The organism is Flagellimonas baculiformis (assembly GCF_033441575.1).
GTDB lineage: Bacteria > Bacteroidota > Bacteroidia > Flavobacteriales > Flavobacteriaceae > Flagellimonas > Flagellimonas baculiformis.
This window is the reverse complement of sequence record NZ_JAUZVW010000017.1, coordinates 1-54,159: the sequence shown is the minus strand read 5'-3', so window position 1 is coordinate 54,159 and position 54,159 is coordinate 1. Positions and strand designations below refer to the sequence as shown.

General features: G+C 46.7%; 49 protein-coding genes and 2 tRNA genes. 26 read left to right on the top strand and 25 right to left on the bottom strand.

Annotation, left to right across the window (positions count from 1 at the left end):
• Window positions 1-55 precede the first annotated feature (55 nt).
• Both SD450_RS18350 and SD450_RS18345 read right to left on the bottom strand, forming a co-directional pair.
• Window positions 56-517, bottom strand: a complete 462-nt coding sequence (locus tag SD450_RS18350; RefSeq protein WP_318345836.1) for a hypothetical protein — start codon at window positions 515-517, stop codon at window positions 56-58.
• A 192-nt stretch (window positions 518-709) separates the two neighbouring features.
• Complete coding sequence (locus SD450_RS18345) at window positions 710-1,813, bottom strand: serine hydrolase domain-containing protein (protein ID WP_318345835.1); 1,104 nt, start codon at window positions 1,811-1,813, stop codon at window positions 710-712.
• Between the two features lie 127 nt (window positions 1,814-1,940).
• Between SD450_RS18345 and rimO the strand changes: the two genes are divergently transcribed.
• Complete coding sequence (gene rimO, locus SD450_RS18340; protein WP_318345834.1) at window positions 1,941-3,251, top strand: 30S ribosomal protein S12 methylthiotransferase RimO; 1,311 nt, start codon at window positions 1,941-1,943, stop codon at window positions 3,249-3,251.
• A 4-nt stretch (window positions 3,252-3,255) separates the two neighbouring features.
• Here rimO and SD450_RS18335 read toward each other — a convergent pair whose 3' ends face one another.
• The 3 genes from SD450_RS18335 to SD450_RS18325 are packed head-to-tail and all read right to left on the bottom strand — an operon-like array spanning window position 3,256 to window position 5,118.
• Window positions 3,256-4,389, bottom strand: coding sequence for a serine hydrolase (locus tag SD450_RS18335; RefSeq protein WP_318345833.1), 1,134 nt, complete (start codon window positions 4,387-4,389; stop codon window positions 3,256-3,258).
• A gap of 11 nt (window positions 4,390-4,400) precedes the next feature.
• On the bottom strand, window positions 4,401-4,658 hold the full coding sequence (locus SD450_RS18330; protein ID WP_318345832.1) for a hypothetical protein: 258 nt from the start codon (window positions 4,656-4,658) through the stop codon (window positions 4,401-4,403).
• A 4-nt stretch (window positions 4,659-4,662) separates the two neighbouring features.
• Entirely contained in the window at window positions 4,663-5,118 is a 456-nt protein-coding gene (locus SD450_RS18325) for an SRPBCC family protein (RefSeq protein WP_318345831.1), read from the bottom strand.
• 121 nt (window positions 5,119-5,239) lie between these two features.
• On the opposite strand from SD450_RS18325, the gene SD450_RS18320 reads away from it, so the two are divergent.
• The 6 genes from SD450_RS18320 to SD450_RS18295 all read left to right on the top strand — a co-directional run bounded on the left by SD450_RS18320 (window position 5,240) and on the right by SD450_RS18295 (window position 12,047).
• The gene (locus SD450_RS18320; protein WP_318345830.1) at window positions 5,240-6,112 is read left to right on the top strand and encodes a peptidyl-prolyl cis-trans isomerase; all 873 of its coding nucleotides are present in this window, start codon (window positions 5,240-5,242) and stop codon (window positions 6,110-6,112) included.
• Window positions 6,099-7,502 (top strand): peptidylprolyl isomerase, encoded by a 1,404-nt coding sequence (locus tag SD450_RS18315; protein WP_318345829.1) that lies wholly within the window; start codon window positions 6,099-6,101, stop codon window positions 7,500-7,502. Before SD450_RS18320 ends, SD450_RS18315 begins: the two co-directional genes overlap by 14 nt.
• Window positions 7,503-7,506: 4 nt before the next feature.
• Window positions 7,507-8,460 (top strand): AAA family ATPase, encoded by a 954-nt coding sequence (locus SD450_RS18310; protein ID WP_318345828.1) that lies wholly within the window; start codon window positions 7,507-7,509, stop codon window positions 8,458-8,460.
• Window positions 8,461-8,564: 104 nt separating this feature from the next.
• Window positions 8,565-10,835, top strand: a complete 2,271-nt coding sequence (locus SD450_RS18305) for an aconitate hydratase (protein WP_318345827.1) — start codon at window positions 8,565-8,567, stop codon at window positions 10,833-10,835.
• A gap of 75 nt (window positions 10,836-10,910) precedes the next feature.
• Window positions 10,911-11,471: a TlpA family protein disulfide reductase gene (locus SD450_RS18300; RefSeq protein ID WP_318345826.1), complete on the top strand. Its 561-nt coding sequence runs from the start codon at window positions 10,911-10,913 to the stop codon at window positions 11,469-11,471.
• Between the two features lie 9 nt (window positions 11,472-11,480).
• A complete protein-coding gene (locus tag SD450_RS18295; protein WP_318345825.1) occupies window positions 11,481-12,047 on the top strand; it encodes a TlpA family protein disulfide reductase in 567 nt (188 codons plus the stop codon).
• A 1-nt stretch (window position 12,048) separates the two neighbouring features.
• Here SD450_RS18295 and SD450_RS18290 read toward each other — a convergent pair whose 3' ends face one another.
• The 5 genes from SD450_RS18290 to SD450_RS18270 all read right to left on the bottom strand — a co-directional run bounded on the left by SD450_RS18290 (window position 12,049) and on the right by SD450_RS18270 (window position 15,965).
• Window positions 12,049-12,501: a sterol desaturase family protein gene (locus SD450_RS18290; RefSeq protein WP_318345824.1), complete on the bottom strand. Its 453-nt coding sequence runs from the start codon at window positions 12,499-12,501 to the stop codon at window positions 12,049-12,051.
• Entirely contained in the window at window positions 12,498-13,340 is an 843-nt protein-coding gene (locus SD450_RS18285; RefSeq protein ID WP_318345823.1) for a phytoene/squalene synthase family protein, read from the bottom strand. Before SD450_RS18285 ends, SD450_RS18290 begins: the two co-directional genes overlap by 4 nt.
• Window positions 13,337-14,797 (bottom strand): phytoene desaturase family protein, encoded by a 1,461-nt coding sequence (locus tag SD450_RS18280; protein WP_318345822.1) that lies wholly within the window; start codon window positions 14,795-14,797, stop codon window positions 13,337-13,339. The genes SD450_RS18285 and SD450_RS18280 overlap by 4 nt, the downstream gene beginning before the upstream one ends.
• Window positions 14,794-15,702 carry a MerR family transcriptional regulator gene (locus SD450_RS18275; RefSeq protein ID WP_318345821.1) on the bottom strand — a complete coding sequence of 303 codons (909 nt, stop codon included), beginning with the start codon at window positions 15,700-15,702 and terminating at the stop codon, window positions 14,794-14,796. The genes SD450_RS18280 and SD450_RS18275 overlap by 4 nt, the downstream gene beginning before the upstream one ends.
• Window positions 15,703-15,881: 179 nt before the next feature.
• Window positions 15,882-15,965, bottom strand: a tRNA-Leu gene (locus tag SD450_RS18270).
• A 217-nt stretch (window positions 15,966-16,182) separates the two neighbouring features.
• On the opposite strand from SD450_RS18270, the gene SD450_RS18265 reads away from it, so the two are divergent.
• From SD450_RS18265 to SD450_RS18215, 11 genes are all read left to right on the top strand, one after another.
• Window positions 16,183-16,761, top strand: coding sequence for an RNA polymerase sigma-70 factor (locus SD450_RS18265; RefSeq protein ID WP_318345820.1), 579 nt, complete (start codon window positions 16,183-16,185; stop codon window positions 16,759-16,761).
• 121 nt (window positions 16,762-16,882) lie between these two features.
• Window positions 16,883-17,839, top strand: a complete 957-nt coding sequence (locus tag SD450_RS18260) for a FecR family protein (protein WP_318345819.1) — start codon at window positions 16,883-16,885, stop codon at window positions 17,837-17,839.
• A gap of 167 nt (window positions 17,840-18,006) precedes the next feature.
• Window positions 18,007-21,228, top strand: a complete 3,222-nt coding sequence (locus SD450_RS18255; RefSeq protein ID WP_318345818.1) for a SusC/RagA family TonB-linked outer membrane protein — start codon at window positions 18,007-18,009, stop codon at window positions 21,226-21,228.
• 19 nt (window positions 21,229-21,247) lie between these two features.
• Entirely contained in the window at window positions 21,248-22,993 is a 1,746-nt protein-coding gene (locus tag SD450_RS18250) for a RagB/SusD family nutrient uptake outer membrane protein (protein ID WP_318345817.1), read from the top strand.
• A 77-nt stretch (window positions 22,994-23,070) separates the two neighbouring features.
• Window positions 23,071-24,201, top strand: a complete 1,131-nt coding sequence (locus SD450_RS18245; protein WP_318345816.1) for an alkaline phosphatase — start codon at window positions 23,071-23,073, stop codon at window positions 24,199-24,201.
• Between the two features lies 1 nt (window position 24,202).
• A complete protein-coding gene (locus tag SD450_RS18240) occupies window positions 24,203-25,990 on the top strand; it encodes an alkaline phosphatase (protein ID WP_318345815.1) in 1,788 nt (595 codons plus the stop codon).
• 114 nt (window positions 25,991-26,104) lie between these two features.
• Window positions 26,105-26,353, top strand: a complete 249-nt coding sequence (locus tag SD450_RS18235; RefSeq protein WP_318345814.1) for a hypothetical protein — start codon at window positions 26,105-26,107, stop codon at window positions 26,351-26,353.
• Between the two features lie 143 nt (window positions 26,354-26,496).
• Window positions 26,497-27,789, top strand: coding sequence for a Glu/Leu/Phe/Val family dehydrogenase (locus SD450_RS18230; protein ID WP_318345813.1), 1,293 nt, complete (start codon window positions 26,497-26,499; stop codon window positions 27,787-27,789).
• Window positions 27,790-27,798: 9 nt separating this feature from the next.
• A complete protein-coding gene (locus SD450_RS18225; protein WP_318345812.1) occupies window positions 27,799-28,218 on the top strand; it encodes a GreA/GreB family elongation factor in 420 nt (139 codons plus the stop codon).
• Window positions 28,215-28,592 (top strand): hypothetical protein, encoded by a 378-nt coding sequence (locus SD450_RS18220; protein WP_318345811.1) that lies wholly within the window; start codon window positions 28,215-28,217, stop codon window positions 28,590-28,592. The genes SD450_RS18225 and SD450_RS18220 overlap by 4 nt, the downstream gene beginning before the upstream one ends.
• 216 nt (window positions 28,593-28,808) lie before the next feature.
• Complete coding sequence (locus tag SD450_RS18215) at window positions 28,809-30,056, top strand: mechanosensitive ion channel family protein (protein ID WP_318345810.1); 1,248 nt, start codon at window positions 28,809-28,811, stop codon at window positions 30,054-30,056.
• A gap of 86 nt (window positions 30,057-30,142) precedes the next feature.
• On the opposite strand, the gene SD450_RS18210 is transcribed toward SD450_RS18215, so the two are convergent.
• The 4 genes from SD450_RS18210 to SD450_RS18195 all read right to left on the bottom strand — a co-directional run bounded on the left by SD450_RS18210 (window position 30,143) and on the right by SD450_RS18195 (window position 36,269).
• Window positions 30,143-33,274: an efflux RND transporter permease subunit gene (locus SD450_RS18210; protein WP_318345809.1), complete on the bottom strand. Its 3,132-nt coding sequence runs from the start codon at window positions 33,272-33,274 to the stop codon at window positions 30,143-30,145.
• A gap of 1 nt (window position 33,275) precedes the next feature.
• Window positions 33,276-34,472: an efflux RND transporter periplasmic adaptor subunit gene (locus SD450_RS18205; RefSeq protein ID WP_318345808.1), complete on the bottom strand. Its 1,197-nt coding sequence runs from the start codon at window positions 34,470-34,472 to the stop codon at window positions 33,276-33,278.
• The gene (locus SD450_RS18200) at window positions 34,462-35,823 is read right to left on the bottom strand and encodes a TolC family protein (RefSeq protein WP_318345807.1); all 1,362 of its coding nucleotides are present in this window, start codon (window positions 35,821-35,823) and stop codon (window positions 34,462-34,464) included. Before SD450_RS18200 ends, SD450_RS18205 begins: the two co-directional genes overlap by 11 nt.
• A gap of 373 nt (window positions 35,824-36,196) precedes the next feature.
• Window positions 36,197-36,269, bottom strand: a tRNA-Lys gene (locus SD450_RS18195).
• Window positions 36,270-36,389: 120 nt separating this feature from the next.
• Between SD450_RS18195 and SD450_RS18190 the strand changes: the two genes are divergently transcribed.
• Window positions 36,390-36,905 carry a shikimate kinase gene (locus SD450_RS18190; protein WP_318345806.1) on the top strand — a complete coding sequence of 172 codons (516 nt, stop codon included), beginning with the start codon at window positions 36,390-36,392 and terminating at the stop codon, window positions 36,903-36,905.
• Here the strand turns inward: SD450_RS18190 and SD450_RS18185 are convergent.
• Window positions 36,897-37,394: a phosphoribosyltransferase family protein gene (locus SD450_RS18185; protein WP_318345805.1), complete on the bottom strand. Its 498-nt coding sequence runs from the start codon at window positions 37,392-37,394 to the stop codon at window positions 36,897-36,899. The two genes, SD450_RS18190 and SD450_RS18185, sit on opposite strands and share 9 nt — an antisense overlap.
• 34 nt (window positions 37,395-37,428) lie before the next feature.
• Window positions 37,429-37,800 (bottom strand): RNA-binding S4 domain-containing protein, encoded by a 372-nt coding sequence (locus SD450_RS18180; RefSeq protein ID WP_072879893.1) that lies wholly within the window; start codon window positions 37,798-37,800, stop codon window positions 37,429-37,431.
• A gap of 78 nt (window positions 37,801-37,878) precedes the next feature.
• Here SD450_RS18180 and SD450_RS18175 point away from each other — a divergent pair, with 78 nt between their 5' ends.
• Complete coding sequence (locus SD450_RS18175) at window positions 37,879-38,814, top strand: hypothetical protein (protein ID WP_318345804.1); 936 nt, start codon at window positions 37,879-37,881, stop codon at window positions 38,812-38,814.
• A 64-nt stretch (window positions 38,815-38,878) separates the two neighbouring features.
• On the opposite strand, the gene SD450_RS18170 is transcribed toward SD450_RS18175, so the two are convergent.
• Genes SD450_RS18170 through SD450_RS18160 form a run of 3 tightly spaced genes read right to left on the bottom strand, consistent with a single transcriptional unit; the run spans window position 38,879 to window position 41,343 of the window.
• Entirely contained in the window at window positions 38,879-39,478 is a 600-nt protein-coding gene (locus tag SD450_RS18170; protein ID WP_318345803.1) for an outer membrane beta-barrel protein, read from the bottom strand.
• Window positions 39,479-39,527: 49 nt separating this feature from the next.
• Entirely contained in the window at window positions 39,528-40,481 is a 954-nt protein-coding gene (locus tag SD450_RS18165; protein ID WP_318345802.1) for a transketolase family protein, read from the bottom strand.
• A gap of 16 nt (window positions 40,482-40,497) precedes the next feature.
• On the bottom strand, window positions 40,498-41,343 hold the full coding sequence (locus tag SD450_RS18160) for a transketolase (protein WP_318345801.1): 846 nt from the start codon (window positions 41,341-41,343) through the stop codon (window positions 40,498-40,500).
• A gap of 157 nt (window positions 41,344-41,500) precedes the next feature.
• Here SD450_RS18160 and tgt point away from each other — a divergent pair, with 157 nt between their 5' ends.
• The 5 genes from tgt to SD450_RS18135 all read left to right on the top strand — a co-directional run bounded on the left by tgt (window position 41,501) and on the right by SD450_RS18135 (window position 47,781).
• Window positions 41,501-42,631 (top strand): tRNA guanosine(34) transglycosylase Tgt, encoded by a 1,131-nt coding sequence (gene tgt / locus SD450_RS18155; protein WP_318345800.1) that lies wholly within the window; start codon window positions 41,501-41,503, stop codon window positions 42,629-42,631.
• A complete protein-coding gene (locus SD450_RS18150; RefSeq protein ID WP_318345799.1) occupies window positions 42,631-43,713 on the top strand; it encodes an LptF/LptG family permease in 1,083 nt (360 codons plus the stop codon). The genes tgt and SD450_RS18150 overlap by 1 nt, the downstream gene beginning before the upstream one ends.
• 111 nt (window positions 43,714-43,824) lie before the next feature.
• On the top strand, window positions 43,825-44,778 hold the full coding sequence (locus SD450_RS18145; protein WP_318345798.1) for an acetyl-CoA carboxylase carboxyltransferase subunit alpha: 954 nt from the start codon (window positions 43,825-43,827) through the stop codon (window positions 44,776-44,778).
• 167 nt (window positions 44,779-44,945) lie between these two features.
• Entirely contained in the window at window positions 44,946-46,493 is a 1,548-nt protein-coding gene (dnaB, locus tag SD450_RS18140) for a replicative DNA helicase (protein ID WP_318345797.1), read from the top strand.
• Between the two features lie 13 nt (window positions 46,494-46,506).
• A complete protein-coding gene (locus SD450_RS18135) occupies window positions 46,507-47,781 on the top strand; it encodes a Clp protease/crotonase-like domain-containing protein (protein ID WP_318345796.1) in 1,275 nt (424 codons plus the stop codon).
• Here SD450_RS18135 and SD450_RS18130 read toward each other — a convergent pair.
• Window positions 47,778-48,665: a dienelactone hydrolase family protein gene (locus tag SD450_RS18130; protein ID WP_318345795.1), complete on the bottom strand. Its 888-nt coding sequence runs from the start codon at window positions 48,663-48,665 to the stop codon at window positions 47,778-47,780. The genes SD450_RS18135 and SD450_RS18130 overlap by 4 nt on opposite strands.
• An 80-nt stretch (window positions 48,666-48,745) precedes the next feature.
• Window positions 48,746-49,537, bottom strand: a complete 792-nt coding sequence (locus SD450_RS18125; protein ID WP_318345794.1) for an HAD family hydrolase — start codon at window positions 49,535-49,537, stop codon at window positions 48,746-48,748.
• A 100-nt stretch (window positions 49,538-49,637) separates the two neighbouring features.
• Between SD450_RS18125 and SD450_RS18120 the strand changes: the two genes are divergently transcribed.
• Window positions 49,638-50,060 (top strand): secondary thiamine-phosphate synthase enzyme YjbQ, encoded by a 423-nt coding sequence (locus SD450_RS18120; protein WP_318345793.1) that lies wholly within the window; start codon window positions 49,638-49,640, stop codon window positions 50,058-50,060.
• 189 nt (window positions 50,061-50,249) lie between these two features.
• Here the strand turns inward: SD450_RS18120 and rplT are convergent, their stop codons facing one another.
• From rplT to thrS, 4 genes are all read right to left on the bottom strand, one after another.
• Window positions 50,250-50,594: a 50S ribosomal protein L20 gene (gene rplT, locus SD450_RS18115; protein ID WP_318345792.1), complete on the bottom strand. Its 345-nt coding sequence runs from the start codon at window positions 50,592-50,594 to the stop codon at window positions 50,250-50,252.
• Between the two features lie 91 nt (window positions 50,595-50,685).
• The gene (gene rpmI, locus SD450_RS18110; protein WP_151891469.1) at window positions 50,686-50,883 is read right to left on the bottom strand and encodes a 50S ribosomal protein L35; all 198 of its coding nucleotides are present in this window, start codon (window positions 50,881-50,883) and stop codon (window positions 50,686-50,688) included.
• 51 nt (window positions 50,884-50,934) lie between these two features.
• The gene (infC, locus tag SD450_RS18105; protein WP_072879914.1) at window positions 50,935-51,486 is read right to left on the bottom strand and encodes a translation initiation factor IF-3; all 552 of its coding nucleotides are present in this window, start codon (window positions 51,484-51,486) and stop codon (window positions 50,935-50,937) included.
• A gap of 36 nt (window positions 51,487-51,522) precedes the next feature.
• Entirely contained in the window at window positions 51,523-53,463 is a 1,941-nt protein-coding gene (thrS, locus tag SD450_RS18100; RefSeq protein WP_318345791.1) for a threonine--tRNA ligase, read from the bottom strand.
• Window positions 53,464-54,159 lie beyond the last annotated feature (696 nt).

Here is a 54,159-nt window from a genome sequence, read left to right as displayed (position 1 = left end):
TTTCGGGGTTTTATTATACCTAAATATACGAATTAATTATCTGATAATCAAATAATTATGTCGCTTCTGAACGTGCCTGGTTAACAAAATCTACTGTAAGTTCTCTTTCCACCACAGGATCTTTAATAGAATGATCCAATTCCGAGTGAAGAGTTATTCGGCCTTTTATAACGCTGTCCCTAGCCATTTTAGCATTGAAATCATAAAAATTACTCTTACTGTAATCTATTTCTCCATTGTTATAGATTTTTCTGTTCCAACAAAGAGTGTCCCCAAATTCAGATATATAAAATTCGAATTCACTCAACTTTATCCCATTCAGGTTTACATATTTGACCCATTTTTTGTCGTATTTGGTTAATTGGATTTTGGATGGATCCGTTTTTAAATTTTGAACGGTTGAATCTTTTTCTATTTCAGGAACTTGATTGCTTTTTGAAATCGAATTGTCTTTGCAATTCCAAAAGAAAATTAGGAGGAGTAATATAAATAGTGATATGCTAAAAGAATTTTTCAAATAAGAAATAAATGGATTCGGCTACGATTTAGTTAGTGTGAGTAAGTAATAACTTTTACTCATAGTTTTTTATAACTTGTTTATATGACAAATGTAAAACACAACCACATACACCCCCAAATTAATCATAAAATCAATGCAGGGTATGATCTTTTGAGGATAATCAAATCTTAAAGAACCATACAAGCGCAATTATTCCCCGATATAGGCATTCAGCCTTTCCCAGAGCAGATTGTCAAAACTGGAGGGGCCCAATTGGCTTTCCCCGGCATCGTCCCCCAATCGCACGATCACCAAGTTTTCGCTGGGCACTAGGTAGAGTTTTTGGTCAAAGGCACCCAATCCCGCAATAAGGTCGTCAGGGGCATCGGGGAACAGTTCCCCCTCAAAAGTGGTTTCCGACCCCGGGGCCTTGTGCTGGCTCTTCCCGTTCAACCACCATAAATACCCGTACGAAGGGTTCAGGTTTTGGGAAGTGGTCGTCATTTCCGTAAAATAGGTCTTGTCCGATAAGATCTCGGTGTCGTCCCATGTGCCCTGGTTCAAACAAAGTAGTCCAAACCGGGCCATGCTCCGCGTATTGCTGAAGAAAAGGTTGTTGTAGCCCACCGTGATCCAATTGCCCTGCATCCCGATCCTGTCCCGTATCTTTTGATAGGAATAGGTTTTGAAATCCGTGCCGGTCGCGTTGGTCACAATTTGATCCAGTAGCGTATAGGCGGCATTGTGATAGTACCAATAGGTGCCCGGTTCATTTTTGTAGAGCAGACATTCTTTGTCATAGCAAAAAGGTTCGTCCACGGTATAGTCCAGCCCTGTGGTCATGGTCAAGTGGTGTCGCACGGTGATATTGGCCTCCTGTTCCGGGGTGAGCATGGACCATCCTTCACCCAAATAGTCCATGGAAGAATCGCCGATGGACAAAAATCCTTCTTCTTGAGCAATGCCGACCGTCATGGCCGTCAAGGTTTTTCCGGCGGAGTTCCACGAATGGTTGTCCCCTGCAGTGAAATCCCCAAAATACCATTCCACCACAATTTTGCCATCTTTCAGGATGATGAACCCATCGGTGCCCTTTTCCTCCAACAGATCGTAAAGGGCCTGTTCGGCCTCTGTGTTCCATGCCAGATTGGTGGGGGAGATGGTTTCCCATTCCGCGGAACCCACGGGAGGGAAATACAGTTCGCCTGTTTCGGGATCTGGGATGTTGTCGCCGTCTCCCGGACCATCGTCCGAAGAACAACTGAAAATCAACACGAGGCAAAGCAGAAGGAACGGATGTGCAAATCTTTTCATGACCTTGGAATTTGGACCTTAGACCCCCGTTGGGGCCAATAGTTTAACGCCTCAACAGGAAAATTATGCAGGCAAATCGATGTAATGCGCTGTGTTGTTGTATTTTTGCACTCCATTTATAGCAACTATGCGGACAAAATCGCTCAAGAAGAACAAAATCAATGTGGTGACACTGGGTTGTAGCAAGAATGTCTATGACTCCGAAGTGTTGATGGGACAGCTACGTGCCAATAACAAAGAGGTCGCCCATGAAGAGGAAGGCAACGTGGTGGTGATCAACACCTGTGGTTTCATTGCCAATGCGAAGGAGGAGAGCGTGAACACCATTTTGGAATACGTGCAGAAGAAGGAAGAGGGCCTCGTGGACAAGGTTTTTGTGACCGGCTGTCTCAGCGAGCGTTACAAGCCCGACCTGCAACGGGAAATTCCCAATGTGGACGAATATTTTGGTACGAGCGACCTACCCAACTTGCTCAAAGCACTTGGGGCGGATTACAAACATGAGCTGATCGGTGAACGGTTGACCACCACACCCAAGAATTATGCCTACCTGAAGATTGCCGAAGGTTGCGACCGTCCCTGTTCGTTCTGTGCCATTCCCCTCATGCGGGGCAAGCACAAGAGCAAGCACATAGAGGAATTGGTGGCCGAGTCAGAAAAATTGGCAGCAAAGGGCGTGAAGGAACTCATTTTGATCGCCCAGGATCTTACCTATTACGGTCTGGACCTGTACAAAAAACGGAACTTGGCCGAATTGCTCCAAGCCTTGGTCAAGGTGGAGGGCATCGAGTGGATTCGTTTGCACTACGCCTTCCCGACGGGCTTTCCCATGGATGTGTTGGAGGTGATGCGCGAAGAGCCCAAGATCTGCAATTATATCGATATCCCGTTGCAACATATTTCGGATGCCATACTTAAAAGTATGAGGCGCGGCACCACCCAGGCCAAGACCACCAAATTGTTGCAGGACTTTAGGGCAGCCGTCCCCGATATGGCCATCAGGACCACGTTGATCGTTGGCTACCCCGGGGAGACCGAGGAGGATTTCGCGATCCTACGGGATTGGGTCAAGGAAATGCGTTTTGAGCGTTTGGGATGCTTTACCTATAGCCATGAGGAGAACACCCACGCTTATTCGTTGGAGGATGATGTGCCCGAAGAGATGAAACAACAGCGTGCCAATGAGATCATGGAAATCCAATCGCAGATTTCATGGGAGTTGAACCAAGAGAAGATCGGAAAGACCTTCCGGTGCATCATCGATAGAAAGGAAGGCAACCATTTTGTGGGACGCACGGAATTTGATTCTCCCGATGTGGACAACGAGGTGCTTATCGATGCTACCAAGCATTACGTGAAAATTGGGGACTTTGCTACCATCGAGATCACCGATGCTTCCGATTTTGATCTATATGGGGTTCCGGTACAACTGTCCTAGAATTTCAATGCTTCCGTTGTAGCTCATAGTCATACAATTCCCTGCCCAATTGGGCCAAAAAGGGAATGCCCACTTCGTCATAGTCGTAGGCATCGTCATTGAAAATACCATCGCTGTTCACCAGAATGGTTGCCGTGACCATGAAATCCACATTGTTCAAGGTGTCCTGGATATAGGCGCAATCCGTCAGTGTGCCATAGGCATACCCTACTTTATTGTATATTTTGATGTGCTCCGGCATAGGGTCCGTGGAGTCGCCGAACAGGAAGAATTTGACATAACTGTCATAAAATTCCTCCGGATCGTACCCCAGTTTTGGAGGAAGGGTGTGCATCGCCTCCAATAAAAAATCATGCTGCTCCTCGCTCAGGTTGAAACGTTGGTCCGCGGGAAATGCTTCTGGAAAAATGACCCGCTTGAGGAGGGCATGTTGTGCGGGTATGGGGTAATGGTTCTTCAATGAAAAATCAAAAGGTTCGGTCTGCAGGGAATCATCGGCATAAAACCCCTTTCCTTTTTTGATGCCGTTCAGCTTTAAGGGTTTGGGAGAAGTGTTGATGATGGGTTTGCTCACGGCCGTTGTGGAATCGTTCAGGTAGATCACCAAAGGTGTGGTGGTGACATCGTCCGCATTGGGAACCGACAATCTATGGGCTATACGGATGGGTTCCACGCCCCTTCTGCGCATACGCAGGTTAAGGTCGTCCTGTCCCAAAAACTCAATCAACCTATTGTTGGCAGCATTGTCCGACACGGCAAATATTTCGGAAATGGCCTTAACAAAAGTGGTTTCCACCGAATCGCCCTCGATATAAAACCGGGTGTGCATGTCCAGCGAATCCAATTCGTTGAGCTTTTCCAGAGCGGCCACGGCAGCGGGAAACTTGACCGTGCTGGCCGGATAGAAATAATTTTCAGCGTTTACCTGAAAATCATGGTCGGTGAAGAAAATACTATCGTTCCTTCGGTCGATTTGCGTGAAACGGATCTGGACCTCGTGTGCGTCAAGATTTTCCATCACCTGCCTGATGTATGGATTCTCCGAAGCAAGCGCCTTTTCCAGCGGTTTGATCGGTTTGGTTTCCGAACAGGAAGTTACGAGAACCATCAACCCTAAAAGTATGTATATGCTGCGCATGCTGGATAGGATTAGAGTTCGCCCGAATAGATCTGGCCCCGATGTGGTTTCAGGATGTCCTTTACCTCTTTCAGCTCAAATTCAGCCACTACCAAAAAGGCAATGCTGTGGGTGGGGCCAAAATGCTCCACTCCGCTGAGGTCATATTTCAGCTCCTCCACGGTGACGAATTCTTCCAGATGTTTTCTGTAGTGCTCTGCAGTCCTTGCTGCGCTGGGCCCCCTGAAGTCCCAGATCATTTTTATTTTTCGGTCCAAAATTTTTTCCATTTCCTTACTGTTGGTCCAATACGGATATTCCTTTCTCGGCAAAGCTCTTAAAATCTTCCATGTATTTCAAGGATTGTTTTTTGAAGGCGCCCGGCATCAGGAAACCCATGAGTTTCATCCCAAGACCTGAAAACTGGAACTCGGATTCCGAGATCCAACGGGTTTTTCCATCTTCCTCCTTGAAATAATTTTTTTGGATGTTATGTACGCCCTTGGTGTCGTAGGTGGCGTGCATTTCTTCGGGGAGGTTGCGTTTGATGATGGTTTCCACCAGCTCCATTTCCCGTTTGCCCATTTGATAGCTCAAGCTCATCCTGGCGCCTTCCTGACCTGGGTTTTGGGACAGTTGTTCATAGGCCACAAGGCCCCGTTGCCAATGTTTCATGTTCTCGGGACTGTCCATTTTTTTGATGAATTCGTCCCTGGGTACATCAACAACGATTTCTGTCGTATACTTCATTTTTGTTTGGTTTTGCACTAATGTAACAATTTCTTTGTTGGCAGTGCCTACTAAAAATCTGTTAATGAGAAAGCAACCTGCTTGTAAGGGATCGTGTAATTGTTATTTTTGCGAAATGCTTATGCTCCAAAAAAACAACCTGTTCTTGCTTTGTGCAGCTTTTGCACTGCTGTTTTCTTCCTGCGATTCCTTGTTCAACGACGAGGAGGAGAAAGAGCCCTTGGCAAGGGTGGGGGATACCTACCTATATAAAGAGGACATCGCCTCGCTCATCCAGGATGATATGACGAAGGAGGACAGTACGTTGTTTGTGACCAACTATGTCAACAGTTGGGCCTCCAAGCAGTTGTTTTTGTCCAAGTCCAAGATCAACCTTCCCGAAGAGAAACTGGCGGAATTTGACCGATTGGTGTCCGATTACCGGGCGGATCTCTATACCAGGGCCTACATCGAGGCCTTGGTGTTACAGGCGCAGGACACAGCGGTGACCAAAAGCCAATTGCGGCAATACTACGAACAGGAAAAGGAAAACTTCAAACTGAACGAAAAACTGGTACAGCTCCGATTTGTGGGCATGCCGGCCCAGTTTTTGGACAAGGATGGGGTAAAGGCCAGGATCAGGAGTTGGAAGGAAGAAGACAAAAGGTATTTGGATTCCATAGCGGTACAGTTCAAGAAGATACATTTCAACGATTCTGTTTGGGTAAGCGCTTCCAGGGTCATAGAGGAAATTCCACCACTTACAGCGATGAACGAGGCCTCGCACTTAAAAAAATCACAATTTTTTGAGTTGCAAGATTCATTAGGGGTATATTTGGGCGTGATCAATAACATGCTGGAAGTCAATGACACAGCACCGTTTGAGTATGTGGAGCCAGACATCAGACAACTGATCCTGAACCGCAGACGTTTGAATTATGTGAAAAAACTGGAAACCGAAATTATAGATGAAGCCATTAAGAAGAAAGAATTTGAGGTTTATGACAAAAAATAACAAAGTACTTCTCGCCATTGCATTGCTTGCGCTATTTGGACATGCCAATGCCCAGGAAACCGATGAAGCTTTAACGGTGGCCGATACGACAAGTTCTGCCAATAAGATAAAACTGGATGGCATTGCCGCTGTAATCGGTGACTATGTGATCTTGGAATCGGACATCGATAAAACATTGATCGATCTCCAAAGCCAAGGAGCCTCCACAGAGGACATTACCCGTTGCGGCCTTTTGGGCAAGCTCATGGAGGACAGACTCTATGCCCACCAAGCCGTACAGGACAGTTTGCTGGTCTCGGACGATCAGGTGAACGCCCAAAGCGACAGGCAGATACAGCAGTTGGTCGCCCAGGTGGGATCTATGGAAAAAGTGTTGAAATTCTACAAAAAACCGGATGTGGAAAGTTTCCGCACCGAGCTTTTCGAGATCAATAAACTTCGGATGCTCTCCGAAAAGATGCAGGGCAAGATAGTGGAGGAAATTGAGGTGACCCCAGAAGAGGTGCGACAGTTCTTCTACAACATCCCAGAGGAGGAAAGACCGGTTTTTGGTGCCGAACTGGAGATTGCACAGATCGTGAAGCAACCTGAAGCACCAGAAGAAGAGAAACAAAAGGTCATCAACCAATTGAAGGAAATCAGGCAGGACGTGTTGGAAAACGATGCAAGTTTCAATGTAAAGGCCATCCTATATTCCCAAGACCCAGGTTCCAAATCCAGAGGGGGCTTGTACACCATGACCAAAGAGACCCAGTTTGTCAAGGAATTCAAGGATGTGGCCTTCAGTCTTCGTGAAGGCGAGATATCCGAACCTTTCGAGACTACATTCGGTTATCATATCATCTACGTGGAAAAAGTAAGGGGGCAGGAAAGGGATATCCGGCACATTCTCATGATTCCAGAAATTCCACAGAGTTCCATTGACAAGGCGGTCCAGGAATTGGATTCCATCCGGCAACACATTTTGGATGGCAAATATACCTTTGCGGATGCTGCATTGAATTTTTCGGATGAAAAGGAGACCAAGTTCGATGGAGGATTGCTGCGCAACCCCATCAATTTTGATTCCCGTTTTGAACTCACCAAGATGGATCCTACACTCTACAATCAAGTCCGTAACTTAAAGGACCAAGAAATCTCCAGACCGGTCCGGGAAGATGATCCAAGAGGGGGAGCACCCAAGTTCAAAATTATGAAGATCTCCAACCGATATGATGAACACAAGGCCGACTTTGCAAAGGATTACATCAAAATACAGGAATTGGCCCTTAGGGAAAAACAATTGAAGGCCATCAAAAAATGGATGGATGAACATATCGAGGATACGTACATCCACGTGAATGTGGACAATAAGGATTGCGATTTTGCAAACAACTGGGTAAAGGAGTAGGTGGATGTCGGACGTAGTTGCGGTTGAAAATCTCGTAAAAAAACACCAGGACCTAAGAAAAGAGATTGCCAAGGTCATTGTGGGCCAGGATAAGGTGATCGAACAGATACTATTGTCCATTTATACCGGCGGACATTCCCTGCTGATCGGTGTTCCAGGACTGGCAAAAACCTTGATGGTCAACACCATCGCACAGACCTTGGGGTTGGATTTCAAACGGATACAGTTTACCCCTGACCTGATGCCCAGTGATATTTTGGGAAGCGAGGTATTGGACCAGAACCGTAACTTCAAGTTCATCATGGGCCCCGTTTTTGGGAACATCATCTTGGCCGATGAGATCAACAGGACCCCGCCCAAGACCCAGGCCGCACTTTTGGAGGCCATGCAGGAAAGGGCCGTCACCATCGCCGGAAAACAACACAAACTCAATAGACCATACTTTGTATTGGCCACCCAAAACCCGATTGAACAGGAAGGGACCTATCCATTGCCAGAAGCGCAATTGGACCGGTTCATGTTTGCCATCGAGTTGAAATATCCCTCTATTGAAGAAGAGATCCAAGTGGTCAAAACCACCACAACGGATGAAGAGGTCCAAGTGAATACCCTTTTTAATGCAGATGAGATCATTGCTGTGCAGCATTTGATCAGACGCATTCCCATCCCCGACAATGTCGTTGACTATGCCGTGAGACTGGTCAACCGGACCCGGCCCGGTTTGGAAGGTTCATCGGATTTTATCAACAATTATGTGGATTGGGGGGCAGGCCCACGGGCGTCCCAGAATTTGGTGTTGGCGGCAAAGGCCCATGCGGCCATCCACGGGAAGTTTTCCCCGGACATCGAGGATATCAAGGCTGTGTCCACGGGAATCCTTCGTCACAGGATCCTTAAAAACTACAAGGCGGAGGCCGAAGGCATTTCTGAGGAGAAAATAATCTCGGAATTGTTATAGATATCAAATCTTCACGATTTATTTAGGTCGATTCTAATTCCGAAATACCCTGTATTTTAGTAAATTTACCAAATTACTAAAATCTTAAAAAACTCGATTGTATAATGGCATTTGATATTGATATGATTAAGGGCGTCTACGCTTCCATGGGGGAACGCGTGGAAAAGGCTCGTGAATTGGTTGGAAAACCGTTGACCCTATCGGAGAAAATATTGTATTCGCATTTATGGGACGGGACACCCACCAAAGAATTTATCAGAGGGAAGGATTATGTTGATTTTGCACCGGACCGGGTAGCCTGTCAGGATGCAACCGCCCAAATGGCATTATTACAGTTCATGCATGCTGGTAAACCCAAGGTTGCCGTGCCCACCACCGTACACTGTGATCACTTGATCCAGGCAAAAGTGGGCGCCGAAGCCGATTTGAAAAGGGCCAACCAGACCAGTAACGAGGTTTTTGATTTCTTGGAGTCCGTATCGAACAAATATGGAATTGGATTCTGGAAGCCTGGTGCAGGGATTATCCACCAAGTGGTTTTGGAAAACTACGCGTTCCCAGGAGGAATGATGATCGGGACCGATTCCCATACCGTAAATGCGGGTGGTCTCGGAATGGTGGCCATTGGAGTAGGAGGTGCAGATGCCGTGGATGTAATGTCAGGTATGGCTTGGGAATTGAAATTCCCCAAACTCATCGGTGTCAAGTTGACCGGTAAACTTTCCGGCTGGACCGCACCCAAAGATGTGATCTTGAAAGTGGCCGATATCCTTACCGTTAAGGGAGGAACAGGGGCCATCATCGAATATTTTGGCGAAGGAGCCACTTCCATGTCCTGTACCGGAAAAGGGACCATTTGTAACATGGGTGCCGAAGTGGGCGCGACCACTTCCACCTTTGGCTATGATGAATCCATGGACCGTTACCTAAGGGCCACGAACCGTGCTGATGTTGCCGATGCCGCTTTGGCAGTAAAACAACATTTGACCGCAGACCCAGAGGTGTATGCCAATCCAGAAGATTATTTTGACCAAGTGATCGAGATTGACCTGGACACTTTGGAACCCCACTTGAACGGACCTTTTACGCCAGATTTGGCGACTCCCATTTCCAAAATGGGCGAAGCAGCCAAGAAAAACGATTGGCCTTTGAACGTTGAGGTAGGATTAATCGGGTCTTGTACCAACTCTTCCTACGAGGACATTTCAAGAGCGGCCTCTCTGGCCAAGCAAGTGGCCGATAAGAATTTGAAGACCAAGTCCCAGTTCACCATCACCCCTGGTTCCGAACAGGTCCGTTTCACCATTGAGCGGGATGGTTTCATCGATACATTCAATAATATTGGTGCCACCGTATTTGCCAATGCCTGTGGACCTTGTATCGGGATGTGGGACCGTTATGGCGATAAAGCCGCCGATGGACCCCGAAATACCATCGTTCACTCTTTCAACAGGAACTTTGCGAAAAGAGCCGATGGAAATCCCAATACCCTGGCCTTTGTGGGCTCACCCGAACTGGTCACGGCCATTGCCATTGCCGGTAGGTTGGATTTCAACCCAGTGACCGACAAGTTGATCAATGAGGACGGGGAAGAGGTGATGCTGGACGAACCAAGAGGATACGAACTTCCTCCAGAAGGTTTTGCCGTGGAAGATGCGGGCTATATTGCCCCAAAGGAAGATGGAAGCGGTGTTGAAGTCATTGTGGCCCCAGATTCAGAGCGTTTGCAGCTTTTGGATCCATTTGAGCCCATCACTTCCGCAAGTCTGAAGGGAATGAAGTTATTGATCAAGGCCTTTGGCAAATGTACCACTGACCACATTTCCATGGCCGGACCATGGTTGCGCTTCAGGGGGCATTTGGACAACATTGCCAACAACACCCTCATCGGTGCGGTCAACGCATTCAACAAAAAGACCAATTTCGTAAAGAACCAATTGACAGGTGAATACGGAGGCGTTCCCGATACCCAGCGTGCCTACAAAAAGGCAGGGATCAAGACCTTGGTCGTGGGAGACCACAACTACGGGGAAGGGTCATCCAGGGAGCATGCGGCCATGCAGCCAAGACACTTGGGTGTTGCAGCCGTATTGGTGAAATCCTTTGCCAGGATCCATGAGACCAACCTGAAAAAACAGGGAATGTTGGCCTTGACCTTTGCCAAGGAAAGCGATTACGATCTAATCCAAGAGGACGATACCTTCAATTTCTTGGACATTGACCAGTTTGCTCCGGATAAACCATTGACCATTGAAGTGGTCCATGCCGATGGTAGCAAGGACACCATCATGGCGAACCATTCGTACAATGATGCACAGATCAAGTGGTTCAATGAAGGTTCGGCACTCAATTTGATCAAAAAAGAGAATGCTTAATTCTTTTTGAGATAATTCAAGAAAACTCCTGATATTGCCAAAATATCAGGAGTTTTAATTTTATATCCTAAGTGAATGAAGATCAGTAAAAAGACCGTCCTCAACATTATATTGATTCTTGTTGTGCTCTCTTTTTTTGTGACCCCAATGGGGCATTATGGCAAAATTTTGCTCAATCGGATGTTTTCCTTTTCCCCCTCGTTGATCGAGAAAGAGGAAAGGAAACAGATAACCGATTACGATTGGAGGTTGAAGGATGCGGAGTGGAATTTTTTCAACTTTGAAAGATCAAAGGGCAATGTGGTCTTCATCAACCTTTGGGCCTCTTGGAAACTCCCTTCGGAAGCTGAACTGGCCAGTGTTCAGGAACTGTATGACAAGTACAAGGGCAAAGTCGATTTTTACATCATCACCAATGAGGATAGACCGCCGGTTGAAGCCTTTATGGAAAAGCATGGGTTCACCTTTCCCGTGACCTACTTGATCATTGGGGACAAGATGCCCATCGATGCCAGTGAAGTGCCTTCTTCTTATTTGATCGACAAGTCAGGGAACATCGTGGTCCATGAAAAGGGAATCTCGGATTGGAGCACCAGCAAGGTGTACAACTTACTGGATGAATTGATTGCGGAATAATTCCAAAAAATGAAACTTTCCAAGGAGCAGATCAGCAATGCGATATGGATATTGGCCCTGGTGCTCATCCTGTTTACCCCTGTTGGCTTTCATCTTCGGGTATGGGCAAACAAGGTGATAGCTGCGACCTTAAGTGCGGATGTGGTAGAGGATGAAGAACAGATCACGCTAGAGGATTACCATTGGAACTTGGTGGACCTTGAAGGCAAGCAAATCGATTTTCAATCCACTAAGGGAAAAGTGGCGGTAGTGAACGTATGGGCGACTTGGTGCCCTCCCTGTGTGGCCGAGCTGCCAAGTTTTGTGGAACTGTACGGCGATTATAAGGACAAAGTGGTCTTCGCCTTTGTGGCCAATGACGAAAAGGCCAAGGTGGAAGCATTCCTGAAGAAAAAAGGATATGGACTACCTGTATATTTTCAAGCATCCGAAGCACCGCAAGAACTGACCGGCAGCACCATTCCCGCTACCTACATCATCAGCAAATCGGGCAAAATCGTGGTGGATGAAAAGGGGGCGGCCAACTGGAATTCCGAACGAACCCGGGCTCTGTTGAACGAGCTTATCGCCGAATAAATTATTGCTTCTTAAAGTATTTGAAGGGGACGACCAGCATCCCAAAGCATTCCCCATCTTCCTTGCCCAAGTGTTTGTGGTGCATCTTATGTGCCCTTCTTACACCCCTCGCATACCAATTGTTGGCGTTTCTGAAGATTTTGAACCGTTGGTGGATAAAGATATCGTGCACCATAAAATAGGCAATGCCGTAGGCCAATATACCAAATCCCAATGGCCAGCCATACCAGAACGAAGTGGCACTGCCCAAATAAAACAAGGTCATGCTCACGGCGGCATAGAAGAGAAAAAAGGCATCGTTTCGTTCGAACCAGGAATCGTGGTCCTTCTTGTGATGGTCTTTATGCAGGCTCCATAGAAAACCGTGCATCACATATTTATGGGTAAACCACGCCATGAACTCCATAAAACTGAAGGTTGCCAAAAAGATGAGTATCCAGAGCACTATTTTCATTGTACCATTTGTAGTTTATAATTAAGGTAAGAATGTGCCAATAGCCCAAATTTTTCATAATTGGGCACCCGGATGCGCGAGTTCTTGATTTCCAGAGGAGGAGTACTCTGCAGTTTATGGAGGAGTTTCTTGTAGTACCGATAAGCCGTATAAACCCCAAATTTGGCTTGTTCGGGCAGTTTGATTATTCCTGAATAGCCAAGGGCGAAATCTGCCTTGATCTCGTTCACGATACGTTTCTTGGACTGTTCATCCAGCTCCAACAAGTTGGTATTGGGGAAATAGGTGCGGTTCAGGTCTTCGTAATCGGCTTTCAGGTCCCGTAAAAAGTTCACTTTTTGGAAGGCAGATCCCAAGGCCATTGCGGATTCCTTGAGTTCCTCGTATTTTTCCTTGTCCCCGTTCACAAAAACACATAGGCACATCAAACCGACCACATCCGCGGAACCATAGATGTATTTTCGATATTCATCAAAAGTCTCATATGTTTTTTTGGTGAGGTCCATGCGCATACTTTCCATAAAGGACTCCACCAAGTGATGGGGAATGTCATATTTGTGATAGGTGTGCTGAAAGGCGTTCAGAATCGGATTAAGGCTGATCTTGTTTTGGAGGGCCTCTTCCATATCCTTTTCAAAAGCATGGAAAAGCCTCTCCTTGTCGTAATCGTGGAAAGTATCCACAATTTCATCCGCAAACCGCACAAAACCATAGATGTTGTAGATGTCCGAACGGATGGAGGGCGCCAGCATTTTGGTGGCCAGTGCAAAAGAGGTACTGTAGGATTTCGTCACAATTTTGCTACAGTGGTACGAGACGTCATCAAAAATAGTTTTCATTTTTTTACATCTTTAGTGATTAGATTGGCCACCAATTTTCCAGAGATCAAGGACGGTGGCACCCCCGGTCCCGGAACGGTAAGCTGACCGGTAAAGAACAGGTTCTTTACCTTACTACTTTTGAGGTTAGGTCTTAAAAAAGCGGTCTGCTTCAATGTATTTGCCAAGCCATAGGCATTTCCTTTATAGGAATTGTACTGCTCCACAAAATCATTTACACAAAAGCTCTGCTTAAATATAATGGTATTTTTTATCTGTTGGTGTGTCAATCGTTCAAAACGATCCATCACAATGTCAAAATATTGCTCCCTCAACTGGGGTGTATCCTCCAATCCGGGCGCGATCGGAACCAAGAAAAATCCGGTTTCACAACCTTCAGGTGCCATGGATCCATCGGTCACCGAGGGGAAATTGGCATAGAACAAAGGATTACTGGGCCATTGCGGATCATCATAGATTTCCTGTGCGTGCTTTTCAAAATCGGTATCAAAAAAAAGATTGTGGTGCTCTATGTGCTTCAACCTTTGGTTGAAACCGATATAGAACAACAGGGAAGAAGGGGCATAGGTCTTTTTCGCCCAATATTCCTCAGAGTATTGTCTGTATTTTTTGTCCAACAAGGTTTCTGAATGATGGTAGTCCGCACCACTGACCACATAATCTGCCAGATGGTTTTTTCCCTGACTCCGAATCCCGATGACTTCCCCATCGGACACCAAAATATGGGTAGCAGGACTATTGGTATGGATTTTCACCCCAAGTTCTTCCGCCAGGCTCTTCATAGCCTTGATGATTTCGTACATGCCCCCTTTGGGGTGCCATGTGCCCAAACCAAAATCGGCAAAGTTCATAAAATTGTAAAAAGAAGGGGTGTTGCTCGGTTTTGCACCCAAGAAGAGCACGGGAAACTCCAAAGTGGAAACGAGCTTTTGGTTTTTGAACCTCTTGCGGACCTCTTGGCTGATGGTCTTGAAAAACTGGTCCACCCGCAGCACCGTTTCCTTGGTGACCAGTTCCAGAGGGGAGAGGCCGGGTCGGAGCACCACCTTGTTGATGGCGATGTCATAATTTTCCTGTGCCTGACCAATGAATTGTCGAAGTGGCCCGCTGCTTCCGGGCTCTATCCGTTCAAATTCCTCACAAATGGTTTCCATGCAGTCACCAATGGTAAGGGTATCATCCTCAAAAAATATCTTGTAGGCAGGGTTCAGTTTGTCCAATTGGTAGTAATCGGCCGTGGTCTTTCCAAAATCTGCGAAGAACTTGTCAAAAATATCGGGCATCCAATACCAACTGGGACCGATGTCAAATGTAAAGCCGTCCTTTACCAACTGCCTGGCCCTTCCTCCGACCGTATCGTTTTTTTCAAAGATTTCCACTTCAAATCCGGCCTTGGCCAAATAGCAGGAAGCGGACAGGGAAGAAAAACCGGAACCTATGACAATGGCTTTTCTCATTTGGGTTCCAAGAATTCTATGAGGTGATCAATGGAGTTGAACAGCTTTACGGTATCGGGGAGTCCCTCTTTGTTGATATGCTGTATCTGATTTCCCAAAACATATAGCTTGGAGTCGGGGGACATTTCCAATACTTCGTTGAACCTTTTCAGATAATCGTTCAGGTCTTGCTGGGTGGGAGCAACGGTGAAATACGAAATGAAGCGGATGTTGTTGTAATACTTGAGCAGGTCCACCAAGTTTTCAATGGGCATGGTCTGGCCCAGATAAATGGTCTTGTAACCCCGCAAAGCAATCTGATAGTTGATGTACAACAGTCCTATCTCATGGATTTCATTTTCGGGCAGGAACAGCACATATACCTTGTCCTTTCTTGTGGGCTCCTCGATCTGGAGCTGCTCGGTATGGATGTAGATTTTCTGCTTTATCAGGTTGGAAATGAAATGTTCATGTGCCGGGCTGATGGTATTCGTCTGCCACAGAAGTCCCAACTCGTTCAGAAGGGGAATGAAAACCTTCTTGAAGATATCGGTAAAGGTCTTGCCTTCCATCAGACTGTTGTACGTCTTCAGGAAAAGTGACTGGTCAAAATTGAGCATGGCCAGTTTGAGGGAATTGAGCGCATGGCTCTTTTCGCTGTTCTTGGCCACAATTTCCTTGACCAGGGCAGGTATCTTCGAATCTTCCAGTTTGGCAATCTTGGATATTTTATAGCCGTTGTTGTAGAGTAGGGTGACATTCAGCAGTTTTTGCAAACTGGCAAGACTATAGGTCCGGATGTTGGTGTCGGTCCTTTCCGGATTGAAAAGATTGTACCTTTTTTCCCAGATACGGATGGTATGGGCCTTTATACCAGAAAGGTTTTCCATATCCCGAATACTGAAAGAGTTTTTTACGTTGTTCATACTTTTAAAGTAAACGTTAAACAAATTTACAATTAAAACGATGCCAACCTATTATTTTATCATAAATTTTTGGATTCTTCCTTGGCAATATGGACTGAAATATGGAAAAGGGATTGAAAATTTTTTGGTGGTTGAGGCCCAAAAAAGAAAAAACCGCAATCTCTTGCGGTTTTCTTTAGTGCCCACGACTGGATTCGAACCAGCACGTCCTTACGAACACCACCCCCTCAAGATGGCGTGTCTACCAATTTCACCACGTGGGCGGTTGAAATTTTGGTTTGCAAATATAATCGTTTTGAACAAATCGGTACAATGCAAACCTTGTTTTTCTGGCTATTTGTACAGCATTAAAAATTAGGGCGGCATGTCAGCGTGTGTGCAAGGAAGTTTGAAATGCGACTAATATTTAGTATATTGATTGGGTTACACAAAATCCAAGTAAAGTTTACAATATCATAATCTCTGGCCTCTACTATTTTTATGAAATTTGTATCCAATAATAAGTACTCCAACGATAAGGCCACTCCGGAAAAGCTAGCCAAGATGATCAACCAATCCGATAGGAACGCGTTCAACTCTCTATTTGGGATGCTTTGGGAGCCCATGTACACGTATGCATCATCTTTGGTCATGAACGATTCCACTGCCAAGGATCTGGTACAGGAAGTATGGATCGATTATTGGCAGCGGAGGGAAACCATTGAAGTCCAAAATGTCAAATCATATCTTTTCAAGGCCATCCGCTACAAATGCTACAATGCCCTCAGGGACATGAAATTCAACAAGATCCAAATAGAGGTGGCCCATTCCGTCTATATCGATTCCGAAGTGGAAATGGAGGCCGACCTGGCAGATCTGTCCAAACGAATCGATGAAACCATTTCCAGCTTGCCCAAAAGATGTCAGGAAGTTTTCATACTGAGCCGTGTGAACCATGTCAACAACAAAGAGATTGCCGAAAAATTGAACATTTCCCAACGATCAGTGGAAAACCAAATATCATTTGCCCTCCGCAGACTTCGCAAAGAACTCTCCACTGTTAAGGCATTGTTTTTTTAAATCCCCTTCTTTTTTCCTAAAGGTTAACAGCGCCCTTGGAAGTTTAAATAAACATTAAAACCCAATGAATGTGTGTGCGTGATGGTGCGTCTATGGTACTTATATATGAAATGCACACACAATGACAGAAAAAAAGATCAAGGGATTGATGGAAAAGTACCTCAATGGTACGATCACCAAAAAGGAGGAATCCCTTCTTGAAAGGTTTGATGGAAGACTTTTGTCCAAAAACCATAAAGATGTTTTCAAGGATGAAAGGCATAGAAAACAGATTGAAAGGCAGTTGTCCCAAAACATCTTCAGACCAAAAAAAAGAATTTCCTTCCCAAAGTGGGCCAAGGTCGCGGCATCGATTGTCTTGATGGCCGGTGTTGCCTATTTCGTACATATCCATACCAAAGCTGAGGAAAAGATAAATCCCATTGTGGAAGTGACAAAGACCACGGAATGGGGGCAGAAACTGAACCTCACCTTGGCCGATGGCACCCAGATCCGCTTGAATTCGGGCAGTACCATAACCTATCCAGACAGGTTTGAAGGGGATGTTCGCGAAGTGGTGTTGGAAGGGGAGGCCTTTTTCGATGTCGCCAAAAATCCCAATAAACCTTTTGTCATCAGATCGGGCGAAGTGCTCACCACCGTGTTGGGTACCTCGTTCAACATCAATACCTATCCGGATATCCAACAAATTGCCGTCACCGTGGCCAGTGGAAAGGTAAAAGTGGCATCCCACGAGAACGAAATCCACCTTGGCCCCAACGAGCAGGGCATTTTTGACAAAAAGACCAAGACCATTTCCAAGAAAATGACGGACATCTCCACGTTCTTGAACTGGAAGGATGGGATCATACATTTTGAGGACACCAGCTTGGCCCAAGTGGTAGAATCCCTTGAACGATGGTATGGCGTCACCTTCGTCTTTGAAAATGAAAACCTCAGAAACTGCCATGTCACCGCCACCTATAAAAATGAAATGCTACCGGCCGTTCTGGAAAGCATTGCCTATGCCAAGAAGGGGTTGCGATATGAATTTCTGGAGAACGATAAAATCTTGATAAAAGGAAAATGTACCGACTAAACTGAACCAATACACACGCCTATGACATAGAACAACCAGACAAAAAAACAGCCCATAACACTTTGGCGAGCGGATATAGGCTGTCAGTCCGATGATTACAACTAATTATAACCATTTAAACATGATGTGAAATTATGAATTCACTAACTATTAAACAATTAATCAAGTTGACATTCCACACATTTTGCTACCTCATGATCTTGGCACTGCTGAACCCAGTACTGGCCGCTGATGTCCGAGGACAGAAACTGGAAAACTACAAGGTGGACCTCACCGTGACCGATGCCACGGTGGTAGAGGTCTTGAAACAGATAGAGGAACAGACCAACTTCAAGTTTGTGTATGACAGGAAGGTGGGGAGACTGCACAATACCTATGACATTGCCTATCGGAATGTATCCCTCCGTTCCATTTTGGAACTGATGGCGAAAGATGCCGATCTTACCTTTAGGAGGATCAACCACACCATTTCCATAGATGTGAAACCACAGGCCCCGGCAGTGGTGGTCGAAGTGGCCTTCATCACCGTGACTGGTCAGATTACGGATGAAAATGGCGTGCCATTGGCGGGTGCGTCCGTACTGGAAAAAGGAACAGGAAATGGCACCATTACCGATTTTGATGGTAAATTTTCCATTGATGTGGAAAGTGATGCCATTCTTCAAATTTCCTATTTGGGGTACAAATCGCAAGAGGTATCCGTGGGTGGACGTACTTCCATCAATGTGCAATTGGAAGCGGATGCCACCCTTTTGGAAGCTGTGGTCGTGGTTGGGTACGGTACCCAGCGCAAGACAGACGTTACAGGTTCCATTGCCTCGGTGGATAGCGAGGACTTCAACAAAGGGATTGTGATGAACCCCGGACAATTGCTCCAAGGAAAAGTAGCCGGGGTCAATATCTCCAATGTAAGTGGAGAACCGGGTGCTGCGCAGGATGTGATCATCCGCGGTGTGGGCAGTATGCGTTCCGGCACAACGCCCTTGTACGTTATCGATGGTTTTGCGCTGGACAATACCAGCACCGGAGTGCCCACGAACCCGTTGAACTTCATCAACCCACAGGACATTGAAAGCATCGATGTGTTGAAGGACGCTTCCGCAGCTGCCATTTATGGGTCCAGGGCCGCCAATGGGGTCATCGTCATCACCACCAAAAAAGGCAAGGTGGGAAGGACACAGATGGACCTGAGCGTTTCCACAGGATTTTCAACATTGGCCAACAAGGTGGATGTTTTCAATGCAGATGAGTTCCGAAGAGAGGTTGTGGCCGCAGGTGGCAATTTGGAAGATGGAGGTGCCAATACAGATTGGCAGGATGCTTTGACCCGTACCGGTTTTTCCAAGAATGTGAACTTTTCCATGAGCGGGGCCAGTGATAAGTTTACCTATCATGCCTCCTTGGGCGTGAACGATCAACAAGGGATTTTAAGATCCAATGATCTGAAACGTTATTCCGGTCGTTTGAACCTGACCCAAAAAGCACTCAACGATCGTTTCAAGGTGGAATTCAATATGACGGCCAGTAGAACGGAGAACCAAAGGGCCAATGCCAGATCCATTGTGGGTGACATGCTACAGATGAACCCCACTTTGCCACTATATGTCAATGGGGAGCCAAGTCCTTTGGACAACAGACTCAATCCATTGGTGCGTGAGCAAATATACAGTGACGATGCATTGAACCACAGGATATTGGCCAACTTGTCGCCATCCATTGAAATCATCAAAGGATTGACCTACAAATTGAACTTGGGCGTGGATTATTCCACCACCGATCGCGATGTACAGTTCATGCCCTTCTCCCAATTGGAAGGCTACCTTTTGGGAACTCTCACCAGTACTTTTACCACCAATAGGAACAGCCTTATCGAGAACACCCTTACCTATGATTTCAGCACCGATAGGCACCGCCTTACCTTTTTGGCCGGACATACCTATCAGGATACGTATGTGCACCAAAGGGAGTTTGAACTGGAAGGCTTTTCGAACAATGGCATCGACCCTAAATACCAAGATCAGATCAGTGGCGAGAGCAACCAGACCTATATGAACACCTTTGCGACCGAGAACGAACTTCAGTCCTTTTTTGGAAGGATCAATTATGGGTTTGACAACAAATACCTGTTGACCGCGACCATGAGGGCAGATGGTTCCTCCAAGTTTGGGGGCAACAACAAATATGGCTACTTCCCTTCAGTGGCATTGGGTTGGAACATCATGAACGAAGACTTCCTGAGCTCCAACACGGCCATCAACAATTTGAAACTTAGGGCCAGTTGGGGTAAGACGGGAAACCAGGAAATTCCATCCAAGATCACCAAGCTCAGCTATACCGATAGCAAGGACAACAACGATTCCTATCCGATCAATGGGGATGAAAGTTCCATTGAGGATTATCCCTACGGTACCATTTTTACCCGTTTGGCCAACCCCGACATTCAGTGGGAGGTTTCCCAGCAGACCAACATAGGTCTGGATTTTGGTCTGTTCAACAACCGCTTGTCCGGTACCTTGGACTATTTCAACAAGGTGTCCGAGAACATTCTGTTGGAAGTGACCCCGGCCGACCCCATTCAGCCTACGGCCAAATACTGGACCAATATCCCCGGCATGGAAATCAAGAACAACGGTATCGAGTTCGCTTTGGATTACCATAGCGACTACGACAAGGATTTTTCTTATAACATCGGCGGAAACTTGGCCTACACCAAAAACGAAGTGGCCAATTCCCCCTATAAAGTGCTGACCACCGGTGCCGCCCAAGGAGCGGGCCAAACAGGTGCGACCATCAATGGAAACATCAACGGAGAGCCCATCGGGTCTTTTTACATGCTTGAGTTTTTAGGTATCGGCGATGATGGCCTGAGCATTCATTCCGAAGAAAGGAGTGTAGTGGGATCGGCCCTGCCCGATCTGATCTATGCCTTCTACCTCAATTTCCGCTACAAAAGCTTTGATCTGGGCATGAACTTCAACGGGGTTTCGGGCAACAAGGTATACAACCACACTGCCATGAGCCAGTTCACCAAGGGATTGTTGGCCTCTAATTTCAACACCACTTCGTTGGCCACCCAGTTTCCCAATGAGGACATCACCAATTCGAACACCGTATCCACCCGCTACTTGGAAGACGGGGATTTCCTTCGCCTGAACAATGCCACTTTGGGCTATAGTTTAGATCCAGCCTACATCGGACTGGATGGTCTGGTCAATGGTATCCGTTTGTCCGTAACCGGTCAGAACCTGTTCGTGATCACGGATTACAGCGGTTATGATCCAGAGATCAATTCCAACTTGACCATTGATGGCATCCAGACCTTCGGGATCGATTACTTCAACTATCCCAAGACCAGGACCGTTGTATTTGGCTTAAACGTATCATTCTAATCTAAAAAAGATTCATAAAATGAAAAATAAAATCATAATAGCACTTTTCAGTATTGGACTGTTGGCAAATTTTAGCTGCACCGATTTGGAAGAAGATGTGATTGACGAATCCCTGGAAGGAAGCGGGCAGGCCGAAGCCGTGAGCGGTGCCATAGCCCCGGCCTATGGCCAAGTGGCCTGGGTGTGGAGACACACCAATTATTATGGTCTGCAACTGATCGCTGCCGATGAGGCCATTTTGCCCTACCGTGGGGGAACCGACTGGTATGACGGTGGAAAATTCTTGGAGACGCACTCACATACCATTGCTCCCGGGAACGATTTGGTGGGAAGTTCATGGAACGAAGTCACCAGAAATATTTCCAGGACCTTATCGGCCATTGAGGTATTGCGACCTTTGGCTGAAGCAGGGGATGCCGAAGCAGAAGGGGCATTGTATGAAATGATAGCCTTGCGGGCCTATATGAACATGTTGATGTTGGACAGTTGGGGCCTTGTCTTCAAAAAAGAAGTCTCCAGTGAACTCTCCGAGATCCTAAGGGGTGAGGAGGCCATAGATTATATCGAAAGTGAATTCCTGTCGGTAGTGGATGTCATAAATACCAGCAGAGGGCCGGGAAGGATCACGCAGGCAGCGGTTTGGGGCTTTTTGGCACGATTGAACCTCAACGCAGCGGTGTACCGTGATCCCTACGGAACCCCAAATTTTTCAACCGAGGAAATGGACAAGGTGATCGAGTATACGGATAACATCATCAATTCAGGGGCATTTTCCCTTTCCCCCGAATATTTTGACCTTTTCAATGATGACAACAACTCCAACCCCGAATTGATTTTTGGCGCAGACCAGCGTGGGGTCATGAACAACGAGCACAGCCGATGGGCCTATTGGTCCTTGGCAGGTTCTTGGTTTCCACGGCCAGAGCACCCAAGTGCGGATGGTACCGATGGTCCGGCCATCACCTCTGATTTTTACCAGACATGGGTCGATGCCTACGGAGGTGAAGATCCCGCAGAGGCAGATGCCCGCTTTTTTATGGAGAACCAAATGATTCCAGCCGAATTGCAAGACTTGACGGGAGTGACCCCTGAGAATGATGAGGACCATTACTATTGCATGTCCGCAGAAGATTTTGAGATCAATAGGGGAATCATCAGGGGAGTCATTTGGGGACCAAGAAAGGACGAAAGTGGAAACTTTATGACCTGTGATGCAGGTTTCCGTATCTATCCCGTGATCCAAACCAAAGGAAATGGACCCGATAAGAACGTGGATTATGTGAACCACACTCTCCAAGTGGACTTCACCAACGAAGGAAGATTGCACCGAAACGGGTACAGGGTTTCCAAGTACCAGTTTAGCCGTACCTCTCCCAATGGGAACAACTACAGCAGCGTGGATCTTGTGCTGATGCGTTTGGCGGAGATCTATTTGATGCGTGCCGAGGCCAAGTTGAGAAAAGGGGACAATCCAGGGGCCTTGGCCGATGTAAACTTTGTAAGGGCGTCAAGGACCGCCCGTCCCGATCAAACTCCGGAAGCTTTGGCATCCATCGATTTGGACATCCTTTTCCGGGAGCGTGGTTTTGAATTGTATTGGGAAGGCTTTAGACGCACCGATCAGATCCGTTTTGGACATTATGAGGACACATGGACGGAAAAAACAGATACCGATGTGCACCACAGACTGTTCCCCATTCCACAGAATGCCATTGATGGCGCATCCAATGTGCCAGGTTATTTGGAACAGAACGAAGGATATTGATGCTTCAATAATAGTATAGTATATGCGGCAGGAGGAGTTATCCGCTTGCCGCATATTATTTTCAAACAATAAGCAATATGAACACACATTGGAAATATATCGCCATGGCCCTTTTGATGGGGACCGTGAGTTGCACTACAGGTACGAAAGAGGGAAAAGAAACCGACACCACGACAGAGGAACCCTTGAGCATCATCTTGATGATTGGGGATGGTATGGGCGTTCCCCAAGTATCCACCGCCTATTATTTTGGCAACGGCACACCCAACTTTTCGCGCTTCAAGCATATCGGATTGCACAAGACGTCTGACAAAAGCCATAGGATCACCGATTCGGCAGCAGGCGCGACCGCCTTTGCCATTGGCCAAAAAACCTATAAAAGGGCCATAGGCGTTTCGGTGGATACCATACCCCAAGAAACCATACTGGAGCAACTCCAAAAAGAGGGCTACCAAACGGGGCTTATCAGCCTGACGACCATCACCCATGCTACGCCGGCCAGTTTCTATGCCCATGTGAAGGACAGGGACATGCACGAGGAAATCGCTTTGCAATTGACTTCGGCCAACGTCGATTTTTTAGCAGGTGGCGGTAAAAAGTTCTTCAATAAAAGAGCGGATGGCAAAGATCTTTTCAAGGTCTTGGTGGACAAAAATTATCACTTGGATACCTTGCAGCTTTCCAAGACCGATGCAGGGAAAAGAAATGCGTATCTTCTTGCCGAAGAAGGTGTGCCTTCAAAGACAGAGGGAAGGGAAGACTTTTTGAGTGATGCAACTACTTTGGCCTTGGACTATTTTGGACAAAACGGAAAACCATTTTTCCTGATGGTGGAAGGCTCCTATATTGATTGGGGCGGACATGCCGAAGATGCCGAGATGTTGGTTTCCGAAGTGCTGGACTTTGACAAGACCTTGGGTACCGTGTTGGATTATGTGGAAGCGCATCCCAATACCCTTTTGGTGGTCACCGCCGATCATGAGACGGGAGGCGTCAGCATTGGAAAGTTCTATGAAGTGGACGAAAGCATGGGAAACAAACAGGAAGTTCCCGATAAAGTGTCGGTCAATTTCAACACCGACCAACACAGCGGTGAGCTGATTCCTGTCTTTGCTGCTGGCCATGGGGCCGAAAATTTTCAGGGCATCTATGAAAACAACGAAATTTACCATAAAATCCGTCAAGCGATAGATCAAAAAAAGCCATAACATGAAAGGAACGGTACAGACCGCAATACTCATCATAGGGCTTTTGTGTGCCCATGTGGCCGTCAACGCCCAAGCCAAATACAAAGTCCATTCCCATAACGATTATGTGCAGGAACTGCCCTTTTGGTATGCCTACAGCAATGGGGCCGAATCCATTGAGGCCGACCTGTTCCTTCAAAACGATACCCTCTACGTGACCCATGCCGAGAAGGAAATAGAGCAGGGTAAAACTTTTGAAAAATTGTACTTGGACAAGCTCAACAGCATGGAAAAGTCAAAGGAATTGAGGGAAGTGCAATTGCTCATCGATTTGAAATCGGAGGCGTACGCTACCTTGGACAAACTCGTTGAGGTCCTGGAAAACTATCCACTTTTATTGAGAGGCAAAGTGAAATTTGTGATCTCAGGGAATCGACCACAACCCGATGCGTATAAAAATTATCCGGATTTTATCTGGTTCGATCATCAAAACTTGGACGAGTTGGACAAAATCGATTTGGACAAAATCGATTTGGATAAAGTAGCATTGATCAGTGTGAGTTTCAAGCAATTTTCGGTTTGGAACGGATACGGAAGAATGGTGGCCTCGGAGCAGGAAGCGGTACAGGCTGCCATACAGAAGGCAAAGGCTGCCGGAAAACCTTTTCGCTTCTGGGCCACGCCCGACACCAAGACGGCATGGGCCCGCTTGGCGGACCTAGGGGTGGATTTCATCAATACGGACAAGCCGGCCGTGGCCAAACCTTATTTGGATCAATTGGAGAAAAACACCTTCAAACTGGAACGGCCGCAGGAGGTATACCATCCAAAATTTGGGTATGACGTCGATTCCAAACCTCAAAATATCATCCTGATGATAGGGGATGGCAACGGATTGGCGCAGATCACTTCGGCCATGATTGCCAACAGGGGGAACCTCACCATGACGGAAATAAAGAACATCGGACTCGTGAGGACCGCGTCCCACGATGACCTGATCACGGATTCCGCTGCTGGGGCCACTGCCATGGCCACGGGTCAAAAAACCAACAACAGGGCCATTGGGGTTGGGCCCGATGCGATGCCACTGACCAATCTAGTGGATGTAGTGGCCAGGAAGGGTTTCAACACGGCAATTGTGACCACGGATGCCATATATGGCGCGACCCCTTCTTCTTTTTATGCGCATCGCATTGAAAGGGATGACACACCTGGCCTTGTTGCCGATCTCAACCAAAGCCCATTGGATTTTTTCATGGCAGGGGGCAAAAATGAAGAAAATCAAATCAAAGAAGCCTTTACCACACAACAGTTTGAAACTTTTCAGGAATTTAAAACCCCGAAAGCCATTTACTTAGGCGAAAACAAGGCGCCATCGATGGAAAATGGAAGGGGGGATGCCCTGCCCAAGAGTGTAAAAAAAACCTTGGAAGTGCTAGGGAAGGACAAAGCGCCCTTTTTCTTGATGGTGGAAGCTGCCCAGATAGACAATGGGGGGCATTCCAACAGTACCCGTGACATTGTACAGGAAATGTTGGATTTTGACCAAGCCATTGCGGAGGCTCTTCGCTTTACGGATACACATAAAAATACCCTAGTGGTCATTACGGCGGATCATGAAACCTCTGGTTTTGGCATTGTGGGCGGAAGTATGCAAGAAGGTGTGGTACAAGGCGATTTTTTGACGGTGGACCACACTGGGATCATGGTACCCCTTTTTGCCTATGGTCCCCAAGCCGAAAGGTTCAACGGGGTGTATGAAAACACAGAAGTCTTCCATAAAATTCTCAAGGCACTGGGAATTCGGTAGCCCATTCAATTTTATTTTTTTTGATGCCCGATCTGCCCAGTGCAGTGCGGGCATTTTTTTATAATCGGTACCCAGTCTGGGAATAATGCCCCAACTGGGTAAAAACACCCCACATTGAATCCTCCTTCTTTTTTAAGAATTATTGTTTTTGTACTGATTATCAGTTGGTTGTTTGATTATGTAAGTTTTGGCATGCCCTTGGGCATAGCTTTTGCCCAAAGAGGATTGGTAAAATATCGATGGATCCCCGATCCGGTTGGGTCGATGACAATCGATAGCAGTAAAGAAAAATGGAACAGGTCAGGAAAAAATACAAGTGGAGCATATGTTCCACCTGTAGGTTTTTGTCCTTTTGTGAATTGACGAAGGACAAAAGCAACATCAGTTCATGCAGTGAATACATACACTATATGGACGGACATACGAAAATGTCTTTGTTTGAAAGGTCAAAAAACAAGGTGACTCGAACAAAGAAAGAATTCAACAATTGGTTTTAAACAACAATTATGGTAACAGAAGCACCGAAACAAAAAGTACAGTTGAAGCAGGGCATGTTGGACAACGTCATGAGACAGTTCAGCAATGCAGTGGCCATTATAGGCCTCAATTCCAACATCCGAAAAATATTGGAAGTGACGAACAATGAGATATTGGTCCATTTTCCCGTGCGGATGGACAATGGCGAAGTGGAGATATTTACCGGATACCGGGTACAGCACAACAATGCCTTGGGTCCCTACAAAGGAGGACTACGCTATCACCCAACGGTCGATATCGATGCAGCTAGGGCATTGGCCATGTGGATGACCTGGAAGACCTCCTTGGCCGGGCTTCCCTATGGTGGGGCAAAAGGTGGGATACAATTGGACCCTTCCAAATATTCCTTGGCCGAACTGGAAAGGATTACCCGAAGGTTTACCTATGCCTTGGGCGATAATATCGGTCCCGAACTGGACATTCCGGCACCCGATGTGAACACCAACTCACAGACCATGGCCTGGATCTTGGATACCTATATGTCCACCAAATCCCCAGCAGAGCGATCCACCAATACCCATGTGGTGACCGGAAAACCGATTGGGGCAGGAGGTTCGGAAGGACGGGACAGGGCCACCGGCTATGGAGTATTCCTTACCATCAAGTTTTGGGCGGAACATAAAGGAGTCGACCTAAAGGGCAAAAAGTTCATCGTGCAGGGGTTCGGAAATGTAGGCTATTGGACGGCCCATTTCTTGGAAAATGAAGGTGCCGTACTGGTTGCGGTACAAGATGCCTATGGGACCCTTCACAATGACAATGGTATATCCGTGGAAAACCTTTTGGCCTATTCAAAAGCGAACAAAGGAAGCATTGTTGGCTTTGCAGGAGCCGAACCTTTGGACAATGGGGAGTTCTTTGCACTGGACTGTGACATCTGCGTACCAGCTGCTTTGGGGAACCAAATCACAGTGGAAAATGCATCCAAAATAAAGGCTGCACTTATTGCCGAAGGGGCCAATGGTCCTACAGACGTGGAAGCCGAAGAGATATTGTTGCAACGCGGGGTGGAGATCCTACCCGATATATTGTGCAATTCCGGTGGGGTGATAGGAAGCTACTTTGAGTGGCTTCAGAACCGTAGCGGTGAAATCTGGCAATTGGAAGAAGTGATGGTCAAACTTGAAAAGAAGCTCAGGGAATCCTTCAACAGGGTCATGGAGACTTCCAAAAAGCGAGGGGTCGATAAGCGCACTGCGGCCTTCATCATTGCCATAGAACGCCTTGAGGATGCCTATGTACAACGGGGGATATTCCCATAAATGGAAATCATGAAACACGGAAACCTCATAATCGAAAAAGGCGAATATGTTCTTCTGAAGCGATTGGTGAACCTATCGGCCTATTATGGTGATGAAACGCAGCAAAAATCCATAAAAAAACTGGCAGGGGAGTTGGAGCATGCACAGATACGGAATGAGGAGGATATGCCAAAAGACGTGATCCGCTTCAACACGTGGATAACCATAGGGTCCGAAAATGGGTGGCACAAAAGGTTCAAATTGGTGTTGCCGAAGAACAGTGATGTCACCACCGACAAAATTTCCGTACTGGCACCCATGGGTGCCGCTGTCATCGGTTATGCCGAAGGGGACACTGTGATCTGGGACTTCCCGGGCGGGGAGCGACAACTGACCATATTCAAAGTGGAACAGGAGGAAAACCCAATCAACGTAGATGTAATTGTATGACCTCAAGACTCTTTAACGGACACGATGCCGATGATCGTATCATGCTGAAAAAGGACAAAGTGGAGTTGGGCCATTGGATAAAGAGCCTGGAATATATCCATGAGGAACTTGGCCTTTTGTTGGCGTTGGAGGACCGTTTTTTGGAGGATTCCATGCTCCATGTGGAGCTTTTGGCACTCCAAAGGGAGAATACCGTGAAATCGGGGATGCTCCATCGGTACGAAAATGCCATGCGGAACGCTTGGGAATGTGATGATATGGCCTGCGACACCTATCATCTGGACAATCATGAAAAGCACCGGGAGCTCTATGTGGAACATTTGGAGAGCTACAGGAAATTAAAGTGCAAGGTGTTCTCGCGATTGCTGGCGTGATGCAAAATTGCCCATTCTTTTTTATTGTATTATGAATTTGAATTGTGAAGAAGGAAGATGACGTAGGGACTTTTTTAAAATGAATGGGTATGCCAAGTCTGCAGGATGCAGGCTTGGCTTTTTCATTTTTGGTGAGTTCAAATAAAATAGGACATGATTTTCAAAATGGCGGGCTTAAAATGTAATTTTGTCCATATTGCTTTTAAAGTGGTACCTATGGACAAGGATTTGGGACGATTGCTTTACGATTACCTTTTGAAGACAGGGATGGACAAGGATTTGGCTTCCGACCTCAATCTGGTGCTTCTGTTGTTGATTGTCCTGATCTTGGCTTTTTTTTTGGACCTAGTGGTCTGGAAAGTGCTGCGGGCCATATCCGTTCGGTTGGCCAGGCGCACCAAGAACAATTTTGACAACTTTTTGGTGACCCATAGAGTGCCCCGTTCAGTGGCACACATATTTCCCTTACTGTTCTTGTTTGAGTTCCTGCCGATGGTATTCGTTGACTTCGAATATGCGGGAAGCATAGCTTTAAAGATCATCAAGATACTTTTTGTACTGCAGACGCTTGCCGTGTTCCGGAGATTTTTCAAGAGCACCAAGGATTATTTGAAGACACTGCCGAGGTTCAAGGACAAACCCATTGCCAGTTACACGCAAGTGTTCATGATATTCGCATGGATCGTGGGGCTGCTCACGGTTTTTGCGATTGTAACCGAAACCACCATTTGGAAGTTCATCACCGCTTTGGGTGCAGCTTCGGCAGTTGTCCTGCTCATCTTCAAGGATTCCATTTTGGGTTTTGTGGCCAGCATACAGGTCACGATAAACGACATGGTGCGCATTGGGGACTGGATCACCTTTGAAAAATATGGGGCCGACGGGGACGTGATCGAGATCACATTGGCCACGGTGAAGGTCCAGAACTTTGACAAGACCATCACCACCATACCCACCTATGCCCTGATTTCCGATTCCTTCAAGAACTGGAGGGGCATGCAGGTTTCCGGGGGTAGGCGTATCAAGCGCGCCTTGATCATCCGACAGAAGAGCATCCGGTTTCTGACCCCGGACGATGTGGAAGCGTTGAAGAAGATCCAATTGGTTTCTGATTATATCGTCCAAAGAAGCGAACAGATCAATGCGCATAACCGGGACCATGGGGCCAACAAGGAGCTTTTGGTCAATGGGAGGAACCTGACCAATTTTGGGGTGTTCCGAAAATATGTCACCAATTATCTGGAAAAACATTCGGCCATCAACAAGAGCATGACCCTTATGGTGCGCCAGTTGGAACCTAACCCATATGGGATTCCTTTGGAGATTTATGCTTTCAGCGCCGACAAGCGTTGGGAGAACTATGAATATGTGATGGCGGATATTTTTGACCATCTTTTGGCGGCCTTGCCCTATTTCTCGCTTGAAATATCTGAACTGCCCGCATACTTTGATGGGAAGAAATAGCAGATTTCAATTTTTGACTTGCTGCCGATAGGTTTAATTGGACTGTACCTTCGGTGCTAAACAAATTTGTCCGTCGGGATGGGATTCTAGGTCACATCCACTTGCCTTACAGTTCGTCCTTTGGCCAGCAATAGCCTGGCATCTTCCAAAATCAAGTAGAGACAGGGGACGATCACCAAAATAATGGCAGTGGCAAAGACAATCCCGAATCCTAAGGAAATGGCCATGGGGATCAGATAGAAGGCTTGGCTTGAAGTTTCAAGGATAATGGGCGCCAGTCCGCCAAAAGTGGTCATGGTGGTCAAGATGATGGGCCGAAATCTTCGGAGACCCGCTTCATGGATGGATTTGTATATGGCATCACCTTCTTTTCGGCGTTTGTTGGCATAGTCTATCATGATCAGGGAATCGTTGACGACCACCCCGGAAAGGGCGATCACGCCCATTAAGCTCACCAATGATAGATCATATCCCAATAAAATATGGCCAATGACAGCACCAACAATTCCAAAGGGGATGGCGAGCATCACAATCAAAGGCTGTACATAGCTGCTAAAGGCAACGGCCAGCAGGGAGTAGATCAGCAGCATGGCTATGGCAAAACCGGCACGGAGCACGCTTGTACTTTCACGCATATCGGCTTGGCTCCCTTCAAAACTCCAAGTGATTCCAGGGAAATCCGCCCGCAATTGGGGCAACGTCTCTTCCTGTACCTTGGCAATGACCCTTCCCACCGAATTGGCAGGCTCAACGTCCATTCCCACATTTACCACACGTCTGCCATCCCTGCGATTGATGCTGGTGAAGGCCTCCTGTGGTTCAATCTCCACCACGTCCATCAGAGGGACTTCCACGCCGTCCGGGGTACGGATCAAAAAGTTTTCCAGGTTTTTGATGTCCTTCCGTTCGTGCAGGGGCAATTTTACCCGCACTTCAATTTCGTCCATCCCACGCAGTTGGCGCATGGCAAGGGCCCCAAAGAATGCATCCCTGACTTGTCTTCCCACTTCATCCGAAGTGAGTCCCAGATTTCTGCCTTGTGGCAATAGTTTGAAATTGTATTGTGTCTTTCCCTTGTTGTAATTATCGGTCACATCGCGGGTATTGGAAAAGGCCCGCATCCGGTCCACAAAGGCAGCACTGGCTTTTTCCAATACATCGATATTGGAATGGCTCAAATCGATGCTGATGGCTTGTCGGGCCCCGCCGGGCCCACGTTCCGCTTCAAAAGTGATTTGGTCCACCCCTTCGATGTCCCCGATATTGTCGCGCCAAAGGGCGATTACCTCCCCTGCTGTGATGTCCCTTTCGTCTGGGGGAAGCATCACAATTTCAACATCTATAAAATTCTGGCCACGGACATTGGTCTTGATCCCTTCGGCCACTTCGTACAGATTATGCTCCTCGAACATGCGTTGGGTGGCCTCGGAAATGTCGTGCGCCACCTTGGCGGCTTGGTCAGGGGTCGTGCCCACGGGCAAACGCACCCCGGCCTCGATTTCATCCGCGGCCACTTCGGGCATCATGATCATTCCCATGTGGCCACTATAGCCGTACCCACCGACTATCAGCAAAAGAGTGACGGCAAGGCTCAGGGTGATGTATCGGTGTTTTAAGCACAGGTCCAGTAGGGGACGATAGCGTTTTTCCACCAGATTGTCAAACCCTCTGGCGAAGCTTTCTTGCCAGCCCTCCAGTTTCTGCACCCATTTATTTTTGTTCTTTTTCTTTTGTAAATGGCCCAAGTGCGATGGTAGAATAAAAAGGGCTTCGAGCAGGGAGACCGCTAAAATAACAATGACCACGGCAGGCAGGGGCTGCCAAAATTTCCCTGTCTCCCCCGGCATGAAGAGCAGGGGCACAAAGGCAATGATGGTGGTAACGATACTAAAGATAACGGGCAAGGAGACATCTTTGGTCCCGGCAATGGCGGCTTGCATGGGGCTAAGACCCTTTTGGCGGTATTCGTACACATTTTCCCCCACCACAATGGCGTCGTCCACCACAATGCCGAGCACCACCAAAAAACCGAACATGGAAATCATATTGACGCTGACACCGATCAAGGGCAGAACGATCATTCCTCCGATAAAGGAAACCGTCATACCGATCATGACCCAAAAGGCCAATCGGTATTCCAAAAACAAGGTCAGAATGATCAATACGATGACGATGGCCAGAATGCCATTCTCCGTGAGCAAAGAAAGTCGTTCTTGATAATCCGCAGCGCGGTTGCTATCAATGCGATGGTTGACACCCGGCGGAAATTGATAGTCCTTAAGGATGTTTTCGACCACTTCCGCAATCTCCAAGGGTGATTGGTCGCCAATCCGGAATATCTGAAGCTCCACATAATTGGCTTGGTTGAACTGGCCATGAAACCCGGTTTCCTCAAAACCATCCGTAATGGCGGCAATGTCCTTCAGATGGACTTTTGCGCCGTCCGGTGAGGATACAATGGTGATGTTTCCAAATTCTTCGGCCCATTGTTTGCGCTCTTGCATCCGGAGTAAGATTTCACCGCTCTGGGTCTGAACGGCCCCTGCAGGCACATCGTTGCTGCTCTGTTGGATCATATCGGCCACTTGGCCCAAGGTCAGGTTGTATTTTTGAAGGTTGAGTCGGGGAATTTCCACACGAGTCTCAAATTCCGGTACATTGTTCAACTCCACCTGTGTGATTTCTGGATTGCTGAGCAAAATGGTACGTAGGCGTTCCGCAATCTGCCGCAAGGTCCAGATATCGGCATCCCCATACAATCCAATTTGAAGCACATCCCTTTGCCGGGATTGCAGGCTCACTTCGGGCCGTTCAATATCATCGGGGAATGTACGGATGCGGTTGATGGCCTGGTCAATATCCTGAAAGGCCTTCATACGCTCGGTACCTGCAACGAGTTCAATACTGACCTGCCCAGACCCTTCATTGGCCTGCGAGACGATTTCCTTGATGCCCTGAACCCCACGAATAGCTTCTTCAACGGGCTGCAATACCCCTTGTTCCACCTCCGCTGGTGATGCTCCGGGGTAGGCGACGGAAACTTCCACAAAATCCAACTGGAATTCAGGGAAAACCTCTTTCTGAATCGTGTACATGGTGAACAATCCACCTCCTATCAATACCAGCATCAATAAATTGGTGGCAATGGAATTGCGGGCCATATAGGCTATGGCGCCTTCTTTTCGCGGGGATTTGTTTTTGGTTTCCTTCTCCTTCATCCTACTCTTTTTCTTCGTTGGTTTTGGTGCGGAGTTCAATGCCGTCCGTAACAGTGCTGAGGTTGGTGGTCACGACCATATCATCTTGGTCCAATCCTTTACTGATATAGGAATGGGTGTCATCGGTCAGTACAATTTCCACATCACGGATTTCCAATTTTCCATCTTCCATGACCCAAACGGTTTGGTTGTTTCGGATGTAATCCCTGCTCAGCCGCACCACATCTTCAATGGGATTGCCCTGTATTTTGACTTCCACGAAAGTTCCTATCATCAATTTGGGCTGTTTCTCCATGGCCTTTGTTGTGGAAAGAGGGTCGGGGACCTTCACCAATACCCGGGCCAATCGGGTCTGTCCATCCAAGGCACCTATCTGTTTGTCCAAATACCCTTCCCTGTAGGTGTTGGGGGGCCATGCGGTTGGATTTTCAATACGGACCAGGGAACCTTTTTCGGAACCATCATTTGAAAAATCCAACCACTGGAGCTTGGAAACAGGGAGCGCAGCGGTGACCCAATAGTGTTCGGTCCCCACCAATCGACCTAGATCATCTCCTTGGGACACTTGGGAGCCATTGGTCACATTTTGGCTAAGGATATGCGCATCAAAAGGGGCGCGGATGGTGGTCCGTTTCAAATCGAGCTGTGCTTGGCCCACTGAGGCCTTTGCTGCATTGATCGTGGCTTTCACTGCGTTGAGTTGTGGTTTTCTCAGTACCAGTTGCCTTTCTTCTTCGGAAAGGGGGTTATCGCCAAAAAGGGAGTCGTTGCTAATGAGTTCAAGGTCTTGTTCCGCAATTTGCTGGCGTCCCATTTCGGTGGCCAGAGCGGTTTCGGACTGCAAGAGCTCACTCTTCCTCAATTCGAGCGTGTTTTGATAATCGGATGGGTCTATTTGCAACAATACCTGATTCTTTTTGACAAAACCGCCTGGAGTGAATGCGGGGTCCCTTCGAACGATCTGTCCGGATACAAATGGACTCAGAATGACGTCTTCCACGGGCTGAACGGTTCCGGTAGCGACAATGGTGGGGTCAAACGTGCCGTGCTCCACGGGGATCACATCGACCAAAATGGCCGTTTCAATGCTGGCCCCCTCGCTTTGGGCTTCGGGTTCCGTGAAAAAAATAAGCGTTGTGACCAAAATGCCACTTACCAAAATGGCCAAACAAATCAATAGTATTTTTTTACTGCTCATACAGTTGCTTTACGTTACGGTTTTGGTTTTCAAGATCTCTGCCTGTTTCAAAACTTCCGGCCAGTGCGCGGTACAATCCGATCCGAAACTGAATGTGCTGGAGTTGTGCCGCTACGTAGTCCCTTCGTAATTGCTGTTCCTGATCAAGGCCCACCAACACATCCAGATAGGGGCTGAACCCATTCAAAAATTCAACCCGCAATTGTTTGTTGCTTTTTTCCGCAAGTTCCAATTGCCGCTGAATGTTTTCCAACCGTTGCTGTTGCATGATGTCCTGCACAAGGGCATTTTCCACTTCTTGAAAGGCAGTTAGGGTAGTTTGTCCATATTGGTAAAGTCGCTGTTGTTTTATGGCAAGGGTCCTGTCCACCTCGGCGTTTAGTTGGCCCCCGTTGAACAGTGGGGCCAAAATATTTCCGGCCAAGGAATAGGCCCAATTATCAAAAAGATTTTCAAAACTGTTCGAGCGCAATTGTCCCCTTGCGCTTATGGATATTCTGGGATATTTGCTTCGAACTGCCGAGGCCCAATCTTGATCGGCGGCCAGGAGTAGGGCATAGGATTGTTGAAGGTCCGGTCTGCGTCTCACAAGTTCGAGGGGCAATCCGGTTTCTGGTAGTTCAGGTACTTTGGGCAGGTCAACTTCTTCAAAAAATAGACTGTCCTGGGGTTGTTTTCCCAAGAGCACGGCCAACTGGTTTTCCAGGACTTGGACATTGGTGGAAAAGATGATCTGTTGTTCTTTGGTGCTCTCCAACAATTGCCCTTGCCTAAGAATGTCAACGGCCCGTATCTGCCCGCCAGTGAATCGGGACCGGATAAGTTTGATGATGGCCTCATTGGTCGCAATCTGATTCTCGGTGATTCTCAATTGTTTTTTAGCGGCAACCAGTTGATACCAGGTGGAAGTAATCTCAGCGGAGAGCGAAATGGCCGCGGCACGATAGTCAAAAAGGCTGGCCTCGGCCCTGAGTTTTTCGGCCCTGACCGCAGCTCCGATCCTACCCCAAAGGTCCAGTTCGTAATTGGCCAAAAAACCCAATTGGGTGTTTTCCCCTCCCACAAAGTCAGGTTCCGGTAAATTGATGGCCGATTGGGCCGATGCACTGATTTCGGGCCATTTATTGGATGCTTGTCCCTTGACCACGGCTTTTGCGGCCAAAAATTGTTGCCAAGTGGCGGCCAAATCCAAATTGGATTGCAGGGCACTATCGATCAATGTGTTCAAATTTTCGTCCTCAAAGGCGAGCCACCATTTATCTTGAATGGCTTGGGTTCCGGTTTGGGAGAATTTTTGGGGTTCGTCAATGGGCAGCTCCGTATTTGAAAATTTGGGAGCGCAGCCCACCATTAGAACTAGTATAGAGGGGAGGAGCAGTAATGGTTTGTATTTGGTTATTTCGACCAACACGTGTTTAAAAGGAATGGTTTATGTGTTCCTTAAGATAATTTTTTTACCGAGAAACTCTATTAACAAAAACTTAATTGTTTCAAAAACAAGTGGTTTTGTGGCATTACGAGTGGTTTCTTATGTAAAAACCAGATAAGCCTCTTTTTCAAAAAGCAATCCTATAGTCGTATGGCATCGATAAGAAAGTGGATGTTTTCGACATGTTGGATGGTGGAGAAACTGGGAATTGTCCTGAACACGAAATCACCGGAAATTGCCTAAAAAGAAAAAACCTTGATCAATCTGCGATTGTCAAGGTTTTTTGTTGTTTTCGTGACCTGGCCGGGGCTCGAACCCGGGACCCTTTCATTAAAAGTGAAATGCTCTACCAACTGAGCTACCAGGTCATTTTAAAAACGCCTAGCTGTTTCGCTAAGCGGGTGCAAATATAACATCAATAATCTATTTTACAAAGGTGAATTAATGATAAATTTGTGTTTTTTTGAAACCACAAAGGATTACGACAAATGAAAATAGTTTTGATGGGATATATGGCAAGTGGAAAGTCAACCGTTGGGAAGTTGTTGGCCAGACAATTAGGGGCCGACTTCATCGACCTTGATCAGTATATCGAGGCACAGGAAAAAAAATCCATCAGCACCATTTTTTTAGAGAGGGGAGAGATCTATTTCAGAAAGTTGGAACACCAAATGCTGTCCAAGGTCTTGGATGAAAATACATCCATCGTACTTTCAACGGGAGGTGGAACTCCTTGCTACGGGAACAACATGCAGACCATTTTAGAACACGCCGATTATTCCATTTACCTCCAATTGCCCATTCCCGAGTTGGTGGACAGGATTTCCAAGGAAAAAGAACAAAGACCGTTGGTGAGGAACATCGCCGATGCCGATCTGCCCGAATTCATAGGAAAACATCTTTTTGAACGCATACCTTACTATTCCCTTGCAACCCATGTGGTGGATTGTGGCGGCAAGGATGTGGAGACCGTGGTGAAGGAAATAGGGGAGCGGCTACTCTAGGTACACCGCATCGTTTTTGGACTCGAATACCACTTTGATATGTTCATTGAGCGACGTGGAGAGGGATATGCCCTTAAAATCGGCCTTGATGGGGTATTTTTTATGGTTCCTATTTACCAGTACGGCCGTTTTCAATTGTTTTATCGGAGTTTTCAGGAAATGATGGGTGCCATAGATCAAGGTGGTCCCTGAGTTCAGCACATCGTCCACCAAAACAATCGACCTATCTGTATATTCTTTTTCTGGGATGGAGGTGGAAACCCCACTTTGTAGGGGATTTTTCTTGTCCATGTCCATTTTGCACAGCACAATCTCCGCTTCGGTGATTTTTTTCAGCATGGCCACGATTTTCTTGGCAAAATTGACCCCGCCACCATTGATGCCGGCCACCACGATCACTTTTTCGTCCACATTGGTCTCATAGATTTGATAGGCAATGCGCTTAACGATGTGTTGGATCTGTTCGTGGGTAAGAATGCGGTTCTTCATGGCATGGATTATTGTACCAAAGATATGAAACAGATCATTCAGATTCGTCCAAATAATCGTCCATGTCCCTTCTGTCCTTTTTGGTGGGGCGGCCCAGCCCCTTTTTCCTATAATGGGTTTTGGCAAACTGAAGCAGTTCGTTGTGCTCAAAAGCCTCTTTTGGGGTCGTGTCCTTGCGGTAGATGTCCACCAGTTTGGCCCCTACGCGGCTCTCGGGAATGTCCAGTACGGTGAGTTGATGGTCAATTTGGTCCTTTCTCAAAACAATTTGGTCCATGGGATACACCTCTCGGGAAGGCTTCACCACGGTACCGTTTACCTTGATCTGTCCCTTTTTTACGGCAGTGGAGGCAAGGTTCCGGGTTTTGTAGTATCTGGTGCACCAAAGGTACTTGTCTATGCGCATGGTCTTTGCAAATGTTTGTTAATGGACGGAACAAAAATAATTGAAAATTGTATCTTGCGCAGCTAAATGACAAACTTGATGAGGTACGGGATTTTTGTTTCTTTGGCTTTGGCCTTTACTTTTTTTTCATGTAAAAATGATGATGATTCGGGAGTTGTGGAAGTGCCGCCCAGTCTATTGAGCGAGGTATCCCCAGAGGATGATGCGAAGATCAAGGAATTTTTGAATACCCATTTTTATAATTATGAGGATTTTGAAACCCAACCCGAAGGGTTCGATCAAAAGATCATAATAGATACCATTGCAGGGGAAAATGCGGACAAGACTCCCATGAGGGCGTATGCGGATTCGCTCACAATAAATGTTTCGTCCAGTTTTCTTGGTTTGAGCGCTGGGGAAGAGAATGTGCCCCATAAATTGTATTATATTACGGTGCGACAAGGGGGGGGAGAAAGCCCAACCTTCGCCGATTCAACATTGGTAAGGTACCAAGGTTCTTTATTGGATGGGACAACCTTTGATGAAAACCAGGACTTTACTTGGTTCGAAATTTCGCGTATAGGTGCTCGTGGGTTTGCGGATGGTATCGCCCAATTGAATGCAGGCACAACTGATCAAATCATAGAAAATGGAGATGGCACCTATGACATTGCAAATAGTGGAATGGGTATAATTATCATGCCATCTGGTCTGGGATATTTTCATGCCCCACCGTCTTCAATCCCTAGATATGCCCCATTAATCTTTAAAATCGATCTTGGATTGTTTGTGGAAGATACCGATTTAGATAATGACGGAGTTCCTTCAATTGATGAAGACTTGAACGGGAACGGCTTTTTGTATGATGATAACACGGATGGAGACACTTCTGCCAATTTCAGGGACATTGACGACGATGGCGATGGAATTCCCACAAGGAATGAAATCACTGACGATAACGGGGTCATCATACTTCCCTATCCTGATGCCGACAATGATGGGGTCCCGGATTATTTAGATCCAGATACCAGATAAGGAAATAAAAAAATCCCGCTCAGCTGAGCGGGATTTTTTAGTTATGGTTTGAAGAACAAAAGTCTTACAGTTTCAGTGACAATGCAAAGATGACCTGCGAAGGTCTGGAATCGACCCTGCCATCTGGAATATCGATGATCTCGGCCTCGTTTTCAGAGAATCCTCGCTCGTAACGGACATCCAGTCCTACATTGCCTAAATTCACCCCCACACCAGCATTCAGGCCAACGGTGAATTCGTTTTCCACATCCTCTACCTCCAGGCCTTCAAGGTCGTTTTTCAAGGTATATTGGAAAGCAGGACCTGCAAAGACATGCAAAGGGCCTATCAATTTGTAGCCCAATAGCACCGGCAAATCCAATTTGGAGATGTCATAATCCTGTGAACTGCCCTCCACATCATAGGAACTCTTGGTCTTGGAATACACCAATTCAGGTCTCAGGTAGATTTTAGGAAAGTCCAGCTTTCCCCAAACACCAACATGGTAACCTGCCTTTCCCTTGGCACCTTCCACGATGTCCTGTCCACCTTCACCTACGGAGCTGATGAGATCCCCGTTCTTGTTGTACGATAATCCGGCCTTGATACCGAATCCCGAGCCGCTCTGGGCCATTGCAGCCGTCCCAAAAAGGGCGAACGCAGCAATCAAAAGTGTTTTTTTCATAAGTGTCATTTTAAAAGATTGAAGCACCTCCCAAAGGAGGCATTTGAAACTATATACGTTTCAACACCTTTAAAACGGCTTTTTCGATGGCTTTATTGTTGAGTCCGTACTTCTCCATGAGTTGTTCCGGTGTCCCACTTTCGCCGAAAGTATCTTGGGTGGCCACAAATTCCTGTGGCACTGGATGGTGCATGGTCAATGTACGTGCCACGCTTTCCCCGAGTCCTCCAAGATAGTTGTGTTCCTCGGCGGTCACGACGCATCCGGTCTTCTTTACAGAGTCCAAAATGGCCTTTTCGTCCAATGGTTTGATGGTGTGAATGTTAATCACTTCAGCAGAAATGCCTTGGTTTTCTAGACTCTCGGCAGCCAATAGGGCCTCCCATACCAAATGTCCGGTGGCAATGATGGTCACATCGGTCCCCTCGTTCAGCATTACGGCCTTCCCGATCTCGAACTTTTGGTCCACTGGGGTGAAGTTGGCCACTTTTGGCCTTCCAAATCGAAGATAGACCGGACCGTGGTGCTCGGCAATGGCTATGGTGGCAGCTTTGGTCTGGTTGAAGTCGCATGGGTTGATGACGGTCATGCCCGGCAACATTTTCATAAGGCCGATATCTTCCAGAATCTGGTGCGTGGCCCCATCCTCACCCAAAGTGAGTCCGGCATGCGAAGCGCATATTTTCACATTCTTGTCCGAATAGGCGATGGACTGGCGGATCTGGTCATAGACCCTCCCCGTGGCAAAATTGGCAAAGGAAGAGGCAAATGGAATCTTTCCGCCTATGGTAAGGCCGGCCGCAATGCCCATCATGTTGGCTTCGGCAATCCCTACTTGGAAGAAACGTTCGGGGTTTTCCTCAATAAAGGTCTCGATCTTCAATGAGCCCACTAAATCGGCACAAAGGGCCACCACGTTGGGGTTGGTCCTGCCCAGTTCTGTCATTCCCGCACCATATCCGCTACGGGTATCCTGTTTTCCTTGATCTGTATATTTGGTCATCGTATCTTTTTCTGAATTAATAATCGCCTAAGGTTTCGGGGTTCTGTGCCAATGCGTTGGCTAATTGCTCATCATTTGGAGCTTTGCCGTGCCAAGCATGGGTGTGCATCATAAAGTCCACCCCGTTGCCCATTTCCGTGGTCATCACGATACAAACGGGTTTTCCTTTTCCGGTCCTGCTTTTGGCCTCTTTCAGCCCGGCTATGACCTGGTCGAGGTCGTTGCCATTTTCGATATGCATGACATCCCATCCAAATGCCCTGAACTTTTCACCGACATCGCCCAACGGAAGCACATTTTCCGTGGCACCATCAATTTGCTGTCCGTTTCTATCCACAGTGGCAATGAGGTTGTCCACCTTGTTCCCGGCGGCATACATGATGGCTTCCCAATTTTGTCCTTCCTGTAGCTCCCCATCCCCGTGGAGACTGAAGACCAAATGGTCGTCGCCGTTCAACTTTTTGGCCAATGCCGCACCGATGGCAACGGACATGCCCTGCCCCAAAGACCCGGAGGCAACACGTACCCCAGGCAATCCCTCGTGTGTGGTGGGGTGTCCCTGCAATCTGGAATTGATCAACCTGAAGGTGTCCAGTTCCTCAATGGGAAAATAACCCCTTCGGGCCAGAACGCTGTAAAATACAGGCGAGATGTGTCCATTGGACAGGAAGAAGAGGTCTTCTCCTTTGCCATCCATATCAAATCCTTCCTTTAGATCCATGATCTCGTTATACAGGGCCACAAAAAATTCGGTACAGCCCAAAGATCCTCCGGGATGCCCGGAATTTACCTTGTGGACCATTCGCAAAATGTCCCTTCTGACCTGGACCACCAGGTCTTGCAATTCTTGAGTGTTCGGCATTGTGTTTGTTTTAGGATACCAAAAATAACCGCATTCGTTCGGCTAAACAAGTGTAAAAGAATTATTTCACAAAAAGTGCAGCCCTGCAAACTTTATTTTTTTGTTAAGGGATTGCGGAAAGGAGTTGGCTATATTTGCGGTCTTAAAAGATTACCGTTTGAAGTTTACCTTACTACAGAAGGATAATAAGAGCAAGGCAAGGGCAGGAGAGATCACCACTGACCACGGAACCATACAGACCCCAATCTTTATGCCGGTGGGTACGGTGGCCTCGGTAAAGGGGGTACACCAGCGGGAACTGCGTGACGATATTGACCCGGATATCATTTTAGGAAATACCTATCATCTTTATCTGCGACCAGGTACCGGAATTTTGGAAGAGGCCGGAGGTCTGCACAAATTCATGGGGTGGGACAGAAATATTCTGACCGACAGTGGTGGCTACCAAGTATATTCCCTTTCGGGCAACAGGAAGATCAAGGAGGAAGGGGTGAAGTTCAAATCCCATATCGATGGTTCCAACCACTTTTTTACCCCAGAAAATGTCATGGAGATCCAGCGCACCATAGGTGCGGACATCATCATGGCCTTTGACGAATGCACACCCTATCCCTGTGACTACCAATATGCCAAGCGATCTATGCACCTTACCCATAGATGGCTGGACCGTTGTATATCGCATCTGGAAAAGTTGCCGTTCAAATACGGGTATTCCCAAAGTTTTTTCCCCATAGTACAGGGGTCCACCTATAAAGATTTACGAAAACAATCCGCAGAATATATCGCTTCGGTGGGTGCAGAGGGCAATGCAATTGGAGGACTGTCTGTGGGGGAACCAGCGGAGGAAATGTATGAAATGGCAGAATTGGTATGCGATATTTTACCAGAAGATAAACCAAGATACCTTATGGGGGTGGGAACGCCCATCAATATATTGGAAAACATAGCTTTGGGAGTGGATATGTTCGATTGTGTGATGCCCACCCGCAACGCAAGGAACGGGATGTTGTTCACGGCGCACGGTACCATCAACATCAAGAACAAAAAGTGGGAAAACGATTTTTCGCCCTTGGATGAAATGGGGATTACCTATGTGGATACCGAATATTCGAAGGCTTATCTGAGACACTTGTTTGCTGCCAATGAGTATTTGGGCAAACAGATTGCGACCATTCACAACCTTGGGTTTTATCTGTGGTTGGTGCGTACGGCAAGAGAACGTATTTTAGCAGGGGATTTCCAAGAGTGGAAAACCAAGATGGTACAACAAATGGACAAGAGACTGTAATGCTTACCATACTCGATAGGTACATATTAAAGCGCTATTTGATCACCTTTATGGGCATGCTCATGCTTTTTGTGCCCATTGGGATCATGGCGAACTTGGCGGAGAAGATCGGCAAGATCATAGACAACGAGGCCCCTTTGTCCGAGGTCATTGTTTTTTACGGCAACTTTACCTTGGTGATTGGAAACCTGTTGCTCCCCATTTTTCTTTTTTTATCGATTATTTTCTTTACCTCAAAATTGGCCAGCAATACGGAGATTGTGGCCATTTTGAGTTCGGGGGTATCTTATTGGCGTTTTTTGAGACCTTATTTTATAGGTGCCACACTGGTGGCCATCCTGATCTTTATGATGGGGATGTTCATTGTGCCCCATGCCAGTATCGGTTTCAATGAATTTGAATACAAATATTTCAAGAAGGGACGGAACGATCGGGTCACGGAAAACATTTTTAACCAGTTGAACGAGAGCGATTATATCTATGTCAGCAGTTTTGACCCCAACCGTAAAATAGGGTACAACTTTACCTACGAGCACTTTGATTCCATTCAACAGTTGGACTATAAGATTTCCGCCAGCAACATCCGCTGGGTGGACACCGACAGCGTCTATAGACTTACCAATTATGTGAACCGAAAAGTGAGGAACGGGGTAGAACTCATCCAGACCAAGAGCAGATTGGATACCATTTTTGCATTTGAGATAGACGACCTCACGCCGGTTTCCTATGTGGCCGAGACCAAAAACCTTTTTGAACTCAACGACTTTATCGATGACCAACGAAGAAAAGGGGCATCCAACATCAATGCCTATGTGCTGGTGAAATACAAACGTTGGGCCCTGCCCATTGCGGCCTTCATCCTCACGGTGATCGCCGTTGCCGTTTCCTCTGTGAAACGAAGGGGGGGCATGGGTCTCAACCTGGCCTTTGGGATAGGAGTCGCCTTTGTCTATATTTTCTTTGACAAAGTATTCGGGACACTGGCCGAGCAGTCCGGCTTTTCACCACTTTTGGCGGTGCTCATCCCCAACCTTATTTTTGGGGCCTTTGCCGTTTACATGCTGATGAAGGCCAAGCGATGATGGTAAAAAATGGTCGCTTGCATGGCATTAAAAGCGTGCGACAATTGGTATGGGTAACCTATAAAGTTTTATATTTGTCCCCATTATTTTTATTGAAAACAGCAACTTTCCATGGAATATCTAGAATTTGAACTTCCCATAAAGGAACTTGAAGACCAACTTCAAAAATGTATGGTAATAGGGGAAGAGAGTGAAGTAGATGTCACAGAGACCTGTTCGCAGATCGAGAAAAAACTGGAAGAGACCCGAAAGGAAATATACAAGAACCTGACCGCGTGGCAACGCGTCCAGCTTTCAAGACACCCCAATAGGCCATATACCATGGATTACATCCGCGCCATTTGTGGGGATACCTTTCTGGAGCTGCATGGCGATAGGAACGTGAAGGACGACAAGGCCATGATAGGCGGCCTCGGCAAGATCGGGGACCAAAGCTATATGTTCATTGGCCAGCAAAAAGGATACAATACTAAGACAAGGCAATACCGAAACTTTGGTATGGCCAACCCCGAAGGTTACCGAAAGGCCCTTCGGTTGATGAAATCCGCAGAGAAGTTTGGCATTCCCGTAGTATGTTTTATCGATACCCCTGGGGCATATCCCGGCATCGAGGCCGAAGAGCGGGGACAGGGAGAGGCCATCGCACGGAATATTTTGGAAATGACCCGCCTGAAAGTGCCGATCATCGTCATCATCATTGGTGAAGGAGCGTCCGGAGGTGCATTGGGCATTGGTGTGGGCGACAAGGTACTCATGTTGGAGAACACATGGTACTCTGTGATCTCCCCAGAATCCTGCTCTTCCATTCTTTGGAGAAGCTGGGAGTACAAGGAACAGGCTGCCGAAGCACTGAAATTGACCGCAGCCGACATGAAAAAACAGAAATTGGTGGATGAGATCGTGAAGGAACCCCTTGGAGGTGCACATGCCAATAGGGAAAAAACCTTCGAGATGGTCAAGAACAAAATTGCTTCCCACTACGAAGAACTCAAAAAGTTATCACCAAAAGATCTGGTTAAGACCCGCATGGAAAAATATGCATCCATGGGCGTGTTCAGCGAATAATTCTTGTTTTTCAGAGGCTAACTTTTTTTATTAGGTTTTATCCTCGTTTTTTTTTATGTTATCAACAGGGATTCAAAGTTATCAACAAGTGTATTGTTGAACACCTGTGAAAATCGGACGCATCCGAATTAAAGTTAACTAAAGGTTAATTACCTACTTTCGCATTTATGGAAAAACCTAGCCCCATCATAGCACATCGAGTGGATAAATCGACCCTTATCAGTTTGGAGAAAGGTAAAATACCTCCACAATCAGTTGATTTAGAAGAGGTTGTGCTGGGAGCTATGATGATCGACAAGAAAGGGGTGGATGAGGTCATAGACATTCTACATCCTGATGTCTTCTATAAGGATGCCCATAAATACATCTACGAGGCCATCTTCAAATTATTCGAATCCTCGGAGCCAGTGGATTTATTAACCGTTTCGGCCCAATTAAAGAAAGATGGCCGATTGGAAGCTGTGGGAGGCGATTTTTATTTGATCAAACTTACCCAAAAAGTAGCTTCTTCGGCGCATATCGAGTTCCACGCCAGGATCATCCTTCAAAAGTATATACAAAGAAGCCTTATCAAGATTTCCAGTGAAATCATTGAAGAGGCGTATAGTGACTCCACCGACGTGTTCGACCTTCTGGACAATGCGGAGGCCAAATTGTACGAAGTCACCCAAGGTAACTTGAAACGCTCTGCCGAAACGGCCCAGAATCTAGTGATCCAGGCCAAAAAGAAAATCGAGGAAATCTCCAACAAGGAAGGATTGAGTGGAATCCCTTCGGGGTTTGACAAATTGGACAAACTGACTTCTGGTTGGCAGCCCAGTGATTTGATCATTGTGGCGGCAAGGCCAGGTATGGGTAAAACGGCCCTGACCTTGTCCATGGCAAGGAACATTGCCGTGAATTCAGGTAACGCGGTCGCTTTTTTCTCCTTGGAAATGTCTTCGGTACAGTTGATTACCCGTTTGATTTCTTCGGAAACCGGACTTTCTTCAGAAAAATTGAGGACCGGAAAGTTGGAAAAGCACGAGTGGGAACAATTGAACGTCAAGGTAAAGGCTTTGGAAAAAGCACCTTTGTTCATTGATGATACCCCATCGCTTTCTATTTTTGATCTTCGTGCCAAGGCACGCCGATTGGCATCCCAGCATAAGATCAAGCTCATTATCATCGACTACTTGCAGTTGATGACGGCCGGGGGCAGCCAAAAAGGGGGGAACCGTGAGCAGGAGATTTCCACCATTTCCCGAAACTTGAAGGCACTGGCCAAGGAATTGGATGTTCCGGTCATTGCACTGTCCCAGCTTTCCAGGGCGGTGGAGACCCGTGGAGGCAGCAAGAGGCCCATTCTTTCGGATCTGAGGGAATCCGGGGCCATTGAGCAGGATGCCGATATCGTATCGTTCATCTACAGGCCCGAATACTATAAAATTGACGAATGGGACGATGAGGAGCGCACCCCGACCCAAGGTCAGGCCGAGTTCATTGTGGCCAAGCACCGTAATGGTGGTCTGGATAATATTAGGTTAAAATTTGTGGGTGCTCTGGGTAAATTTGATAACTTGGATGACTTTGATTCCCCGTTCGAATTCCAATCGAAGATGAACGCGGATGAGGAAAATCCCTTTGCAACGCCAAAATTCCCAAGTGCGGACGAAGCTTTTGGCAGCGCAATGAACAGTGACGATGACCCAGATGACAATGACGTGCCATTTTAAAAAAACTACTTTTATGTCACCTCGAGCGCAGTCGAGAGGTCTTCTTTTTCTTATTCTTTTATTTTCAGTACAGTCTTTCGCTTCAGTCATCCTTATTCCTATGGATGCCGAAGGCCAAGAAAACCATTTGAAGGCCTATGGGATTACCTATTGGGTACTTTCCAAACAGCAAAAGGTACAATGGTTGCTCAACTATCGGGGCGGCTCTTTTTTATTGCCCGATGGGGATGCCATTCGAAAGGAATGCCAGATTCGAGGGGTTTCTTTTGAAGTACTTACCGATGGACAGGCCGAACAGATTTTGGACGAGATCAGCAGTCCCTCCCAGAACCAAGATGCGGTCGTTTTGGAAAAGGCGCCCAAAATTGCGGTGTATTCCCCCAAGGAGAACCAGCCGTGGGACGACGCGGTGACCATGGTACTCACCTATGCCGAAATTCCCTATGTGACCATCTACGACGAAGAGGTGCTGGGCGATAAATTGGCCCTGTATGATTGGTTGCATTTGCACCATGAGGATTTTACGGGGCAATACGGTAGGTTTTATGGGGCTTACCGGGCGGTTCCCTGGTATATTGAGGCCAAGGAACAGGCAGAGGAATTGGCGAGGGAATTGGGTTATGACAAAGTATCCGAAGAAAAATTGGCCGTGGCCCTCAAAATACGGAACTACGTGATCGGTGGTGGGTTCATGTTCGCCATGTGTTCCGCCACGGATAGTTTTGATATTGCCTTGGCGGCGGAAAATGTGGATATCTGCGAGCCCATGTTCGATGGTGATCCTTCGGACGCCAACTATCAGGCGAAGTTGGATTATGGGAACACCTTTGCCTTTACCAATTTCATTTTGGAGCGGAACCCGTTGAGATATGAGTTTTCATCCATCGATATGACCAACAAACGTGGAAATGTGCCCAAGGAATCCGACTATTTTTCGTTGATGGAGTTTTCGGCCAAATGGGATCCCGTGCCCACCATGCTGACACAGAACCATACCAGCTTGGTGAAAGGCTTCATGGGACAGACCACGGCTTTCACGAGGAATGAGATTAAACCCACCGTGATGGTCCTCGGCGAGAACAAGATAAATGGGGAGGCCCGGTACATCCATGGCATCAAGGGCAAAGGTTTCTTTACTTTTTATGGGGGCCATGACCCTGAAGATTACCAACACAGGGTAGGGGACCCGAAAACGGAGCTGGAACTGCACCCTACTTCACCGGGGTACCGTTTGATCTTGAACAATGTGCTTTTTCCAGCTGCTCGAAAGAAAAAGCAGAAGACTTAGGCCAACTTTTCTTTGAAAAAGGCAATGGTGCGCTCCCAGGCCAGATCTGCGGCAGCTTGGTCAAATCGTGGCGTCGTATTGTTGTGGAAGCCATGGTTTACCTCCGGATAAAAATGGGCCTCATATTCTTTGTCCAATTCTTTGAGCTTGGCTTCATAACTCGGCCATCCAGCATTCACCCGTTCATCCAATCCTGCATAATGGATCAATAAAGGGGCATTGATCTGGGACACTTCATCATCGGCAGGTTGACCCCCATAAAATGGAACGGCAGCCGCCAAATCTGGAACCTTTACGGCCATCATATTGGAAATCCATCCCCCAAAACAGAAACCGACCACGCCCACTTTTCCATTGCAATCCTTGTGGTTTTTGAGGTAATCGAAGGCGGCAATGAAGTCTTCCAACATTTCATCGCGGTCCCGTTGACGTTGCAGCGCCCTTCCATCATCATCATTTCCCGGATATCCGCCAAGGGGTGTCAGGGCATCCGGGGCCAAGGAAATGAACCCGGCCAGTGCTGCCCTTCGTCCCACATCCTCTATGTAAGGGTTGAGGCCCCGGTTTTCGTGCACCACCACAATACCGCCCAGTTTGCCGGTGGCATCTTTGGGTTTGGAAAGCAGCCCACGGATCTCGCCGCCACCCTTAGGTGAATTGTAGGTGATAAATTCGGAATCAAGTCTTGGGTCGTTGGGCGGGACCAATAGGGTATCCACATAGTTGGGCATCATAAAGCTCAAGAGTGAGGCCATGGTGACGCCTCCCACGGCATACACGGAGAGCTTTTCCATAAACTCCCTCCGGTCCAACTTGTTATGGGCATAGTCATCATAAAGGTCAAAGACCTCTTGTTTGATATCTTCTTTTTTTAAGAGTGCCATGATGTGTCATTTAGGAGATTGACCCTCAAGGTACAAATTTTCAAAAAGCAACCCTCTAAAGAATTGAAATAGGGAGGGTGCTACAACAATTTTTCCAATACCTGCTCCACCCCGAACTCATTGTTGCTCAAAGTGGTGTATTTGGCGTTTTTCAACACATTGGGATGGGCATTTGCCATGGCAAAGCTAAAGTTGGAGAGTTGCATCATTTCGAGGTCGTTGTTGTAGTCCCCGAACACCATCACTTGATGGGCAGCGATCTGGTACTGGTCCATGACCTTTTGGAGTGCATACCCTTTATGGGCATTTTGATGGGAAATATCCACCCAATTGGCACCGGACACTTTGACCTTCAACGAGTCTTCCAAGTGCTGGACAAATGGGTAAATATACTTTTCGGAATCTTCAAAATGATAAATGGCTATTTTGAGGACTTCGGTGTCCACGGCAGTCTGGTCCTTAACAATGTCAAACTCGGAATAATATTCCCGGAGCATGGTCAAAAACGCATCGGAGGCATCATTGGCATAGGCATTGTATTGCGCGCAGATTACCGGATGCACATTTTTGAGTGGCTTCACAATATCCAGAATGCGGTCAACCTCTTCTTTATCGATGGGGGTGGTCAGTAGGACTTCGTCCTGGTGTTTGATCAGGGCGCCATTTTCGGCAATCACAACGATATCGTCCTTGATGGGCGCCAGCTTGTCCACCATGCTGTTGTACTGTCTGCCACTGGCAGCTACAAAAATGATGTCCTTTTTCTTGAGTTCTTCAAAAATTTCAAAAAATCTGGGGCTCACCTCATGTTTGGAGTTCAACAAAGTACCATCCATATCAGTCACCACCATTTTGATCTGCGATAAATCCATTTTCAAGAAATTAAGCTGCAAAGGTATTTTTTATTCGGGGAACGGCAGGGCCACTTTTGGTAAACTTTATATTAATTTCGTTGGGAAAGAATCGTTTGCCATGAACTTTTACCAGAAAGAGATACAATTGCGTGCGTTTTCCCGTGGATTTCATTTGATCACGGATGCCGTTTTGGATGCCCTTCCTGAAATCAGCAGGTTGGATAGGGGAATGTTACAGGTCTTCATCAAGCACACTTCGGCCAGTTTGACCATCAATGAGAATGCCGACCCCACGGTCCGGACCGATTTTGAAAGCCATATCAACAAGATGGTACCCGAGAATGCTCCATATTATGTGCACAATTATGAGGGACCGGACGATATGCCCGCGCACATCAAAGCCTCACTGATGGGTGCTTCGGTGCAGATACCCATTACGCAGGGCAGATTGAATTTGGGCATTTGGCAGGGGATTTATCTCTGTGAACACCGAAACCACGCCTCGGGGAGAAAGTTGGTGATCACTGCGTTTGGACAATGACCATTGAACATTCGTAATGGACAATGAGGTTGTCAGTTCGAGCGACCGCCTGCCGGACGGCCAGGTAGTCCGGAACGATTTTCTGGTTGAAATTAATTTATCCAGTTTCTTTGCAAAATAAGAGATGTAAAAAAGAAGATCCCGCACAAGGCGGGATCTCAATAAGCGGGGTAAGTTTATATTTAACCTTTACTTTACTCTTTCAACGATGGCCTTGAAGGCATCTGGATGGTTCATGGCCAAATCCGCAAGAACTTTCCTGTTCAGTTCTATTCCGCTGGATTTTACTTTCCCCATGAATTGAGAGTAAGACATTCCGTGCATTCTGGTACCTGCATTGATACGGGTGATCCATAGGGAACGGAAATTGCGTTTTTTGGTCTTTCTGTCGCGGTAAGCATAAAGCATTGCTTTTTCTACCGCATTTTTGGCTACTGTCCAAACGTTTTTACGTCTTCCGAAGTAACCTTTGGCTTGCTTCATCACTTTTTTTCTTCTAGCGCGTGAAGCAACTGAATTTACTGATCTTGGCATAATGTTTCATTTTTTTGTAGCAGGCGTCCCGATTACGGGAACTTGATTGGCCCAACTCCAGGGTTAATAAATAAATGTACCGATTGAACAATTATTTTAAACGCAATTGTTCCAATACGCTGTTCTCATCCGCTGGGTGAACCAACGTGGAATGGGTCAGCTTTAGCTTACGCTTCTTCGATTTTTTTGTCAGGATGTGACTCTTGAAAGCGTGCTTTCTCTTGATTTTACCAGAACCTGTCAGCTTGAAACGCTTCTTGGCACTGGATTTTGTTTTCATCTTAGGCATTTTCCTAGTTTTTAACTCCGCTTATTGTTGCTGAACAAAGTTCAGTTTTCTTTATTTTTTCGATGTTTTCGGGGCGAGGAACATGGTCATTCGCTTACCCTCCAACTTTGGCATCTGTTCCACTTTTCCAAACTCCTCCAGCTCTTGTGCCAATTTTAAAAGTAATATTTCACCTTGGTCCTTGTACACAATGGAACGTCCTTTAAAAAAGACGTAGGCTTTCAGTTTGGCGCCATCCTTTAGGAATTTTTCGGCATGTCGCTTCTTGAACTCATAATCATGGTCGTCTGTTTGCGGTCCAAACCGTATTTCCTTGATGACAACCTTGGTTGCCTTTGCCTTCAATACCTTGTCCCGTTTCTTTTGTTCATAGAGAAACTTTTTGTAGTCTATGATTTTGCACACGGGCGGATTGGCATTTGGTGAAATCTCCACCAAATCTAGTTCTAGTTCACTGGCCTTTTCCCTTGCTTTGGAAATTGGATATACTCCAATTTCCACATTGTCTCCAACAAGCCTCACTTCTGGAGCGGTAATCTTTTCATTGATATTGTGAGGGTTCTTGTTTTCCCTCCTGGGTTGGGGCTTAAATCTTCTTCGTATTGCTATGACGTATATTTTTTAGTTAAACTTAATTTTTTAGAACGACTTTAAGGTACTATTTATTTCAGTAGTTACCAAGTCGGAAAATGCATCTATGCTCAAACTGCCCAAATCCTCGCCGCCGTGCCTTCTAACGGAAAGCGTTCCGGATGCTTCTTCCTGTTCACCAACGATGAGCATGAAGGGGATTTTCTTGAGTTCGGTCTCACGGATTTTTTTCCCTACGGTCTCGTTCCTCTTATCAATGAGCGCGCGAATTTCGTGATTTTCCAATGAATTCAAAACTTTTTCGGCATATTTTTCGTGTTTCTCACTGACGGGCAGTATAATAGCCTGTATCGGAATCAGCCATAACGGGAAGTTCCCTCCGGTGTGTTCCAGCAATAGGGCCACGAAACGTTCCATGCTTCCAAAAGGTGCCCTGTGGATCATCACGGGACGGTGGAGTTCATTGTCGCTACCTTTATAGGTAAGATCAAATCGCTTGGGCAGATTGTAGTCCACCTGGATGGTGCCCAACTGCCAGTTCCTGCCAAGGGCATCCTTTACCATAAAATCCAACTTCGGACCATAAAAAGCGGCCTCGCCACTTTCCACCACATAGTTCAGTCCTTTTTCCTCAGCAGCATTGATGATGGCCTGTTCCGCTTTTTCCCAATCGTCCGTATTACCTATATATTTCTCTGGATTGTCCAGGTCGCGTACGGATACTTGGGCCGTAAAATTATTGAAGCCCAAGGAGTTCAATACATATAAGGTAAGGTCGATCACATTTTTGAACTCATCGTTCAGCTGTTCCGTAGTACAGAAGATGTGGGCATCATCTTGGGTGAAACCCCTAACACGGGTAAGCCCATGAAGCTCCCCACTCTGTTCGTACCTATATACTGTGCCAAATTCCGCATAGCGCTTGGGCAGGTCCTTATAACTAAAAGGTGTACTGTTGTATATCTCGCAGTGGTGCGGACAGTTCATTGGTTTCAGTAAGAACTCTTCGTCCTCTTTGGGAGTACGGATGGGCTGGAAGCTGTCCTCGCCATACTTGGCATAATGCCCGGAAGTCACATAAAGTTCCTTTTGGCCAATATGTGGGGTCACCACCATTTCGTAGCCTGCTTTCTTTTGGGCCTTCTTTAAAAACTGCTCCAAACGCTCCCTAAGGGCGGCGCCTTTGGGCAACCATAAAGGAAGTCCTTGTCCCACTTTTTGGGAAAAGGTGAACAGTTCCAGTTCCTTGCCCAATTTTCTGTGGTCCCTTTTCTTGGCCTCTTCCAAAAGTTCCAGGTATTCGGTAAGGTCCTTTTGTTTTGGGAAGGAAATTCCATAAACACGGGTCAACTGTTTGTTGTTTTCGCTCCCCCTCCAATAAGCACCAGCCACACTGAGGATCTTGATGGCCTTTATGATTCCCGTGTTGGGAATATGTCCTCCGCGACATAGGTCGGTAAAGGTGCTATGGTCGCAGAAGGTAATGGTGCCGTCCTCAAGGTTCTCGATGAGTTCTATCTTATACTCATTGCCTTGGTCTTTATAATATTGAAGGGCATCCGCTTTGGAAACACTTCGCATCATATAGTCGTGCTTGCCGCGGGCAATCTCAAGGGCCTTTTGTTCTATCTTTTGAAAATCCTTTTCCGATAGGGCATGCTCCCCAAAATCCACATCATAATAGAACCCATTTTCAATAGCAGGTCCAATGGTCAGTTTAATACCTGGGTACAATTCTTCCAAAGCCTGTGCCACGACGTGCGAAGTGGAGTGCCAGAAAGCTTTTTTTCCTTCATCATCATTCCATGTATACAAAGTAAGGGAGCCATTTTCCGTTAGCGGGGTTGTGGTCTCTACAGTCGTATCATTGAATTTGGCAGAAATAACGTTCCGGGCCAAGCCTTCACTAATACCTTTGGCAACGTCCATGGGCGTAGTTCCCTTTTCTACTTCTTTTACAGCACCATCTGGTAGTGTGATCTTTATCATGTGGTTTAAACTTCTAAGTTTTACTTTCGAGAGGACAAAGATAATATCTTGTATAGATGCCACAATACCTACATATTATATATACATGGATATTCCACATATGACAAAGTGGATTTAATTGGTTTTTTGGCCTGATGTAATAAGAAAGGTTTGGTTGTTTTGAAGTTTTAAAAAAAGTTGTATTTTTATAAGCTTTGTTTTCAGTGACTTGAATGTAAATATGCTGTAAAGGCAAAAAAAACTCTTGTATATTATCGAAAGGGTGTTACATTTGCAGCCCGAAAAACAACAAAGGGTTTGTTTTAGGATAGTTCAACAGCTCATTGACATACTGTTTTGATAAGTCGGAAAGGCTTGAAAAAAATATCAAAAAAAGCATTGTGTAATCAAAAAAAGCATTTTACATTTGCAGCCCGAAAAACACCGAGGTGTTCTAAGAATAAGTTCCTGTAAAATGATTGTTTTGAGGCCAAAAAAGTGCTTTGATATATTTTATCAAAAAAAGCTTGCCGATTAAAAAAACAGTTGTAGATTTGCAGCCGCTTAACCGATAAGGTTGTGCGCTCAAGGCTGAGTGAGGATTGATTTAATGAGATTGAAACTCGGTTTTAGAACAAAGAAGTTCATATACATATTGCAATAGACAGCGTAAGAAAAGAATAGAACCATTTTGATGTCAAGGACTGGGAATTGTTC

Coding starts and splice junctions, on each gene's coding strand:
- SD450_RS18345 (WP_318345835.1), bottom strand. CDS start 1,813: ATGAAAAGATTTGCACATCCGTTCCTTCTGCTTTGCCTCGTGTTGATT.
- rimO (WP_318345834.1), top strand. CDS start 1,941: ATGCGGACAAAATCGCTCAAGAAGAACAAAATCAATGTGGTGACACTG.
- SD450_RS18335 (WP_318345833.1), bottom strand. CDS start 4,389: ATGCGCAGCATATACATACTTTTAGGGTTGATGGTTCTCGTAACTTCC.
- SD450_RS18330 (WP_318345832.1), bottom strand. CDS start 4,658: ATGGAAAAAATTTTGGACCGAAAAATAAAAATGATCTGGGACTTCAGG.
- SD450_RS18325 (WP_318345831.1), bottom strand. CDS start 5,118: ATGAAGTATACGACAGAAATCGTTGTTGATGTACCCAGGGACGAATTC.
- SD450_RS18320 (WP_318345830.1), top strand. CDS start 5,240: ATGCTCCAAAAAAACAACCTGTTCTTGCTTTGTGCAGCTTTTGCACTG.
- SD450_RS18315 (WP_318345829.1), top strand. CDS start 6,099: ATGACAAAAAATAACAAAGTACTTCTCGCCATTGCATTGCTTGCGCTA.
- SD450_RS18310 (WP_318345828.1), top strand. CDS start 7,507: ATGTCGGACGTAGTTGCGGTTGAAAATCTCGTAAAAAAACACCAGGAC.
- SD450_RS18305 (WP_318345827.1), top strand. CDS start 8,565: ATGGCATTTGATATTGATATGATTAAGGGCGTCTACGCTTCCATGGGG.
- SD450_RS18300 (WP_318345826.1), top strand. CDS start 10,911: ATGAAGATCAGTAAAAAGACCGTCCTCAACATTATATTGATTCTTGTT.
- SD450_RS18295 (WP_318345825.1), top strand. CDS start 11,481: ATGAAACTTTCCAAGGAGCAGATCAGCAATGCGATATGGATATTGGCC.
- SD450_RS18290 (WP_318345824.1), bottom strand. CDS start 12,501: ATGAAAATAGTGCTCTGGATACTCATCTTTTTGGCAACCTTCAGTTTT.
- SD450_RS18285 (WP_318345823.1), bottom strand. CDS start 13,340: ATGAAAACTATTTTTGATGACGTCTCGTACCACTGTAGCAAAATTGTG.
- SD450_RS18280 (WP_318345822.1), bottom strand. CDS start 14,797: ATGAGAAAAGCCATTGTCATAGGTTCCGGTTTTTCTTCCCTGTCCGCT.
- SD450_RS18275 (WP_318345821.1), bottom strand. CDS start 15,702: ATGAACAACGTAAAAAACTCTTTCAGTATTCGGGATATGGAAAACCTT.
- SD450_RS18265 (WP_318345820.1), top strand. CDS start 16,183: ATGAAATTTGTATCCAATAATAAGTACTCCAACGATAAGGCCACTCCG.
- SD450_RS18260 (WP_318345819.1), top strand. CDS start 16,883: ATGACAGAAAAAAAGATCAAGGGATTGATGGAAAAGTACCTCAATGGT.
- SD450_RS18250 (WP_318345817.1), top strand. CDS start 21,248: ATGAAAAATAAAATCATAATAGCACTTTTCAGTATTGGACTGTTGGCA.
- SD450_RS18245 (WP_318345816.1), top strand. CDS start 23,071: ATGAACACACATTGGAAATATATCGCCATGGCCCTTTTGATGGGGACC.
- SD450_RS18240 (WP_318345815.1), top strand. CDS start 24,203: ATGAAAGGAACGGTACAGACCGCAATACTCATCATAGGGCTTTTGTGT.
- SD450_RS18230 (WP_318345813.1), top strand. CDS start 26,497: ATGGTAACAGAAGCACCGAAACAAAAAGTACAGTTGAAGCAGGGCATG.
- SD450_RS18225 (WP_318345812.1), top strand. CDS start 27,799: ATGAAACACGGAAACCTCATAATCGAAAAAGGCGAATATGTTCTTCTG.
- SD450_RS18220 (WP_318345811.1), top strand. CDS start 28,215: ATGACCTCAAGACTCTTTAACGGACACGATGCCGATGATCGTATCATG.
- SD450_RS18215 (WP_318345810.1), top strand. CDS start 28,809: ATGGACAAGGATTTGGGACGATTGCTTTACGATTACCTTTTGAAGACA.
- SD450_RS18210 (WP_318345809.1), bottom strand. CDS start 33,274: ATGAAGGAGAAGGAAACCAAAAACAAATCCCCGCGAAAAGAAGGCGCC.
- SD450_RS18205 (WP_318345808.1), bottom strand. CDS start 34,472: ATGAGCAGTAAAAAAATACTATTGATTTGTTTGGCCATTTTGGTAAGT.
- SD450_RS18200 (WP_318345807.1), bottom strand. CDS start 35,823: ATGGTGGGCTGCGCTCCCAAATTTTCAAATACGGAGCTGCCCATTGAC.
- SD450_RS18190 (WP_318345806.1), top strand. CDS start 36,390: ATGAAAATAGTTTTGATGGGATATATGGCAAGTGGAAAGTCAACCGTT.
- SD450_RS18185 (WP_318345805.1), bottom strand. CDS start 37,394: ATGAAGAACCGCATTCTTACCCACGAACAGATCCAACACATCGTTAAG.
- SD450_RS18180 (WP_072879893.1), bottom strand. CDS start 37,800: ATGCGCATAGACAAGTACCTTTGGTGCACCAGATACTACAAAACCCGG.
- SD450_RS18175 (WP_318345804.1), top strand. CDS start 37,879: ATGAGGTACGGGATTTTTGTTTCTTTGGCTTTGGCCTTTACTTTTTTT.
- SD450_RS18170 (WP_318345803.1), bottom strand. CDS start 39,478: ATGAAAAAAACACTTTTGATTGCTGCGTTCGCCCTTTTTGGGACGGCT.
- SD450_RS18165 (WP_318345802.1), bottom strand. CDS start 40,481: ATGACCAAATATACAGATCAAGGAAAACAGGATACCCGTAGCGGATAT.
- SD450_RS18160 (WP_318345801.1), bottom strand. CDS start 41,343: ATGCCGAACACTCAAGAATTGCAAGACCTGGTGGTCCAGGTCAGAAGG.
- SD450_RS18150 (WP_318345799.1), top strand. CDS start 42,631: ATGCTTACCATACTCGATAGGTACATATTAAAGCGCTATTTGATCACC.
- SD450_RS18145 (WP_318345798.1), top strand. CDS start 43,825: ATGGAATATCTAGAATTTGAACTTCCCATAAAGGAACTTGAAGACCAA.
- dnaB (WP_318345797.1), top strand. CDS start 44,946: ATGGAAAAACCTAGCCCCATCATAGCACATCGAGTGGATAAATCGACC.
- SD450_RS18135 (WP_318345796.1), top strand. CDS start 46,507: ATGTCACCTCGAGCGCAGTCGAGAGGTCTTCTTTTTCTTATTCTTTTA.
- SD450_RS18130 (WP_318345795.1), bottom strand. CDS start 48,665: ATGGCACTCTTAAAAAAAGAAGATATCAAACAAGAGGTCTTTGACCTT.
- SD450_RS18125 (WP_318345794.1), bottom strand. CDS start 49,537: ATGGATTTATCGCAGATCAAAATGGTGGTGACTGATATGGATGGTACT.
- SD450_RS18120 (WP_318345793.1), top strand. CDS start 49,638: ATGAACTTTTACCAGAAAGAGATACAATTGCGTGCGTTTTCCCGTGGA.
- rplT (WP_318345792.1), bottom strand. CDS start 50,594: ATGCCAAGATCAGTAAATTCAGTTGCTTCACGCGCTAGAAGAAAAAAA.
- rpmI (WP_151891469.1), bottom strand. CDS start 50,883: ATGCCTAAGATGAAAACAAAATCCAGTGCCAAGAAGCGTTTCAAGCTG.
- thrS (WP_318345791.1), bottom strand. CDS start 53,463: ATGATAAAGATCACACTACCAGATGGTGCTGTAAAAGAAGTAGAAAAG.